Annotated in this window: 41 protein-coding genes and 1 pseudogene; 23 read left to right on the top strand and 19 right to left on the bottom strand. The window is 48.0% G+C overall.

The window, feature by feature from the left end:
• Positions 1–97: 97 nt before the first annotated feature.
• Genes BWI93_RS13365 through BWI93_RS28810 form a run of 3 tightly spaced genes read right to left on the bottom strand, consistent with a single transcriptional unit; the run spans position 98 to position 2,361 of the window.
• A complete protein-coding gene (locus BWI93_RS13365) occupies positions 98–1,141 on the bottom strand; it encodes a UDP-glucose--hexose-1-phosphate uridylyltransferase (RefSeq protein ID WP_094812104.1) in 1,044 nt (347 codons plus the stop codon).
• Between the two features lie 42 nt (positions 1,142–1,183).
• Positions 1,184–1,960 carry a hypothetical protein gene (locus BWI93_RS13360; RefSeq protein WP_255157854.1) on the bottom strand — a complete coding sequence of 259 codons (777 nt, stop codon included), beginning with the start codon at positions 1,958–1,960 and terminating at the stop codon, positions 1,184–1,186.
• 38 nt (positions 1,961–1,998) lie between these two features.
• Positions 1,999–2,361, bottom strand: a complete 363-nt coding sequence (locus BWI93_RS28810) for a galactokinase family protein (protein ID WP_255157852.1) — start codon at positions 2,359–2,361, stop codon at positions 1,999–2,001.
• Positions 2,362–2,534: 173 nt separating this feature from the next.
• Between BWI93_RS28810 and BWI93_RS13355 the strand changes: the two genes are divergently transcribed.
• Both BWI93_RS13355 and BWI93_RS13350 read left to right on the top strand, forming a co-directional pair.
• Entirely contained in the window at positions 2,535–3,533 is a 999-nt protein-coding gene (locus tag BWI93_RS13355) for a LacI family DNA-binding transcriptional regulator (RefSeq protein ID WP_094812102.1), read from the top strand.
• A 40-nt stretch (positions 3,534–3,573) separates the two neighbouring features.
• A complete protein-coding gene (locus BWI93_RS13350) occupies positions 3,574–4,071 on the top strand; it encodes a GAF domain-containing protein (RefSeq protein WP_094812100.1) in 498 nt (165 codons plus the stop codon).
• A 165-nt stretch (positions 4,072–4,236) separates the two neighbouring features.
• Here the strand turns inward: BWI93_RS13350 and BWI93_RS13345 are convergent, their stop codons facing one another.
• Together BWI93_RS13345 and upp are read right to left on the bottom strand one after the other, a co-directional pair.
• Positions 4,237–4,689, bottom strand: a complete 453-nt coding sequence (locus BWI93_RS13345) for a hypothetical protein (RefSeq protein WP_094812098.1) — start codon at positions 4,687–4,689, stop codon at positions 4,237–4,239.
• A 6-nt stretch (positions 4,690–4,695) separates the two neighbouring features.
• Complete coding sequence (upp, locus tag BWI93_RS13340) at positions 4,696–5,340, bottom strand: uracil phosphoribosyltransferase (protein WP_094812096.1); 645 nt, start codon at positions 5,338–5,340, stop codon at positions 4,696–4,698.
• Between the two features lie 102 nt (positions 5,341–5,442).
• Between upp and BWI93_RS13335 the strand changes: the two genes are divergently transcribed.
• The 6 genes from BWI93_RS13335 to BWI93_RS13310 all read left to right on the top strand — a co-directional run bounded on the left by BWI93_RS13335 (position 5,443) and on the right by BWI93_RS13310 (position 12,365).
• Complete coding sequence (locus BWI93_RS13335) at positions 5,443–7,173, top strand: hypothetical protein (RefSeq protein WP_094812094.1); 1,731 nt, start codon at positions 5,443–5,445, stop codon at positions 7,171–7,173.
• Between the two features lie 324 nt (positions 7,174–7,497).
• On the top strand, positions 7,498–8,937 hold the full coding sequence (locus BWI93_RS13330; RefSeq protein WP_094812092.1) for an MOP flippase family protein: 1,440 nt from the start codon (positions 7,498–7,500) through the stop codon (positions 8,935–8,937).
• 30 nt (positions 8,938–8,967) lie between these two features.
• The gene (locus BWI93_RS13325) at positions 8,968–10,098 is read left to right on the top strand and encodes an acyltransferase (RefSeq protein ID WP_094812090.1); all 1,131 of its coding nucleotides are present in this window, start codon (positions 8,968–8,970) and stop codon (positions 10,096–10,098) included.
• A 43-nt stretch (positions 10,099–10,141) separates the two neighbouring features.
• Positions 10,142–10,939, top strand: a complete 798-nt coding sequence (locus tag BWI93_RS13320; RefSeq protein WP_094812088.1) for a glycosyltransferase — start codon at positions 10,142–10,144, stop codon at positions 10,937–10,939.
• A complete protein-coding gene (locus BWI93_RS13315) occupies positions 10,936–11,721 on the top strand; it encodes a glycosyltransferase (protein ID WP_255157851.1) in 786 nt (261 codons plus the stop codon). The genes BWI93_RS13320 and BWI93_RS13315 overlap by 4 nt, the downstream gene beginning before the upstream one ends.
• A gap of 20 nt (positions 11,722–11,741) precedes the next feature.
• On the top strand, positions 11,742–12,365 hold the full coding sequence (locus BWI93_RS13310; RefSeq protein WP_094812086.1) for a DapH/DapD/GlmU-related protein: 624 nt from the start codon (positions 11,742–11,744) through the stop codon (positions 12,363–12,365).
• Here the strand turns inward: BWI93_RS13310 and BWI93_RS13305 are convergent.
• A complete protein-coding gene (locus tag BWI93_RS13305) occupies positions 12,362–13,585 on the bottom strand; it encodes a glycosyltransferase (protein WP_094812084.1) in 1,224 nt (407 codons plus the stop codon). The two genes, BWI93_RS13310 and BWI93_RS13305, sit on opposite strands and share 4 nt — an antisense overlap.
• Before the next feature lie 686 nt (positions 13,586–14,271).
• Between BWI93_RS13305 and BWI93_RS13300 the strand changes: the two genes are divergently transcribed.
• The 7 genes from BWI93_RS13300 (at position 14,272) to BWI93_RS13275 (ending at position 21,778) form a co-directional block, all read left to right on the top strand.
• Entirely contained in the window at positions 14,272–14,673 is a 402-nt protein-coding gene (locus BWI93_RS13300; protein ID WP_094812082.1) for a response regulator transcription factor, read from the top strand.
• Positions 14,674–14,723: 50 nt separating this feature from the next.
• Positions 14,724–15,902 carry a sugar transferase gene (locus BWI93_RS13295; RefSeq protein ID WP_094812080.1) on the top strand — a complete coding sequence of 393 codons (1,179 nt, stop codon included), beginning with the start codon at positions 14,724–14,726 and terminating at the stop codon, positions 15,900–15,902.
• Positions 15,903–15,999: 97 nt separating this feature from the next.
• Entirely contained in the window at positions 16,000–16,722 is a 723-nt protein-coding gene (locus tag BWI93_RS13290) for a TolC family protein (protein WP_094812078.1), read from the top strand.
• A 48-nt stretch (positions 16,723–16,770) separates the two neighbouring features.
• The gene (locus BWI93_RS13285) at positions 16,771–18,918 is read left to right on the top strand and encodes an exopolysaccharide transport family protein (protein WP_094812076.1); all 2,148 of its coding nucleotides are present in this window, start codon (positions 16,771–16,773) and stop codon (positions 18,916–18,918) included.
• Positions 18,919–18,930: 12 nt separating this feature from the next.
• The gene (locus BWI93_RS13280; protein WP_094812074.1) at positions 18,931–20,109 is read left to right on the top strand and encodes a glycosyltransferase; all 1,179 of its coding nucleotides are present in this window, start codon (positions 18,931–18,933) and stop codon (positions 20,107–20,109) included.
• A 4-nt stretch (positions 20,110–20,113) separates the two neighbouring features.
• Complete coding sequence (locus BWI93_RS27805; RefSeq protein WP_158242748.1) at positions 20,114–20,266, top strand: hypothetical protein; 153 nt, start codon at positions 20,114–20,116, stop codon at positions 20,264–20,266.
• A complete protein-coding gene (locus tag BWI93_RS13275; RefSeq protein ID WP_255157850.1) occupies positions 20,267–21,778 on the top strand; it encodes an O-antigen ligase in 1,512 nt (503 codons plus the stop codon).
• Between the two features lies 1 nt (position 21,779).
• Here the strand turns inward: BWI93_RS13275 and BWI93_RS13270 are convergent, their stop codons facing one another.
• Both BWI93_RS13270 and BWI93_RS13265 read right to left on the bottom strand, forming a co-directional pair.
• Positions 21,780–22,697: a glycosyltransferase family 2 protein gene (locus tag BWI93_RS13270; protein ID WP_094812072.1), complete on the bottom strand. Its 918-nt coding sequence runs from the start codon at positions 22,695–22,697 to the stop codon at positions 21,780–21,782.
• A 29-nt stretch (positions 22,698–22,726) separates the two neighbouring features.
• Positions 22,727–23,548: a glycosyltransferase family 2 protein gene (locus BWI93_RS13265; RefSeq protein ID WP_094812070.1), complete on the bottom strand. Its 822-nt coding sequence runs from the start codon at positions 23,546–23,548 to the stop codon at positions 22,727–22,729.
• 252 nt (positions 23,549–23,800) lie between these two features.
• On the opposite strand from BWI93_RS13265, the gene BWI93_RS13260 reads away from it, so the two are divergent.
• Positions 23,801–27,109 carry a carbohydrate-binding protein gene (locus tag BWI93_RS13260; protein WP_255157849.1) on the top strand — a complete coding sequence of 1,103 codons (3,309 nt, stop codon included), beginning with the start codon at positions 23,801–23,803 and terminating at the stop codon, positions 27,107–27,109.
• Positions 27,061–27,189: a T9SS type A sorting domain-containing protein gene (locus tag BWI93_RS28805; RefSeq protein WP_369679151.1), complete on the top strand. Its 129-nt coding sequence runs from the start codon at positions 27,061–27,063 to the stop codon at positions 27,187–27,189. The genes BWI93_RS13260 and BWI93_RS28805 overlap by 49 nt, the downstream gene beginning before the upstream one ends.
• A 454-nt stretch (positions 27,190–27,643) precedes the next feature.
• On the opposite strand, the gene BWI93_RS13255 is transcribed toward BWI93_RS28805, so the two are convergent.
• Both BWI93_RS13255 and BWI93_RS13250 read right to left on the bottom strand, forming a co-directional pair.
• Positions 27,644–28,609, bottom strand: a complete 966-nt coding sequence (locus BWI93_RS13255; protein ID WP_094812068.1) for a hypothetical protein — start codon at positions 28,607–28,609, stop codon at positions 27,644–27,646.
• A 33-nt stretch (positions 28,610–28,642) separates the two neighbouring features.
• The gene (locus BWI93_RS13250) at positions 28,643–29,827 is read right to left on the bottom strand and encodes a glycosyltransferase family 2 protein (RefSeq protein WP_094812066.1); all 1,185 of its coding nucleotides are present in this window, start codon (positions 29,825–29,827) and stop codon (positions 28,643–28,645) included.
• A gap of 199 nt (positions 29,828–30,026) precedes the next feature.
• On the opposite strand from BWI93_RS13250, the gene BWI93_RS13245 reads away from it, so the two are divergent.
• The 3 genes from BWI93_RS13245 (at position 30,027) to BWI93_RS13235 (ending at position 32,451) form a co-directional block, all read left to right on the top strand.
• Entirely contained in the window at positions 30,027–30,275 is a 249-nt protein-coding gene (locus BWI93_RS13245) for a hypothetical protein (protein ID WP_094812064.1), read from the top strand.
• Between the two features lie 160 nt (positions 30,276–30,435).
• Entirely contained in the window at positions 30,436–31,506 is a 1,071-nt protein-coding gene (locus BWI93_RS13240) for an NAD-dependent epimerase/dehydratase family protein (protein WP_094812062.1), read from the top strand.
• 180 nt (positions 31,507–31,686) lie between these two features.
• Positions 31,687–32,451 carry a glycosyltransferase family 2 protein gene (locus BWI93_RS13235; RefSeq protein WP_094812060.1) on the top strand — a complete coding sequence of 255 codons (765 nt, stop codon included), beginning with the start codon at positions 31,687–31,689 and terminating at the stop codon, positions 32,449–32,451.
• An 80-nt stretch (positions 32,452–32,531) separates the two neighbouring features.
• Here BWI93_RS13235 and BWI93_RS28800 read toward each other — a convergent pair whose 3' ends face one another.
• From BWI93_RS28800 to BWI93_RS27800, 9 genes are all read right to left on the bottom strand, one after another.
• On the bottom strand, positions 32,532–33,587 hold the full coding sequence (locus BWI93_RS28800) for a hypothetical protein (protein ID WP_255157848.1): 1,056 nt from the start codon (positions 33,585–33,587) through the stop codon (positions 32,532–32,534).
• Positions 33,587–34,189 (bottom strand): glycosyltransferase family 39 protein, encoded by a 603-nt coding sequence (locus tag BWI93_RS28795; protein WP_255157847.1) that lies wholly within the window; start codon positions 34,187–34,189, stop codon positions 33,587–33,589. The genes BWI93_RS28800 and BWI93_RS28795 overlap by 1 nt, the downstream gene beginning before the upstream one ends.
• A gap of 18 nt (positions 34,190–34,207) precedes the next feature.
• On the bottom strand, positions 34,208–35,065 hold the full coding sequence (locus BWI93_RS13225) for a 2OG-Fe(II) oxygenase (RefSeq protein ID WP_094812058.1): 858 nt from the start codon (positions 35,063–35,065) through the stop codon (positions 34,208–34,210).
• Positions 35,066–35,201: 136 nt separating this feature from the next.
• Entirely contained in the window at positions 35,202–36,341 is a 1,140-nt protein-coding gene (locus BWI93_RS13220) for a nitrilase-related carbon-nitrogen hydrolase (RefSeq protein WP_094812056.1), read from the bottom strand.
• Between the two features lie 81 nt (positions 36,342–36,422).
• Positions 36,423–37,178 carry a CPBP family intramembrane glutamic endopeptidase gene (locus BWI93_RS13215; RefSeq protein ID WP_255157846.1) on the bottom strand — a complete coding sequence of 252 codons (756 nt, stop codon included), beginning with the start codon at positions 37,176–37,178 and terminating at the stop codon, positions 36,423–36,425.
• On the bottom strand, positions 37,160–37,366 hold the full coding sequence (locus tag BWI93_RS28790) for a hypothetical protein (protein ID WP_255157845.1): 207 nt from the start codon (positions 37,364–37,366) through the stop codon (positions 37,160–37,162). The genes BWI93_RS13215 and BWI93_RS28790 overlap by 19 nt, the downstream gene beginning before the upstream one ends.
• A gap of 73 nt (positions 37,367–37,439) precedes the next feature.
• Positions 37,440–37,667 (bottom strand): 50S ribosomal protein L28, encoded by a 228-nt coding sequence (rpmB, locus tag BWI93_RS13210; RefSeq protein ID WP_094812054.1) that lies wholly within the window; start codon positions 37,665–37,667, stop codon positions 37,440–37,442.
• Positions 37,668–37,817: 150 nt separating this feature from the next.
• Positions 37,818–38,912 (bottom strand): mechanosensitive ion channel family protein, encoded by a 1,095-nt coding sequence (locus tag BWI93_RS13205; RefSeq protein ID WP_094812052.1) that lies wholly within the window; start codon positions 38,910–38,912, stop codon positions 37,818–37,820.
• Between the two features lie 719 nt (positions 38,913–39,631).
• On the bottom strand, positions 39,632–39,772 hold the full coding sequence (locus BWI93_RS27800) for a hypothetical protein (RefSeq protein WP_158242749.1): 141 nt from the start codon (positions 39,770–39,772) through the stop codon (positions 39,632–39,634).
• Positions 39,773–39,811: 39 nt separating this feature from the next.
• Here BWI93_RS27800 and BWI93_RS13200 point away from each other — a divergent pair, with 39 nt between their 5' ends.
• From BWI93_RS13200 to BWI93_RS13190, 3 genes and pseudogenes are all read left to right on the top strand, one after another.
• Entirely contained in the window at positions 39,812–40,489 is a 678-nt protein-coding gene (locus tag BWI93_RS13200) for a hypothetical protein (RefSeq protein ID WP_094812050.1), read from the top strand.
• 66 nt (positions 40,490–40,555) lie between these two features.
• Positions 40,556–41,266, top strand: coding sequence for a hypothetical protein (locus BWI93_RS13195; protein WP_094812048.1), 711 nt, complete (start codon positions 40,556–40,558; stop codon positions 41,264–41,266).
• 57 nt (positions 41,267–41,323) lie between these two features.
• Positions 41,324–41,518: pseudogene (locus BWI93_RS13190) on the top strand (hypothetical protein); the annotation flags it as partial.

The following is a 41,518-nucleotide window of genomic DNA, read 5'->3' as shown; positions in this document are numbered from 1 at the left end:
CGTGCCGACATGGAATGTATACGGACTAAATGATCAGCCTTCTCGTCTCAGCGGGACGAAAAACGGATCTACTATAGTACAAACCATCATCCAACCCCTACTTCTTATAATGCACCCGAGGTAGCTCCCGCAGCCGCTGAGCACTTTGCTCGGGTGTGATGTCGCGTTGGGGATTGGCCAGCATTTCGTAGCCTACCATGAATTTCTTCACCGTTGCTGAACGCAGCAGCGGGGGCAGGAATACAAAGTGCCAGTGCCATTCTTCGTGCACGTCGCCGTCAGTTGGGGCTTGGTGAATACCCGCCGAATACGGAAACGATACTTCAAAAAGATTATCGTAGATGATCGTCAGCTCGCGGTAGGCTTCCGCCAGCCCATCGCGTTCGGCACTGGTCATTTCCAGAATGGATGCCATCGGCCGTTTCGGAATGATCATCGCCTCGTACGGCCATACGGCCCAGAAGGGAATCAGAGCTACGAAATGCTCATGTTCGAACAGAATCCGTTCTTTCTTTTCCAATTCCTTCGTCAGGTAATCGCTCAACAGCGTTCGGCCGTGACGGTCGTAATATTTTTTCTGGGCGATCTGCTTTTTATACGGCTCATCGGGAATGCTGTACTGAGCCCAGATCTGACCATGCGGGTGCGGATTGGAGCAACCCATCACAAAGCCCTTGTTTTCAAAAATCTGTACGTGATTGATTTTCGGGTCCGTACCCAGTCCTTCGTACTCCTGACACCAGGCATCCACCACGCGGCGAATGTCTTTGGCTTCCATTTCGGGAATGGTCAGATCGTGCCGGGGCGAGAAACAGATTACTTTGCAAATACCCGATTCGCTTTCCGCCTGAAACAGTTCCCCATCGGAAACCTGTCCGGCGGGTGTATCGTGAATCAACGCGGAAAAGTCGTTCGTAAAGACATATACGTTTTCGTAGTCCGGATTCTTTTCTCCGTTGGAACGCGTATTGGTCGGACACAAATAGCAGGTCGGATCGTACGAGGGCCGTTTGTCCTCCGCCGACTTTTCCACCTGTCCCTGCCAGGGACGTTTGGTACGGTGGGGCGACACCAGCACCCAGCTTTCCGTCAGTGGATTGTAGCGGCGGTGCGGATGTTCGTCAAATTGAAATTCACTCATAAGTCGTGTTGCGTTTCAGGTGTTCGGTTTGGCGTTGTACGTTTAAACCCGTTCGTTCGATGATTCCAGGCGAGAAGTGCCTTTTTTGATAACGACTTTGTGGGTTACTAAATCCAGATTCAGCGATTCCTTGTACGCTTTCGTCATGGTTTCAATGAAGGCATCCGCCGCTCCTTTTTCAATCAGATTGATGGTACAGCCGCCGAAGCCGCCCCCCATCATGCGGGCTCCCAGTACCGCTGGATTCAGGCGAGCCTGATCCACCAGAAAGTCGAGTTCTTCACAACTCACTTCGTAGTCGTGTTGTAGACCGTCGTGCGTCTGATACATCTTCTTTCCGAACGCTTCCAGATCATCTTTCTGTAAATCCTTACAGGCTTCCACAACGCGGTTGATTTCCTCCACAATGTATTTACAACGTTTATACGTAACCGGATCAAACTCAGCCTGGTGTTCCTGCAGGAACTCGATACTCACATCCCGCAGGCTCTGTATACTGGGTTTATGAGCCTGTAGAATAGCCACACCTCGTTCGCATTCGGCTCGCCGGGTGTTGTATTCGGAGGTTCCCAGGGAATGTTTTACGCCCGTATCGCACAGCACCAGTACGTGCTGCTCCTGCGTAAAGGGAAAGTATTCGTATTCCAGCGAACGGCAGTCCAGACGGATTACGGCGTCCGTATCCCCCATCAGTGAAGCGAACATATCCATGATGCCGCAGTTGAGGCCCACAAACTGGTTCTCAGCCCGCTGGCAAAGTTGCACCAGGGCCATTTTGGGAATGCCCAGCTGATACAGTTCATTGATGGCAAATGCCAGCCCCGCTTCCAGAGCCGCTGAAGAAGAGACGCCCGCTCCTACCGGAATATTTCCCCCAAAACCAGATCAAAGCCGTGAAATTCGTAACCCAGTTTCTGAATCTGATCGATGACTCCCTTGAGGTAATAGGTCCACTTTTCTTCCGTCTTCTCCAGCTGATCCGTTGCAAACGTTTCTTCGCGGTTTAGGTTATACGCAATCGTGCGGCATACCTTATCCGTGCGGGGACTAATGGCGAAAAACATTTCGCGATCAATCGCCGCAGGTAGTACAAAGCCCATATTGTAGTCCGTGTGCTCCCCAATGAGGTTGATTCGGCCCGGCGAGCGAACCAACAAGGCTGGCTCGGCTCCGAACGAAGCACGGAAGGTTTCTATAATGGCAGTAACAAGAGGATCCATAATCATTGAGGTAATGCGTCGTATTAAGATTTTGTATTCAAAAGAACACGTATTTTGTGAGATTCATTGGCGATCGTCCGTATTACATTCGTACGCAAGACGTAGAAACCAATGGATCAGGGATTGCAAAGCATTGCACAAGTACACGACTGAAGTAGATTTAACAGGGGATCATGCAAAAAAGCCAAGCCACCATCAAGCAAATTGCCCAGGAGTTAGGCGTTTCGATCTCCACGGTTTCGCGGGCCTTGCAGAACAACCCACGCATCGGCCTGCGTACCCGCGAACGCGTCTGGGAACTGGCCCGTCAATTGCAGTACCGGCCCAATCCGGCAGCGTTGATCCTGAAGAAAAAACACACCCGTACCATTGGCGTGGTACTGCCTTTTCTGAAAGAGGAATTTTTTTCGACGGCTATTACGGCCATTGAAGATGTACTAACGGGGTACAACGTCGTCATCAGTCAGTCGCGGGACGAACTGGAACGTGAAAAAGGGGCTTTGGCTACCTTTCTGGCCAGTCGGGTGGATGGCGTCATTGCTTCCATTTCGGCGGAAACGCATCACTATCTGCATTTTAAGGAACTGGAAAGCTTTGGCATTCCCGTCGTGTTTTTTGACCGCGTACCCCGGCGATTGCCTGCTCATAAAGTTCGCAGTAACATCAGTACGGCCGCTCGCGAGCTGGTTGATTTCCTGGCTGATCGTGGCCTCGAACGCATCGCCCTGCTCAATGGTCCGGCTCAGCTGGAAGTTTCCGAGGAACGTCAGCAGGGCTATTTACAAGCCATGAAAGAGCGACAGCTGCCCATCGATCCTTCGTACGTCTGTTCTTCGGATTTATCGAAAGCCGATACGCAGGCGAAAGTCGACTATCTACTGAGCCGTGAACCAAAACCACAGGCCATTGTTGCCTTCAATGATTACATTTCCCTGTATGCCATCGAGCGGACCCAGGCTCTGGGTCTGATTCCGAATCAGGATTTGTATTTTGTAAGTTTTGCGAACCTGCCCATGATGGAATACGCTGCTCACCCGCCTCTGGCGTCGGTCGATCAGTTTGCGTATACCATGGGTGAAAAGGCCGCCGAACTGCTCCTGCAACTCATCCAGAGTCCGGACGAAATTCCGTATCAGGAACTTTGGGTAGAAACCAAGCTGGTCATTCATTAGGAAGCCAGCCATTGATTCAAAAGAAACACGTATCGTTAGTATGGCCGAAAACTTATTCATTCCCGAAACCACTTCCCGTCAGGAACTCTACGAAAGTCTGGTACCCCAGATTGAAGCCCTTGTGCAGGGCGAAGACGATTTTGTAGCCAATCTGGCCAACATTGCGGCCGCCCTGAAACAAACCTTTGATTTTTTCTGGGTTGGCTTTTATCTGCGGAAAAATAATCAACTCGTTCTGGGACCTTTTCAGGGGCCCATCGCCTGTACGCGGATTGACTTCAACAAGGGCGTTTGTGGACATGCCTATACCACGCAGCAAACGGTTCTGGTTCCCGATGTGGACGCCTTCCCGGGACATATTGCCTGTTCGTCGGCGGCCCGTTCGGAGATTGTTCTGCCCGCTTTCGATGTCAACCAGGAGGTTTTTCTGGTACTGGACGTGGATAGTGATCAGCTCGACGATTTCCACGAAGAAGATCGTCAGGGACTTGAGCAGGTAATGCGAATCATTGAAAAACTGGCTCGTACGAATTATTGAGTTTGCAGTGGACGGTTTTCCGTTTTCAGTTAATCCTGAGTTGTATCGGTTCCTAAAACAGGAAAGCCCTTCGAGTGGAATGATCCAGACTTGAAGGGCTTTCTTGTTTTTATTTACTAGCGTATGTACTAGGGTCTAAGGGTTTACTACAGCCATCTTTTGCTCTTACTTTTTGATAAACCAGTCCTGCACCGCAGACAGATTGTAAAACGCCCAGCTAAACACCACGGCCCAGAGTACGGCGAATACCAGCATCCAGCTCAGAATACGCAACGGCGATGCCTTAAAGGATACCGCCAGCAGGGTACCGCCAATGGGCGTAAACAGTAAGGGTGTCAGACAGGCAATACCGGCAATACCGAATTTTCGATAAATCCGAACGGCCCGCCGCGTGCTTTTGCTAAAACGCTTCCGCTTGGTTTTACGTAAGTCTTCCCAAACCAACCGAAGCCACTGGCCCAGAAAGGTAAACAGGAAGACGCTGAACATCATGCCACAGACGGTACAGAGGATGGTTTCCAGCAATGATAACTGGAGGGCTAAACCCGCCAATGGTCCGCCGACGAACTTCAGCATGGAAGCCAGTACAACGGAGAGATACTTACTAATCAATGTCATGACCTACTACAGCTTTTCACCAAAGGCCAAATCACCGGCATCGCCAAGACCGGGAATGATGTAATAATTATGATTCAATCGTTCGTCGATGTCCCCGACCCACAAACGACACTCGGGCATACGCTCCTGGAGATATTTGATTCCCTCGGGAGCTGCAATGGCTGCCGCAATGTGCGTACGGGCCGGAATGCCGTACCGTAACAGGGATCGGTACGAAATTTCCAGCGACTTTCCAGTAGCCAGCATGGGGTCTACAATGATGAGCGTTTTGCCGGTTAAATCAGGACAGGAGATATATTCCAGTTCGACGGTAAACTCTTCCCCTTCGGCGTGAAGCCCCCGGTATGCTCCAATAAAGGCATTCTGGGCTCCATCGAAGGCATTGAGAAAACCCTGATGGAAAGGCAGACTGGCCCGCAAAACCGCCGCTAGCACGGGCTGCTGAGCCATGAGAAAGGTCTTACTCGTTCCGAGCGGGGTCTCTACCTCCGTTTTGGTATAGGTAAGCGTTTTGGAAATCTCGTAGGCCAGAATCTCCCCGAGCCGTTCCAGATTCCGCCGAAATCGCAGGGGATCTTTCTGAATACGAACGTCTCGAAGTTCGGCTATGAAATGGTTGGCTATGGAAGATTGCTCGGTCAGGACAAACATGTAAAAATGAATTTCAGAATCCTTTTGTAATTTGCAGGGCCTTTTGGCTGTTTACAAAGTAAGTAATAAAACGTTAAACCCGAGGGTACGCGTCTTTCTCCTATGCCAAGATTTACCCTATTCTTTTCTCTTTTGTGGTTACAGGCTGCGGTTGCGTGGAGTCAAAGCGTATACGCCCCACTTAATTCGGATTATTACCACCTCATCGATCGGTATGAAATCAAAAGCGGTAAACACGCTCCGGGTTACCAAAGTACAGTAAAGCCGTACCTGCGTAAAAATATCATCCAGTTGATCGACAGCCTTTCCTGCGATGAATGTGCTGATTTATCGGATGTTGACCGCTTTAATATCAAGTATCTGCGGGAAGATAGCTGGGAATGGAGTAAGAAGCCCGAGCAAACGGCCAATAGCAAAGAACCCTTCTGGCAGTACTTCTACCACAAGAAGAATGATATGTACAGCGTCTCCAACGACGACGTTGAACTACACATTAATCCCGTTTTGTATGGTTTGCTGGGTGTTGGTAAAGATGCCTCGCCCTACTCTTACATCAACACGCGGGGGCTTGAAATTCGGGGTTCGATTGGTAAAAAGCTGGGTTTCTACACGTACGTGACCGACACGCAGATGCGTCTGCCGGGTTACTATCAGGATCGGATCAATTTCTTTAAAGCCGTTCCTAACGAAGCCGCCTATAAAATTTTCCGCAGTACGACTAACTCCGACGGCGTGACCGTTACGCCGGAAACGGCTACCGATTTTTTCACGGCCCGCGGCTACATTACCTTTGATCCTATCAAGCAGATTAACCTTCAGTTTGGTCACGATAAGGTTTTTATTGGCAATGGCTTCCGTTCCATGATCCTGTCGGATAACAGCGGTCCCTACCTCTTTTTGAAGCTTACCACCAAAATCGGACCATTTCAATACGTCAACTTATTCAGCGAAATCAGTAACCAGCAGGATAGTATCCCGGCGTATGGTGCTCTGCCTACCAAAAAATACATGGCTTATCATCGACTGGGTCTGAATATTGGTGATAATGTAAACATCGGTCTTTTCGAGTCGATCATTCACAGCCGCGATAAATCGCAGGGCTACTTCGATTTGAGCTATCTCAATCCCGTCATTTTTTATCGGGCCATTGAAGCCCAGAAGTTTAGTGCCGACAACACCATGGTGGGTATGGATGTCCGCTGGACTTTCCTAAGGCAATTTCAGGCCTACGGACAGCTCAATCTCGACGAATTCAATTTCCAGGAAGTACGCAAAGCCCGGGGCTGGTGGGGAAATAAATTCGGCTACCAGCTAGGAGCAAAATACATCAACGCCTTTAACGTCGATAACCTTGATTTACAGGTCGAATGGAACGGGGCCCGCCCGTATACCTTCCAGCACGTGTCCAACAAAACCAATTACGTTCATTACAATCAGGCCATGGCCCATCCCATGGGAGCCAACTTTCAGGAAGTAGTCGGCACCATCCGGTACCAGCCGCTGCCTCGCCTGAACGTAACGGCGGTTGTTCTGGGTGCCAACTACGGCCTCGATCTGCCCGGTCGCAATTATGGGAGTAACCCCCTGCTCAACTACAACGAAGCCGACCGCCCCGCCGGACGTGAATACGGTAACTTTATTGGTCAGGGCGTAGGAACCAATCTTTTTTACGGCGAACTCGTAGCTTCGTACCAGTTCCGGCACAATGTCTTTATCGACTTCCGTCAGGTATTCCGTGATCAGAAATCCGCTCTTTCCCAATTTGACCGTAGCACAGTTTTTTCATCGCTTTCCATCCGAATTAATTCGCCACAGCGTTTGCTGGCTTTTTAATTTCCGTTATTTTTACTGTATTTAAAGCCTATTAATCTGACCGCCATCAAGATTATGACTTGGAAGTGCACTGCTGGTTCAGCGAATTTTTCCGCCTTTGTAAGCTCCGGAATATTTTCCTATGCGATGGGCTGGCTTCAGCCCCTGCCTTTCCCTGGTCCATCTTCCTTGATGGTTCCTGTTTCCTGCTCTACCCCAAATCCCTATATCAACGCGTAATGAAAGCAGACCACGCTATGTGCGGCGGTGTCTTTTATTCGCTATCTATTCTAGTCCACCCTTAACAGCTTTTGGGAATCGTCCCAATTCATTTATTACAGCTACATGAGTACGAAAAAAAGTGCAGTAGATGGGGGCAAATGGATAACCTTATCCACGGTTATTTCAACGGTCTTTCAATTCTTACAGGTAACCATCCTGGCCAGAATTCTAGATCCCTCGGTATTTGGGGTAGTGAGTGTCAGTGCATTGCTTATCAACTTATTTTACATCTTCAGTAACCTCGGCTTTTCCAATTCCATTATCTATAAACAGGAGAACGACCGTAACGTACTATCCAGCATTTATTTCACCAGCTTATTACTGGGACTCACCATCTTCTGCATTGCGTACCTGAGTGCTCCGCTGGTCGTGGCCTACTATAAGGAGCCCAAACTCGACTACGTAATCAAGCTGGCGTCGATCTACTTCCTCATTATTTATTTTGGTCAGATTTATCTGTTTCTGCTACAAAAAGAGCTGAAGTTCAAGACGATCGCCCTCATGGAGATCATTGCCACCGTTGCGGGTACGGCCATCACGATTGCTTTAGCGTATAATCATTACGAAGAACTCTCCCTGATTTACGGACAACTGGCTACCCACGTTATTCGTACTTCCCTGCAAATCATCCTGGGCCGCCATCTGTTTACGCCCAGGCTTTACCTGAATTTCAACGCCATCAAAGAGCACCTGAAGTTTGGCGTATATAACGTGGGTGATGGCTTACTGGGCTTTGTACAGGGTAATTCCGATAACATTATTGTGGGTGGTTTACTGGGCGTTAAAGCCCTGGGTTATTACACGATTGCCTCACAACTGGCGATCTTCCCCATTACCAAACTCAGTCCTATTATTTTACAGGTGGCCTACCCGATTCTGGCTAAAATGAAGGAAAGTGATTCGGAGCTAAAGAAAGCCTATCTGAGCATTTTAGACCTGGTTAGCTACCTCAATATTCCTTTGCTGGCGGGACTCTATATTACGGCTGACAGTGTCGTACCGCTGATGTACGGTCCGGGATGGGAAGAGACCATTCCCCTCATCAAGATTTTCGTATTCGTCAGTATATTCTACTGCCTTTCCAATCCCTTGTTTACGCTGGCGTTCACGAAAGGAAAACCCAATCTGCTTTTCTATCTGAATTTGGTTACGCTGCTGGTGAAAGTCCCGTTGCTTTACGTACTGGGTACCCGTTGGCAGGTATACGGCATTGCTACGGCTTTCCTGCTCAGTACGTTTATCAACCTGATTCTGAACTTCTTTATCGTTCAGCATTTAGTCGGTGATTTTATCCGTGATTTCTTCGCCAACTTCATCAAACCCGTACTTTTCTGTACGCTGATGATTCTGGTTATTCTGGCGTATAAACAGTACGTAGGCAACAGTGGCCTATTCCACACGCTTGCTCAAATCCTCATCGGTGGCAGTATTTATTTGCTACTCACTTTCAAATACAAGATTACGCTCAAAGAAATTATAGCGTTTAGACGAAGCGTTTCCTAGCCCAAGTCGAATTCTAAGCTGACCTAAACGATGAAACACCGATTCGATGTACTGGATATTTTCAGGGGTATTTTTGCCTCTCTCGTGGTTTTGTTTCACATGGCCCTGTCGGCTGACACGCCCATACTGAACAATCAATTTATCGATAACGCTGATGTTTTCGTTGATTTTTTCTTTGTGTTGAGCGGGTTCGTCATCACCTACCGATACCAGGCCATTGCCACTACGCAGGATTTTTCGCTGTACTTCAGCAAGCGTATTCTTCGCATTTATCCGCTGCATTTATTCATGCTGGCCATCTTCCTTATTATGGAAGTAACGAAGAAATACATGACTTCCTACGTACAGATCAACCAGTTGGATAATGAGAACAACAACGTCGTTACCTTCTTTACTTCCCTCTTTCTGCTCAACTCGGTCAAGCTGTTCGGGGTTAAGGATTTGAGCTGGAATATTCCCAGCTGGTCGATTAGTGCCGAGATGATTTCCTACTTTTTCTTTGGCGTTTGTATGCTCTTCATTGCTCAGGTTAAGCTGATCCGCTGGAAGAAGGAAGTATACGCTCTGATTATTGTACTCGTCGTTGCGATTCTGTACGCAGTGACCGGCTCTTTCCGGATGAATTACGGATACGATTACGGGTTTCTGCGGGGACTTATCGGCTTTTTTACGGGGGCTGTCTGTTTCTGTATTTTCCTGGAAGTGTATCCGCTCTGGCATACCCTCAAAGACAGCTGGTTTAGTCTGGCTGAATTCGTTTCGGTCGTCCTGATCTTTCTAGCCATTTATTTCGGTGCGTATTTAAAGGAAATAGGCGTTGTTTATGATCTCATTTTCTTCATTCCGATTCTGATTTTCTCGTTTGAAAAGGGTTTCATTTCCAAATTTCTGAAACGCATCCCCTTTTTACACAAGGTAGGATTGTACAGTTATTCCATTTACCTGACTCATCCCTTTACCCTGAGTATTTTCAACATCTTCTTTATCCGGATTTTACACTTTCAGAAAGAAGATTACAGCTATTTATTCATTCTCAATTACGCCCTCATTTTCATTTTTGCCCGCTGGACGTACCATCACGTAGAAATGAAATTCAAGGATTACAAGTGGTTGGATTCCCTGCGAGGTTCCCGCAAAGGAGCCCTTCCGAATCAGCACTAACAAGGAAGTTTTCTGTTTTACCGCCGTTTTTACCTTCCGATTTATGGGTACTCATTTTGCCGAGGTTACGCTATTGATTACACACTACAACCGTAGCCAGTCGCTGCAACGATTATTGCAGGCGTTTGAGGATTTGAACTGTTCGTTTGGTCAGATTGTCGTTTCCGATGATGGCAGCAAACCCGAGCATCGGCAGGTACTGGAAGCCCTGCAACGCTCGTATGCCTTCGATCTGATTACGACGCCCGTAAATAAAGGATTAGCGAATAATATCAACAAGGGACAGGATGCGGTCCACCAACCGTACACGCTGTACGTGCAGGAAGATTTTGTTCCGAAACCGGCGTTTGCCGAACATTTTCAGGATGCCCTGCATCTGATGCAACAGAACGGCAGCCTGGACATTGCCCGGCTGTATGCCTACTTCCCGTACCCCTACCTCAAACCCTACGATAAGGGCTTTTCGGAAATGGTGTTCAAAGGAGAGTTCTGGAATATGGATCACCTGAAATTTTACTACTACAGTGATCATCCGCACCTGCGTCGGAGTACCTTTTTTCAGAAATTTGGCCGTTATACGGAAGGCACCAACAGTGATCAGGCCGAGTTTCAGATGTGCCTGTCGTTCATTAAACACGGGGGAAAAGGCCTGTTCTTTAATGCTTTCACCACGCTATTTGACCAGGCGAATTCGGCGAGTGAACCCAGTACGGCAACGTTCCGGGCCGACTGGAAGCAGAGCCCTACGCCCTGGGTGCGACTGCTGCGATGGGGCTATTTAAAATACCGGTTTTTCAAGAACACCGTTCAGCTACTCACCTACCAACGCCAGGACTCTTGACCCTCTACGCGAATGAATTATTCCTTCCCCGACGTTACATTGCTGGTTACGCATTACAACCGAAGCAGTTCGCTGGAGCACTTGCTGACCAGCTATCAGCAAATCGGTTGCCAGTTTGGCGATATTGTCGTTTCAGAGACGGCAGTAAGCCCGAACACCTGCAAAGGCTTCGGGAACTTCAGCAAACTTTTCATTTTCAGCTCATTACGACGCCCCAGAACCGGGGCCTTGGGAACAATATCAACAAAGGACAGGACGCCGTAAAAACGCCCTTGACGCTGTATGTGCAGGAAGACTTTGAACCCAGTCCGGATTTTCCCCTGCACTTTACGCACGCTCTGGAGCTAATGGATGCGAATAAAAACCTGGATTATATCCGTTTTTACGCGTACATCCCCTATCCGTACCTGCGGCCCTATGCGTACAATTTTTCAGAGATATACCTACCCCCCTTTGGTATGGATTACACGAAAATTTACGCCTACAGTGACCATCCTCACCTGCGTCGGAGTACGTTTCTACAGAAATTTGGTCGCTACGCCGAAGGCATCAAGGGCGATCGGATGGAATACCGGATGTGCATCTCGTTTTTACAAAAGGAAGGTAAAGGACTGTTTTACAACGATTATCAGTCGCTGTTTACGCAACGCAATTCAGCCGCCGAACCCAGTACCATGACCCGAAGTTCATTAACGGAAAGCAGCAACAAGCTGATTGGGCTGGTACGGGACCTCTACCGACAGATTAAATACAATTACGATATTCATTTCATGCGAACGTAGACTTTCTGCGTACCCCACCTATGGCATTCAAGCAATACATTGATTCCAATCCAGGCCTGAAGAAGTTGGTCCACTGGCTGCTCATTCCTAAAGATGAAGCCCGGCCCCGACGTTGGGTAAGCTGGTTTGTGAATCCTTTTGTACACCGAAAGCATCGTTCGGCAGTGATTCGTTCATCAGCCCGGATGGACGTACTTCCCTTTAAACAGTTTACCCTGGGGTCTAAAAGCGTGATTGAGTCGTATTGCGTGATCAATAATGGCGTGGGCGACGTATTCATTGGGGATCATTGTACAATCGGGATTTCTTCCGTGGTCATTGGCCCCGTACACATTGGCTCGGATGTCATTATGGCTCAGCACGTTACGGTATCCGGACTGAATCACATGTATGAAGACGTGCATACGCCCATCCACCGACAGCCCGTCACGACGGCTCCGATTGTAATTGAAGACGAATGCTGGATTGGGGCTAATGCCGTCATTACGGCCGGCGTAACCATTGGTCGCCATTCGGTCGTGGCTGGTGGCAGCGTCGTAACCAAAAATGTACCCCCGTATTCGGTAGTAGGCGGCAATCCGGCCCGACTTCTCAAGCAATACGACGCCGCTACCCAGCAGTGGGTCCGGGCACCGAAGGCCTAAACCGGATTTTTAACGGCCTGCACCTGATCGAATACGGCTTCGAATTCTTCCGCCCGCCGTTCCCAGGAATTAGCCTGAGCCAGTGTGACCTGCTGCCGCTGTTTTTCGGGTGTGTCCTCGGCCATGCGTTTCACGAGGCTTTCCTGGAAGGCTTCAGGGGTTGCGGCAATAGCGATGGCATTTTCGAAATCATCCAGAATCGAAAAGGGCGTGGACACCACCGGTAATCCCGCCGCCAGATACTCATTGATTTTTAGCGGATAGATCGTGTAGGTATGTTCGTTACACACGAAAGGAATCATGGCTGCTTTCCACTGAGCCAGAATCGGCGGTAGTTCAGCGGGCGGAAGGGAAGGGATGAACCGGACGTTTGAATAAACGGACAATTCTTCCTGTATCCGTGGATCAACCACTAGTCCCACAAACTGGAATTCCACTTCCGGCATCGTACGGGCACAATATCCTACTACCTGCGTGTCAATCCGATTGTCGGCCGTGCCCAGGTAACCTACAATGGCCCGATTGCCGGATTGTTGCTGGCGTAGTGCGTAAGCCTGGTTAAATAAATCGAAATTAGCTCCGTTTTTCACGCAGAACGTATGCGGCTGTGTCTGGGACTTCATTCGGTATAGGGCTTCCGAAGTGGTAATGACCGCATCTACCCGTTTCATAAATTCCTGTTCGTAACGCGTTCCGTGTTTACCCATCCAGGCCTCGGCGGATATTTCGTCGAAGCAGTAGTAAATGGTCGCAAATTCCTGAAGCTGGCCTACCAGAGGCAAGCCTAATACTGGATTAAAAGCATTGATTACCAGTGGCTTTTGCATATTCAATTGCTGCATCACCCGCCGCAGGCCTTTGATCAGCCGACCCGTATTGAGGGGCAGAAAGGTGTCATGCTGAGCCGCCGACATCCAGTTGATGGGGAATAATACCGGCGGCGTCCATACGTGGACGCTCCGATTCGGTCCCAGCGAAAGTTTCGTTAATGGATTTTCTACCCGAGTCAGGGCTTTTACCGGTACCTGACGTTTGCCCCGCAGGCCAGCCACGAGATCTTTCACGGTATAGGGATAGTCTACGTATAGGATACGGTAGCGTTCCGAGAGTACCGTCAGTAGCTGAACGGCTGAATTTTGAAACTTCCCTTGCCAGGGCGTCTGGCTGACACAAATGATACTATCGAACTGTTTGGCGGAAGTACGGTCGATTGCGTTCATGAAGCGTAATAGTGGAACAGATGTTGCGGTATAGCGGCGGTACGGAGCATCTATAATTCTTTACAAGATACTATTTTTCTTTCCATAAGCCGCACTTTTTTACTTCTTACTTGTTGACTAATTGAGAACGTTTGGCACTTAAATAAGACTTAATGGATATAAGTAAAAATACTTATTATTTTATAACTTCAGTCTTATGAAGGTCACTATAAATGACTTACAAAAAAATAAATTAAGCAATTTTTGCCCATTCTGATAGCTTAACTTATCTTTAAAAAATGATAACCTATGCCTTGGGCATGTTTGAGTATTTACTAATTCCGCCAAGAGAAGTATGCTATACTTAAACTTTTCATCATCGTTGATTTATTCTATTCTTCGATCCGTTCGTGTATAGTTAATTACGATCAAAACCTCTATAAAATTAATCATAGACGTTGGTTGCTACGTCTTTAGGAAGAAATTGACCATTCTAGAATGGTTTTTTAAGTAACGGGTTCTTTTCATTTTTCCGTCGTTTAAGAACGTACCGGATCGATCGAATGAAAAGCAACTGAAAGCTGGTAACTACTGGATTAATTTAATTTTTTTTCAGCGTTCACGGATAACACTAGTATCTAGTTATTGAATCGTTCGATGTTCCGACAACAAGTTTTGATTTTTGATAATATATATAATCGTCCCTTATGAATCCGCCAAATTTAACAATCGAAAAGTCAACTATTTTAATCCTTGACGATGAACCCATGACTCGAAAAGTACTTCAGTTATGTCTCAACAAGGAATTTGATACCATTATTAAAGACGACGGTATGTCGGGTATGTCTTACATTGAGACGGGTAGCCCGGTAGATCTGGTCATTGCCGACTTGAATATGCCTCACCTCAATGGCAAAGAATTTTTGAAAGTACTACGAGGCAGTAATCTATTTGGTCACATTCCGGTTATTATTTTGTCGGGAAGTGAAGAAAGTAATGATCGGATCCAGTGCCTGGAATTAGGTGCTGATGATTTCATGACGAAGCCCTTTAATCCGCTGGAAATTATTGCTAAGGTAAAAGCAGTACTCCGCCGGGTTTACAAATAATTTGTTTTTAGTGTGCGAAGTAAGTTTTCATGTCGTAATGAGGCACCGCCATGTCTGTTGTTACCCACCCACCTTTACGTATCCTGTACGTAGAAAATGATAGTAATGCCAGTGAAACCTTCAAGCAAGAGTTTGCTGAACCATTGAATATATGGCAGCTTACTTCTGCGGAAGAGGCATTACTAACGCTCAAAGATCACTATCCGGCTGATGCCGTGATTATAAGTTACGAAGCTCAGGCCATCTGGTTCCTGCAGCAGCTTCGCTCCATTCCCTGGTTGAATTCCCTACCGGTTATCGTAACCGTCCCTACCCTGAACGACACCTACAAACAGGAAGTGCTTCAGGCGGGTGGTAACGACCTGTACCCGAAAGACTTTAGTCGCGGTGACTTACTGGCCCGACTGCATTACTTCGTTCGAAAAAATCAGCTTCTCGCCCTCCAGCCCACGCGTATGCCCCGTTTTCGTGTACGCGTAACCTGGTGGAAACGCCTCATCGACGTCACTACAACGGGCCTGGCTTTGCTCATTCTTTCGCCCCTGCTTTTAGTGGTAGCCCTTCTGATTCGCTTCGATTCGAAAGGTCCCATCATTTATCGTTCCAAACGCGTGGGTGGTGGCTATAAGGTATTCGACCTGCTCAAGTTCCGAACCATGCGTACCGATGCTGACAAGCTCGTCAAGGATATGGCCGCCTTTAACATGTACAACAAAGCAGAAGAAGCTCCTGAAAAAGAGCAGCTTGCCTTGTGTGCAGAGTGCGTATATAGTGGAAAGAACTCCTGCCAGCGTATGTTGTACCTGGATAATGAGCAGGTTTGCGAGAAGGTGTATCTTCAGCGTAAGCATAATAAAGCTGCTTTCATGAAGTTTGGCAACGATCCCCGGATTACGCGAATTGGCCGGTTTTTGCGAAATACCAGTATCGATGAACTCCCCCAACTGATTAACATCTTCCGGGGTGACATGTCGCTGGTAGGCAATCGTCCCCTGCCCCTTTACGAAGCAGAAAAGCTGACCTCCGATCAATACATTCAACGTTTTGCCGGGCCCGCCGGACTGACTGGCCTCTGGCAGGTAACCAAACGCGGAAAAGGCAAGCAAGACATGTCGGAGGAAGAGCGGATGCAGCTCGACATTGAGTATGCTAAAAACTATTCGTTCTGGATGGATGTCAAAATCATTCTGAAAACCTTCCCAGCTCTAGTTCAGTCCGAAAACGTCTAAGGGTACTTCCCCAGCGTAGGAATCGTCCTTCCCAAAGCTCATAAACAGTTCGAATGAAAGCGTTTTTTTTCTCATTTGCCCGTATGCAGGTAGCCTCTTGCCGAAGCTCGTATTGCTGGCATGCATTCTCGGAGCCGGTACTCTTTCGGTACAGGCTCAGGAGGGAACTCAGTCGATGCTGCAGGATGTTTCTTACCCTTATCTGGAGAAATTAATCGAAGTAGCCAGAACGAACTACCCGCGTAGTAAGGCCTACAAAGAACGCATCGGAATTGCGGACATAGGGATCAGAAGAGCAAAAGTAGCCTACTTCGACGCCTTGTCTGTATCCTATCTGTATAGCCCGGCCAATACCACCACTTACATTACCAATCCAGTCTCTCCTGTGCCTACGGTAGTGAATCCGAATTGGCTAAATAACTATCAGATTGGACTACTACTTAATGTGGGATCTATCCTGCAAAAAACGCCACTTTTAAAACAGGCCCGGGGCGAGAAAAGGGTAGCGGAATATGAGCAGCAAGCCTTTGAACTTAATCTGGAAGCAGACGTTAAGCAACGCTATTTTGCCTACATCCAGCGGCTGGCTATTTTACGGGTGAAGCATGAATTGCAATTGGATATTGAAAGCATGCTCAAGGACATAAAATATAAATTTGAAAAAGGTGAACAAACCCTTGAAAATTACAACAACGTATTGGTAATGTATTCAGACAATAATCAGCAAAAGATTATTGCTGAAAGCGAGGTGCTCATCTCTAAAAGCAAACTGGAGGAATTAGTGGGGGAAAAGCTTGAAAACATCAAGCTGGATCAATAACCATCTTACCCTTGGCCTACTCTATTAGGTTAAGCTTCACGCAATCGAATGGCAGATTTCATTAGATTCCTTAATTTTCTATATAAAAAGAAGTGGCTACTGCTGGCAGTGCCCTTACTGACGGTTATTGCTGCCTATTTTCTGGTTCAGAAATTACCAGATGAGTATACTTCAACGGCACGCATTTCGACGGGTCTGGTTGATAAAACGGATCAGGGATTTACGAGTGGTGCTAACGAACAACAGGCGGAAGTAACGCAAAAGTTCGACAACATCATGCAGAGTATGCAGCTAAAGAATACCCTGAATATGGTTTCTTATCGCCTCATTCTGCACGACCTTACGCAACCCACCAAAGCCTTTCATAAACCAAGTCAATTGCTTCAGGAGCTTAGCTCCACGGAAAGACAGCGGGCCATTGCTATTTTCAATCAGAAGCTTGCTACCCAGCAGGATCTTTTCATTGAAAGTCCGGAAGAAAAGCGGTTACTGGATATTCTAAAATCCATGCATTATGATACGGATGCCATTGCCAATAATCTGACCGTATCGAGGGTAAAAGATAGTGATTATATCCGGGTTGAATTTGACGGGGATCATCCTGAATTCACGGCTTTTGTAGTGAATACGCTAAGTACCGATTTCATCAATCGATACTCCATTCGATTACAGACCAGTAATGATCGATCCATTGAATTTCTGGAAAACTTCATGAACGAAAAGATGCGGAATCTAACCGCATTAATGGATCAGCTCAAGCAGTATAAAATCAAGAACCGGGTTTTAAATCTCAATGAACAAGCCCGGAGTATGTACGGACAAATCATTGATTTTGAGACGCGTAGAGAAGTAGCTATTAAAGATGTAGTCGCCTATACAGCGGCGTTAAAGAACATCGACAATAAATTCAACCCCAGCGATCGGAAGTATCTGGAAAGTACCATGGCTTCCCTGAACCAGAATATTGTTGCCACCAAGCAGCAATTAAAAGCGGTTAATGACGCATACTTCCGCTCCAATTTTGATCCTAAATACAAAGCTCAGCTGGATTCGCTTCAGAATAAACTGACGACTCAAATTAACCAGTCAACGGATAATTACATTTACAATCCTTTGGTGGCTAAAACTGAGCTGGTGAGTCAGAAATTAAACATGGAGATTGCGTTAGAACTCGCTCAGAATAGTATTGCCACGGTTGAAAAAGAATTAGGTCGTCTGAATCGAAAGTTTGACGGATTAGTACCCAACGAAGCCAAAATTCAGGAGTTTGAAACCAGCATTGACATTGCCAGTAAGGAATACATTGAGGCATTACAGCGATACAACAATGCCAAAATGCAATCGCAGCAAACTACACAACTTAAACTGCTGGAAAAAGCTTTACCAGGCACCTTAACTCCCTCTAAAAAGGTCATTCTAATTGTCTTTGCGGGTATTATCAGTTTTGTTCTGTGCTTACTCATTCTTTTCCTGGTATTCTATCTGGACAGTTCTATTCAGGAAGGCAAACAACTGGCTAACGCAACCGAAATTCCGGTTATTGGATCACTTAACAAGATTGACACCAGCCCGGATTTGAACCAGCTATGGCACGATACTTCTCCGGGTAAATCTGTTATGGCGTATCGCAATGCCTTACGTTCCATACGGTTTGAACTGGATCATGAACTAAGCACGGGTAAAATCATTGCGTTAACCAGTTTAAGACCCGGGGAAGGTAAAACTACGCTGCTGTTAAGCCTGGCTCAGGCCTTTGCTTTGATCAATAAAAAAGTACTGGTTGTAGATGGAAACTTTAGCAGTACCGCTAGTACGGCACTCAGTACCAAACCCAGTTATCTGGAAGATTTTCTGCATACATCGGCTCCTTTCGAATCGTTGTACGTTGAAAATGGTATTTATTCTCTGAGTAACAAGGGGGGTGATTATTCCCTTTTTGAGTTGGCCAGTGAAACCCACATTGCTGCCAAACTGGAAGAATTGAAGAGCTATTTTGACGTGATACTGATTGAAACACCTGCCCTGGAAACCCGGAACAAGGCAAAGGAATGGATTCGTTTTGCTGATAAAGTAGTGGCTGTTTACGAAGCGAATACAACGATTCGCGATTCGCACAAGCCTGCCATTCAGTACCTGAAGAGTCTGGGTGATACACTGGCGGGCTGGGTATTAAATAAGGCAACGACGGTATCTTAACGAAGGAAACAAATGGATGTACGTACCCTGGCTTATAACCTGTGGCTGCTGCTGCAACTAAGCATCGGATACAATCTGGTGTTACCCGTAGTTTTACTGGTACTGTATCTGCTCCGAAAAGCGTTTGGTTCAACCCATCGGCCAGTCCCCGTAACGGCTGAACCCGATTACGCCATTATTGTCACGGCTTATGAACAAACGGTGCTTTTACCCAGTGTAGTAGCTTCACTGCTGAAGCTTAACTACACGAATTACATCATTTACATTGTCGCGGATAAGTGTGACATCAGTACCTTACACTTTGACGATCCCCGGGTTCGGCTGCTCCGACCTGAGCAGGTACTTGCCAGCAACACGCGTTCGCATTTCTACGCCATCCAGCGGTTTATCCGGCCGCACGAACGACTTACGATTATTGACAGTGATAATCTGGTTGATCCGGAATACCTCAATGAGCTAAACCGTCTTTTTGCGAAGGGATTTATTGCCGTACAGGGGATTCGGGAGGCGAAAAATCTCGATACTACCTTTTCCTGCCTGGATGCCGCCCGCGATATCTACTACCATTTTTACGACGGCAACGTACTGTTTGAAGTGGGTTCTTCCGCTACACTGGCGGGTTCGGGCATGGCCTTCACTACGGAATTGTACCGGGCCAGCCTGGAACACCTGGACGTGACGGGAGCGGGTTTCGACAAAGTATTACAAAATGCCATTGTAGGGGCCGGTCATCGCATTGCCTTTACGGAATCGGCCGTTGTATATGATGAAAAAACAGCTAAATCGGATCAGTTGGTAAAGCAACGGGCTCGGTGGATCAATACCTGGTTCAAGTACTTTTCGTACGGGTTTGGCCTGATTTTCAAAGGCATTACTACCCTAAACTGGAACCAGTTTGTATTTGGCTTCATCCTGCTACGACCGCCACTGTTCATTTTCCTGCTGCTGTCGGTTGCATTTATGCTCATCAACGTATGGGTGGCTCCAACACTGGCTCTGGTGTGGTTACTCGGGTTGCTTACGTTCGTAGCCGGTTTTTTTATTGCCCTGCTGCTATCCGACACGCATCCGAAAATCTATAAGTCGCTCTGGAATATTCCCCGGTTTATGCTTTACCAAATCATGGCTTTACTGAAAGTTCGGAAAGCCAACCAGATTTCCGTAGCAACCAAACACGGCTCTTCCGAATAGACGTATGAAGATTTACCCCGATCGACCCAAACGAACCCCGGGAAAAGCGGATTCCCCCGACGGGCTGACGGCTACGGAAGCCCTGATGCAGAAGATTGCTATCTTACTGGCCCTCGGTACCGTTTATTTCTTCTTCATCAAACTCATATTTTTATAAGTGAGCTCGTTCAAACTGCCCCTATCGAATGATTCTACGCGGCGATCCATCTTCACATGGATTCGGCAGAAATTGTGGATAGAAAAGTTTTATAATCTGCCGGGGGCGGCACTGCTGCTGCTCGCGTCGCTGGGTTTGGGCTGGATTGCCATTGAAGTCGATCTCAAGCTGAGTTTTATCATTCTTGGTGGCCTTATCGCTCTACCCGTTCTGTACGCCATTGTCGCCAAACCGGAGTTTGGTGTGCTGACGCTTCTGATCATGGCCAACCTGCTGTTCTTTATTCTGCGGTTCGGCGTCGAGTTTCCGTTGGGTACCCTACTCGACGGCTTACAGTATTTGCTGATTCTGGGCTTTATTCTTGGGCAACGTTCCCGGCCCGACTGGTCCGTTTTTAAAGGGCCCGTCAGTACCATGGTGCTGGTATGGGTCAGTTTCAATATCCTGCAGGTCCTTAATCCCGTGGCTGATTCGCGGCTGGCCTGGGTGTATACCGTGCGTTCGGCGGCGATTGTGGTACTGATGTATTTTGTCTTCAAGTACCAGATTCGTACGATTCAGTTTATTCGTATCATTCTCAAACTCTGGCTGTTCATATCGGTTTGGGCCGCTTTACTGGCCTACAAACAGGAGTACATTGGCTTTTCGGCTTCGGAGCAGGCCTACCTCGACTCCGACCCCAGCATTGGTAGTTTGCTGTTTATCGATGGGCACTGGCGGAAATACGGTCTTTTTGCCGATCCGGTGATTTTTTCCTACAACATGGTGATCGCCAGTCTGATTTGCGTCGCTCTATTGACCGGACCACTGACTCTCTGGAAGAAAATAAGCCTGGCAGGAATGATCTTCCTATTCATTAGTGCGATGCTCTTTTCGGGCACGCGGGGAGCGTATGTGCTACTACCGGCGGGACTGGCCCTATTTGCCATTCTGAAGTTTAACCGGGCCATTTTATTTTTCTCAGTTATTGCGGGCTTCATCATGGCCGTACTGATCATGATTCCCACGTCGAATCCGACGCTATACCGCTTTCAGACGGCCTTCCGCCCGACCAACGACGCTTCGTTCAACCTGCGAGCCCAGAACCAGAAAAAGATACAACCCTTTATTCAGTCGCACCCCATTGGGGGCGGCCTGGGAGCGGCGGGTAGCTGGGGCAAGCGGTTTTCGCCCGATTCGTTTCTGGCCAATATTCCTCCCGATGGCGGTTACGTACGCGTGGCCATGGAAACCGGGTGGGTAGGTTTGCTGCTGCTTTGTACGCTGGTTTTCCTGATTATTCGGGCGGGAATTATCAATTTCTACCGCATCAAAAATCCCGAATTGAAGACGTACTGTCTGGCCATGACCTTAAGCGTCTTTGTTTTGAATATTGGTAATTACCCGCAGGAAGCACTGGTTCAGTTTCCGCTCAACATCTACATTTACCTGATGGCCGCTCTTATCGATGTAACATATAGGCTCGACCAGCAGCAGCAGGCCGCTGCGGCTAAGCTACTTCCCGTAAGCTAATTTATACAGCTGAAGTAGAAGGCGAGGTAAGATTCCAGCGTAATCCCTTTAGAAAGGCCTTGGCGTGCGTAAATTTTCCTTTGATGAGGTAGGTAAGTACGTGTTTGGGCAAGACGCAAGTGGCGAAGAATAGATAAAAAATCAGCCGCTGAAAAGCCGATCCGTGCCGCCGCATATACAAAATGCGATTTCGGGTGAGGTAATAGGTTTTGAGGGGATTGGACGGTCCTACCGATACCGATTCCTTGTGCAGAATCAGAGCCGAGGCCTGGTAATAAATCAGAAATCCGCCGTCCTTGATGCGTTGTGACCAGTCCAGTTCTTCATAGTATAGGAAGAACCGTTCCGCGAAACGCCCTACCTTATCAATTACGTCCCGTTTGACCAGCATGGCACAGCCGTGAGCGAAGTTCGTATACCCTGACTGGTTGAAGCGTTCGCCATCGCGTTCGTTCAGGCCCACGGGCGTGGCTGTGCCCGTGTACAGATTCATGGGGTTGTAACCCGCGTACTGCACAATGTCGGGATGATCGTAAAATTTGATTTTGGGGCAAGTGACGCCAATCCGGGAATCCTGCTGAAAGGGTTTCAGTAGATCATCCAACAACGTTGGCGTTAGCTCCGTATCATTATTGACGATGAAGAAGTAATCGCCCCGGGCCGCTTCCATACCCAGGTTATTCCCCCCCGTAAAGCCCAGATTTTCCTCGCTTCGGACAATGGTTACGCCGGGATAATCCGCCGCATTAATGACGGAAGACAACACTTGCCGGGAAGCATTATCCACCAGAATAACTTCATAATTCGGATAGGTCAGGCCGCGACAGGATTCCAGAAAATCCCGGGTAACTTCAGCCTGATTGTAATTGATACTCACAAGGGAAATGAGCGGATAGGCTTCCGGTGACGTAGTACGCATAACAGGAATGGATGAAAGGGATGGACGACTTACTCAGGTTTGTGAAAAAGGCGGGACAACTCCACCGAAATACGCTTCTGGAAAGCTTTCGCTACGCCTCCATCGCGGTTCAGTACCCGGTCACTCGTCCAGACGTGAGCCCCGCGGGTTACGTGTTTCAGGCGTCCTTTGTCCAGCAGTGTCATGGCCATCCAGCCATCTTCGCATACGCCCGTAGCCGCTACATTTCCCTGGTGCCCTGCATCGACCCGAAAACCACCCACGGCCAGTCCATCCGCTCGACGAAAGCCGAAATTGAAGCCCAGTACATTGATGTACTCCAGCCCTTTCCATTCCCGAAGTTTAAAGCCTACGTGCGAAACCGATTCGTGCAGTAATAGAGCCATGCGGGAATTCTGAGCACTCGGGATGAACGAATACGTTCCATAGGTACAGGAAACGTCTGGCCTGGTTAGTGGTTGTACCAGAGCGTCCACCCAGGTAGGCGGATAAATACAGTCGCAGTCGGCATTCAGAAAATACGTTCCCCGCCCCGCTTCCAACGCGGCCTGCCGGGCATAGCCAATTCCCTGCTGGGTAACGAGGACCGATTTGACGCCGCAGGCATCGAGTAACGCCTGCGTTCGATCTTTGGAATTATTATTCGCTACAATAAGCTCGGTGCGAAAACGGGTTTCCTGACTAGCCAGGGAAGAGAGCGTATTGAGCAGATTTTTCTCCTCATTATACGCAGGAATAGCAATCGTTACCTCCGGATCTTCTACCCGAAATTTGGCTAAACGCTCCCGGAGTTCCTGTAAAAACTCCGGACTCAGGGAATCGGGAGAATAGCTAAAACGATGTTGTTGCATCCTGGCGGGGATTTATTGAGATTAGACAAAAATAATTATTCATCAAGGAACTAAGTATCAAAGTATTAGATTATTTTTGAAAACTGTACGTTATATACGTCTTTGACCCCACGACTTTATTCCGCTTCTTTCTTCCAATATGTTTATTCTCCATTCCACATACACCAATACAACCCTTGGCAAGCAGCTTCTTTAAAAAGCTTTTTTTCGACAAAGTTTTAAAAGAAACAATTGTCCGCCAACAAAGTTTCAATGAAAACATCTCTACTCTCGTTAGTGATTGGAGTCCTCTTGGCTCCTGGCTTACTTTGTGCCACTCCTCTGGCTTACCAGCCCTTACCCGGGAAGATTGAAGCGGAAAGTTATGTCGCGATGAGTGGCATTCAAACCGAAACCACCTCGGACGGTGGTGCCGGGCTGAACGTCTCCCACATTGATGACAACGACTGGATGGATTATGACGTCAGCGTACCTTCGGCAGGTATGTATGTCTTTCAGTTTCGCATTGCCAATGCCTACGGAAACGGCCAGATTGAAATTCGTAATGCGGCGGGTACCGTACTGAATGCTGCGTTGAGCGTACCACAGACGGGTGGCTGGCAAAGTTGGAAGACCATCAGCACCACCCTTACGCTGCCCGCTGGTAATCAACGGATACGGATTTTTGCTAGACAGGGAGCCTTCAATTTTAACTATTTTGAAGTCGCGGCCCCTGTGTCGCTACCCGGAAAGGTTGAAGCCGAAAATTACGTTGCCATGAACGGCGTGAATACGGAAACCACGTCGGACGTTGGGGGCGGTTTGAACGTTAGCTGGATTGACGACAATGACTGGCTCGATTACCTGATAAAAGTCCCTACGGCAGGTACCTATACGTTTAAGTTCCGGATTGCCAATGCCTACGGAAACGGTAAAATTGAAATCCGCAATGCGGCGGGGTCGGTACTTAACGCCACCCTGAGTGTACCCCAGACGGGTGGCTGGCAAAGCTGGTCAACCATCACAACAACGGCTACGCTACCGGCAGGCTCTCAGCTTCTCCGCATTCACGCGAATCCGGGAGCGTTTAATCTCAATTATTTTGAAGTGACTACGGGTGGTGTATCCACATTACCGCAGGCTGTCCTAAGCTTTACGGCCCCAGCTACTAAAACTGTCGGGGATGCTGCCTTTAATCTGGTTGCCACTAGTACGCAATCGGGTACGCCCATTGTGATCAGCTCCTCCAATCCCGGAATTGTTTCGGTATCCAATACTGGGGGTTCCTGGAAAGCCTCGGTCGTTGCCGCCGGTTCAGCCACGCTAACGGCTACGCAGGCGGGTTCGGCCCAGTATACGGCTGCGACGGCCGTAAGCCAGACGATCACGGTAGCCGCAACGCCTCCGTTTACGGGCGTAGTCGGTACTAAAATTGCTCTTGACCCCAAGCGTTGGTATCAGATGAACAATGTCAGCAATGGTCTGGAAGGTCTGTTCGACGGCATCACCAATGTAGACGTACAAACGGGTTACGGTAAACCTCTGGCGAATTACGATTCGTATTATCCACTGCTGGAGGGCGAAGAAATCACCCTACAGAGCATTAAGTTTTTCGACGGTCCGGGTAACCTGGAAGAATTTCCGCTGAAGATTTTCATCATCAATGACCAGTGGGAACGCATCCCGGTAGCCACGTTTACCGGAAAATCCTACGGAACCTGGGTAGGCCCCTATCCAGATCGTGAATCGGTTTTCAAGCTCGATACGCCTATTTCCGGAGCCCGTTACCTGATCATCAACGCCTGGTACCAGTATCCGACGGAAATTGAATTGTACGGTACACACAAACCCGCTGCCGTACAGCCCTCCCCGGCTCCCCAGAAGTTTGTGAAGTTTAAAGACATGCTGGGCGTCAATGCCTTTGAGTGGAACTTTGAAGATGCCCATAATCCGATTGAAATCAACGAGTCCCGCATGAATGTGGTGAAAAACTTCACGGGAATCCGGCATTACATGGATTGGGAACGTCTGGAAGCTAATGAAGGCAAATTCACGTACAACCCCACGCACAGCGGCGGCTGGAATTACGACATCATTTACGAACGCTGCAAAGCCGCGGGTATCGAAGTACTGGCCTGTCTGAAAAACCTGCCGAACTGGCTCCAGCAAACGTATCCGGAAAGCGAACGCGACGGCGAAAACGTACCGCTTCGCTATGGCAAGGATTTCACGGATCCCCTGTCGTACCTGGAACAGGCGAAGGTTGGTTTCCAGTACGCAGCCCGCTACGGTAGCAATCCGAACGTTAATCCCAGTCTGGTTACGGTAAACAGTGCTCAACGCTGGACTGGCGACGGTATCAACGTCGTTAAAATCGGCATGAACGTTATCAAGTACATTGAATGTGATAACGAACGGGATAAATCCTGGAAAGGCCGGAAAGCGTACCAGACGGGTCGGGAATACGCGGCGAACCTTTCTGCTTTTTACGACGGCCATAAGAATACCATGGGTCCGGGTGTGGGCGTAAAAAATGCCGATCCGAATATGAAAGTCGTAATGGGAGGCATCGCTTCCGCTACGGTTGATTACGTCAAAGGTATGATTGACTGGTGCAAGCAGTACCGGGGTTACAAGCCCGATGGTAGCGTAAACCTCTGCTGGGATGTGATCAATTACCACTTCTATACGGATGATGCCTCTTCTTCGCAAAGTGGCATGTCCTCGCGGGGAGCTGCTCCCGAAGTAACCAAAGCCGCTTTAGTGGCGGATAGCTTCAATCAGCTGGCCCACCAGCAGGCTCAGGATATGCCCGTTTGGATTACGGAGGCGGGTTATGATCTGAATCAAGGAAGCCCGCTTAAAGCCGTCGCCATTGGCAATCGAACGGTAGAACAAACGCAGGCCGACTGGATTCTGCGGACGGCTTTGCTGTACGCCCGTTCGGGTATTGATAAATTGTTCCTGTATCAGTTATACGATGATAATCCGCAGTCGCCCATCCAGTTTGGTTCGATGGGTCTGATCAACGGAGATATGACCCGCAAGCTGGCGACGGATTATCTGGTACAGGTGAATAAGCTGATCGGCGACTACAGTTACCAGCAAACCTTAAGTACGAATCCTTTCGTGGATCGTTACGAAAACAACGGCAAATCGATCTACGCTCTGGTCGTACCCGGCGAAACGGGCCGTACGGCTTCCTATACGCTCGATTTAAAAGGAGCTGCTTCGGCTCTGGTGTACAAGCCTCGTGCGGGATCAGACTCTATGCAGGTAACCACGGTTACGGCAACGAATGGCAAGGTAACACTGACGGTCACCGAAACCCCCAGCTTTGTCGTACCGCAGGGTACCGTGAGTGGAGGCCGGGTGGCTGCGGAGGCTCTCAAACCTACGGATGTTTCACTGGCTACGTTGAACGTATATCCTAATCCAGCAACAGATTTTGTCAGTATCGAATTGAACAATGACAATTTGCAACCCGTGGATGTACTCATTTACGATATGGCGTTAAGCGGGTACAAAACCGCATTGCCTATAAAAAGGAAAAGACTTCATTCATTCGGAAAATTGACCTGACGGGCTTACCCAAAGGTCTGTACCTGATTGAAGTAAAACAGGGTACACAGCGTTCCGTGAAGAAAGTCATTAAAATGTAGAAGAATATTCGACTATAGAATAAAAGCAAAAACGAGACTTGGCCATGCTGGCTGAGTCTCGTTTTGCTTTTATTCGATCGTATAAGAAGTTGCTACTTCATTGAAGCACTTCGCAGGGAGAGGTGCAAGTTTAGAAATTTGCACCCGTGTACGCCCTCTAAACAACCCCGTATGCAATGCGAGGTGCGACCCGCCCGGTAGGCTGTGCCTACCAATTTAAAAGGTCCGTAGCGAATGCTACGGACAACGCGTCCCTCTAGCATTGCGGGCTTCTGAAGTGTATGTAGAAAAGAGAAAAAGAGCTAGAAATGTTCCGATGACTAGTAAAACCTGCACCCCTGTACCCAACCCATCACCCCCAACCCCGCAGGGGTTCAACCTGAATAACCCCGTATTGCATACGGGGTTACACAACAGACGAAGAATCGAACTACCCCGGCAACAAAGCAGCTCCCTACTTCAGCCACTCCTTCTCAATAAACTGGAAAATTTCCGGCTTCTCCCGAGCGTGCAGAATCTGGGCTCCCGAGAGTTTAGGGAAAAGATTTTCGTATTCATTGAAGGCATGTTCCATGCCCCAGTTGGGATTGGAAAGGATGATATTGGAGCCGCCAAAGCAACTCGCCAGAGCCGCCGTTCCGCCGTGCATGGAGATGAAACGCTGAGCGTTGGCGTACACCATCAATTGCAGGTGGTTATAGCTCGTTACTTTCTCGGGATACTGTTGTCGGTACAAATCATTCATCTGGATTACCTCCGGATGGTTTTCCCGTAACCAGGCGTGTTCACCCAGATCAAGCGTTTCGCTGTTATCCTGCACAATTTGCGTGGGCAGGGGGCGGTTGTAGACGATCTGAAATTTGTCCCGGCACAAATGAATGATCCGCTCCAGTTCGGCAATCCCCAGAAAATTGATGGGCGGCTGATCCCATTCGCGATTGTACTTATTGGCAATCAGCAGAATGGGTTTATCATAAACGAAGAGATCATTTTTGTAATGCTCGCGGAAGGGTACCTGAGCCCATTTCTGAAAGCTGTACGAGTTACTATGCGTCATGTTCGGCACGTCGTAATGGTCATACGATTCGGTCCAGATGCGTTCTTTGTAACGTTCTTCGTGATTGGGACTGAAGAAGTAAAACTCTTTGGTGTTACTGGCAGAAATGGTTTTTTCGAGCGTTCCATTCAGGTGGTGCCAGTACGCAAAAGGCAATACGTAGCGTAATTCCTGATCGAACTCGCCCCGGTACTGGATGACTTTATACGGCTTTTTTTCAACGTAATCTTTCAACACAAACTTCGTCTGCACGAGTTTGCAGTAGTAATTATCCCGAATAAAGTAGAGTAAATATTTTTTCTTGATGGTGGGATACCGGAGGGCCGCCAGTGCGTACAGCGACTTCAACAGCAATTTCTTCATCGTCAGCAAAGCCTTTAAAATACATGGAATGCGTTACTCCGCCCGGCGTACCTTCTCCCAGATACCGGAAGCCAGTCCGTTACGGTACCGAAGATACCCCAGAATGGCACACCAGTTCATGAACGAAAAGTAATAGGGTACAAACAGGGCTTTTACGCGAAGCTTCTTGTTTTCCAGCCAGTATCCCAGCAGGGCAGCTGCGTAAAAGACACTCTGAGCGATCAGCAGTACCGGATATAACCAGCCTTCACTCAGCATAACCAGGATTACATTCAAAAGAAAGATCAGCGGCAGGGCAAACGGAGCTACGGCCCACCGCATCATCCGGTGTGAAATGTACTGAAACGACAACCAGCCGTACCTGAAAATATTCAGCAAATGCGGCAAACGGGCAATGGACTGAAAGCCTCCCGCGGCAATGCGTACTTTACGTTTCTGTTCGTCACCAATGGAAAAGGAAGGTCGCTCCAGGGCATACGCCTCGGGATCGTACACGACGCGGTAGCCCCGGGTAGCAATTCGCAGCGAAATCATGAAATCATCAAGCAGCGTATCTTTTTCGACGTGCTCATAGAGTTCCGTCCGGATGGCAAATAATTCACCTGCTGCTCCGACGACGCTGTAAAGCTCCGTATCAAGTTTTTTCAGAAACGATTCGTATTTCCAGTACAGGCCCTCGCCTGCTCCGGCGGCGGCTTCATTTTCGAACGTCTGGATTCGTTTTTCGCCCGAAACGGCCCCTACCTGTGGATCGGCGAAGTGCCGCACAATGTTGGCAACGGCATCCGGGTTCAGGTTGGTATTGGCATCAGTGTAGATCACCAGCGGCGTATGCACCCGGTGCATGGCCTGATTAATGGCTTCAATTTTGCCCCGGCGTTCGTTACCTCCCATCACGGAAATCCGTGGATGGCTCCCATACTGCTGCTGCAACCATTCAGTACTGCCGTCGGTCGAACCTTCCGTCACAAAAAGAATCTGTAAGTGCTCGGCTGGGTAGGTCAGTGCCAGTGAATTACGGACTTTTTCGGCCAGACAACCCATTTCGTTATACGCCGGAATGACCAGGGTAACATCGGGTTGGTACGAAGCAGAAAATTGGGGCGTACGCCTCTTACGGAATTTCAGCAGAAGCCAAAGGAAGATTCCATAGCCGAGGTACGTATAAAAGACCAGAAAAATCAGGAACCAAAATAGAATTTCGAAGAAAATCTTCATATAACGCTGGCGGACGATTACATCAGTCAAATATAGCTTTCCAGCGAAGTTATTGAGCAGTTTTCGGCCGGAATTATCCTTCTTTTTTCATTTTAATCACCGGAATACTTTTTTCTAACTACAGGAATTTACAGTAATGTGTTTGTCCGAAATTAATTGCTGTCTATTTTTGTACCCAGTCCCTGACAATATTCTCCTTATGAAGCGAGTACAAGCCATTCTATCCGTTCTGATGTTAGGTAGCCTGCTGGCTTCCTGTGCTTATCAACGAGCGAACACTATTGACCAGCCAGATGTCCGTAAGAACAACAAAACGGTCTACGGCGTTTCGCCTGATAGTGCTGCTGCTCAGCTCAAAAACACTTGGCCTGACAAAGAAGGTACGGCCGAGCGGGCTGAAAACATCCGTTTGAAATTACTGTCACTGAAGGGTTCTACCCATAACTAATTTTTCGAGTAGGTGGCAAAGTATACTTTAAAAGCGGTAGTCGTAAACGATTGTACCGCTTTTTTAGTTTATCCAACAATTCGCGTTTAGTCTTGAGTTCTCTCCGCCGATATTGCTGTCATCCTTCTCATTTTAATGCATTTTTAAAAGCCTTTGACGTATGAATATTGCTTTAGTAACCGGTTCAGCCGGATTGATCGGAAGCGAATCGGTCGCTTTTCTTGCAGACAAGTTTGATTTGGTTGTAGGTATTGACAACAACATGCGGCAGTATTTCTTCGGAGCTGAAAGCAGCACCGACTGGAATCGCAACCGTCTGCAGGAAAGATACAGCAACTATGTCCACCGTACCGCTGATATTCGTTCCGTAGAAGAACTGTCCGTTATCTTCAAAGAGTACGGCACTGACGTAAAAATGATCGTGCACACGGCCGCTCAGCCTAGCCACGACTGGGCCGCCCGCGAGCCATTCACCGATTTCTCGGTCAATGCTACCGGTACCCTGAACATGCTGGAAATGACGCGTCAGCACTGCCCCGAGGCAGTCTTCATTTTCACTTCTACGAATAAAGTATACGGCGACAATCCTAACTTCCTGCCCCTGGTAGAGCTGGAATCCCGTTGGGAGATTTCTGAAGATCACGCCTACTACGAAAACGGAATTGACGAAAACCTGAGCATCGACCACACCAAGCACTCCCTGTTTGGAGCTTCGAAAGTAGCCGCCGACGTGCTGGTACAGGAATACGGTCGGTATTTTGGCATGAAAACCGGTGTATTCCGGGGAGGCTGTCTGACGGGCCCTAACCACTCGGGTGCTCAGTTACACGGTTTTCTTTCGTACCTGATGAAATGTGCAATTACCGGAACGCAATACACCATTTTCGGTTACCAGGGCAAACAGGTGCGTGACAACATTCACGCTCACGATCTGGTGAACATGTTCTGGCATTTCTACCAGAATCCACGTCCGGGTGAAGTTTACAACGCCGGTGGAGGTCGTTTTGCGAACGTATCCATGCTGGAAGCCATCAAGATTTGTGAAGAGATTTCTGGTAACACGATGAGCTATACGTATTCAGACACCAACCGCATTGGTGACCACATCTGGTACGTTTCGGACTTGTCGAAGTTCAAAGCCCACTACCCCGGCTGGAACTGGACCTATGATATCCACTCGACACTGGCTGAAATTCACGACGGTATTGCGGAACGTTTACGTACCGCCTAAGCCAAGAGTCTAGCATTTTTTTAAACACCGGGCCCAGGTCCGGTGTTTTTGTATAGAATGGCTATTGCCCTGATTGTTAAAGCCCTTGCCAATACATACCATTCATACGTATCTTTGTAGAACCAGTCGTATGACTTTCAATTAACTATCGACCCATTCGCAACGCTTGATCCTTCGCTTATGAAACTTAGTGTCGTCATCCCCGCGTATAATGAACAGGATTCTATTTCAGAAACCTTGCTTTCGCTGTATCAAACGTTAGCCCGTGAGGGAATTGAACACGAGATTTTTGTAACGAACGATAACTCCAAGGATAATACCCTGCAGGTACTCGAACGGCTGTCGCTTCAGATTCCTACACTCCATTACGAAACCAACCTTGGCCCCAACGGCTTTGGATACGCCGTGCGTTACGGCCTGGAACGTTTCTCGGGCGACTGCGTGGCCGTCATGATGGCCGACTTGTCGGATGATCCCGAAGATCTGGTCAAGTATTACTACAAAATGCGGGAAACCGACGCCGATGCGGTATTCGGCTCCCGCTGGATGAAGGGCGGCAAGGTGATTGATTACCCCGGACTGAAGAAATTCATCAACCGGATTGCCAACCTGATTATCCGCATGATGATTGGCATTAAGTATAACGATACGACGAACGCATTCAAATTATACAAACGCGAAACCATTGAAGGCATCAAGCCCTTCCTTTCTCCGCACTTTAACCTGACGGTTGAGTTACCCCTGAAAGCGTACGTTCGCGGCTATTCGTTCGTGGTTATGCCTAACTCCTGGACAAACCGGAAATACGGCGAGTCTAAACTGAAAATCAAGGAAATGGGAAGCCGTTACTTCTTTATTCTGCTGTATTGCATGATTGAGAAGTTCTTTTCACGCGGCGATTTCATGAAGAAAAAATCGGCCAAGACTGCTTCGGTAAGCCGTTAAGCACTATTCGCATGCTATATAAAAAAGAGCCATCGGTTAATCGATGGCTCTTTTTTATTAATCTATGTGTAATTGATCGGCTATTTCCGTTTGTAAAACACAAACCCGTTTTCCGAACCGATTTTTCGTAAGGTCGGAATGGTATCTACTTCCGCTTCCAGTAGGTTTTTAGCAATCACATAGACGGGTTTATCTACTTCCGTACTGTGAATCGCCCACTCGTCGTCCCAGCTTTTGGGATGGCGTTCGGGTTGCTGGCGAGCGTAGAAGAAAGGTCCGTAGCTGCGGTATTTATAGGTTACAATGTAGCAATCTTCGCCCTGACGAGCTTCAAAGAACCGGATGGCTGCCGCCTGCGAAATACTCTCAATCCGGGCCACAAAAAACCACAAGGTTAGAGTTGTGAACACAGCCGTACCGATAAAGAGCGTTACCAGTCCACGTTCGTACTGTTGACGGCTCAGGAAACGAATACCGAAGAGAATGACAAAGAACAGGACTACACCGGGGGTAGCTTCCCAACCCGTCCAGTTGACTTTGGCATCCAGGTTAGCCGCCGCAAAGATGTCATCGGGGGCAATCTGGGCCTGTAACCAATCGACGTAGTGCGATAAGATAGGTAGGCCAACGGTTAGAATGACGAAAATGCCTCCTGATACCGCCAAGCTTACTTTCATCCAGGTACTAAAGACAATCCGTCCCGTCCAGAGGCGATAAATGGTTAAGCTGGCTAAGTATGTCAGCGGGAAATAGCACATGGACGAATAGTGAACGATTTTCGACTTCACGATCGTGAAGATGATCAGTACTACCCAAAATAGAATTACCATCCATTTCTGGTAATCCCGCTGGTAATCCGTTTCTCCCGATTCCGTCCGGAAACTCAGGGCCCGCAGAGCAAACGTACTGGCCGGGAAACAGCCAAAAAACAGAATAACGAAGTGATAACCCGGGAAACCCGCATGTCCGGCATCCGGGGTCGAGAACAAGCGATAATTGTACTTGATGAATTCCTGAATAAACCAGGGACCGTGTTGCCAGGTTTCCAGACCGTACCAGGCCAGCGTTACCAGCGAGGTCATTAGCGTGTACACGATGAAGTGTAACGGATTGATAAACAGCTTGAAGCCGTTCACTACAAATAAACCCCAAGGGTCACGCAGACCAGCATATAGGCTACAGGACCTTTGGTCAGTACGCCCATCCCCAGCAGGAAGCCGCCCAAAAGGAGATAAAACCATTTATTCTTGGGTAGCACGAAGGTGAAATGGTCTTTCTTCCAGCGGAAAAAGATAATCCCATTCAGTCCAATAAAGATCCAGAGGTTGAACCAGGGATCGATGATACCCGAACGGAAGTACAAATGCGGCAGAATGGAGCCTAGGTAGGTTCCTACCCAGATCAGTCCAAAACGCCGGTTAAACAGTCGCTCGCCCAACAGATACAGTAAACCCAAGGTAAGGATTCCGCACAATGCGTTAGGGAGACGGGCTGCGAACTCTCCTACCCCAAACGTATGCATGGCCAGCGACTGTAACCAAAAGAAAAACGGTGGTTTTTCCCAGAAGGGTTTAAAATCGACGTGTACCCGCAGGTAATCATTGAGAACCAGCATCTCACGGGAAATTTCCGCGAAGTTGATTTCATCCCAGTCGAACAAATGCACACCGCCCAGAAAGGGAATAAAGAATAATCCCGCCACCAGGGCGATGAGTACTAAAGTGGTTAAACGATTCATACGTGAAAGATGATCCCCTTACTTTTTCTTACCTCCGAAGATATTGAGCACTTTACTGACCATCTTGTCATCAATACCCAGGGTACGTTTTACCCGCGTATAGGTAGCTACGGCCTGTTTATCCAGCCAGATGGCCACCGACTTGATTCCATCACCGGGACGGGCCTGATAATTGGTAGGACGCAGTTTGGGCGTTTCTTTTTCTTCCGTGAAGTAGTACAGAGCTACGGACTTACGCGTCATATCCTCCGGGCACTGAATGGGGTCTGGCAGGCCGTGGAACGAATCGTCGTCGGTGTTGAATACCGCAATACGATTAAAGATCGGAGCGATTTTTGCTTCCACACCCGTCATTTTACGATCCCACAGTTCCAGATCACCGCGGTATTCGGGTTTCCAGTCTTTGTTGAGGTACAACAGCAGGTTTACCCGACGTCGCCAGTTTCGCTTGTGCGGGTGTACGGTAAAGTCCGCGTGCACGTTCAGGAAGCCCCCGCGTTTGGACTGGTGCAATCCGCCCCCTTCGAGCATGTCATCCGCCTTCAGGTTCGGAATTCCGGTGAGTTCGCTCATAAAGGCGACAAACGCATCGGAGTTGAGATAGGTAATCACTTCCTGAATAAAAGGCGGCAGCAGCTCCATTTTGTTGAGGCCGTGCTTTTTCTCATTTACGTGTACGTAGTGAATCCACCCTTCGTCCTGAATGGCTGGGAAAGATTGCATGGCCTTTTCGGCAGCCCACTCTTCCAGAAAATTGTCAATGGAAATGTGCGGATACGGATGATCAGTCTGATATTGGGCTTTCAGCTCCGGTAATTTGGCCTTCCAGGCTTCCAGATTGACAATGTTGGCAGTAGTATGAACCGTCGTATTCATAGATTCAGAACGCAAGGAATGGAATGAAATAAGTGAGTGAAACCCAGCCCAATGTGAATAAGGTTTGTTTCGCAGAACAAAAGTAGGCCGCGAAGGGGAGTTTTCGGAATGTACCGGTTCGTTTTTCTACGAGTTCCTACAACCAAACGCATGAAAGACTGGCTCCCTGCGTCGTCTGACCCTTTTTGTAGGTGGATCCCTGTAACATCAGGGGCTGGCCTTCGGCTCCCAGTTCCCAGAGTTCTCCTTTCAGAAAAACGCCCATTGCTTTGGTAATGGATGCTTCCTGGGGAGCCCGCGTGGGGAAGCTGTATTTATCCCAGGCTTCTGCTTCTGTCAGTTTATTCATATCCACCCGTGCTTCGGCGGGCGTGGGATGGTTCTGATACCCTTCCCAGGGAAGTCGTAGATAGTTATCCAGCATAATATTCGCCGGAACGGCCAGAATACAGGCCTCTTTCTCCCGCAGACTGGCATAAGCCTGCGGAAACCACGAATCCTGATGGATCAGTACGCCCAGTTTGCCGGCGGGTGTATAAATCACGGGTACATCTTTGATGGTTCCGGGGGTAATATACGTTTGCTCCTGCGTGGAGAGATACGTTTTCTTTACCAGTCCCGCCAGCGAACCATCGGGCAGAAAAACACCCGAAACGCTGTATAGGGCTCCACTTTCGAAGGTAAGCTTTTGCTCTTTGATGGCGGGCTCAGGCAGTACCGTGGTTCCGGCTACGATGGTAACGTCGTAGGTACTGGCCAGGTGCGAAAAGGTTTGCTGGTAAATATTGGCCATGTCGGCGGCTTTCATTGCCAGTAAACTATAGCTGGTGGGGTCCCGCAGCTCCTGCGGAGCCTGCATTCGGGTAGAGAGATACGTAAAGAAATTACTATAGGTAAGCGTACGAATTGCATCCTGTAGTTTGGTTGCGGCGTATACTTCGCGTTTTTCGCCCGCGATTACCAGCCACAATCCAATGTTTTCCGGTAACACCACAATGCTTTTCCGGTTAAGCCAGCCTTTCCGGCGAGCTTCGGCAAAATAGCCATTGAGCTTCTGAAAGAAGGCTTCTTCGCTGGAGTAATCAACGGGTAACATATACGGCTGAATGCCAATCAGGTTGCCCCGCCCCGAATCGCGACCCATTTCAGCAAAAGATCGATACTGAACGTCGGCGGGGGGCAGAGCAATATTCCGGTTTTTATTCGACCAGATCACGTACAAAGCCCAACCCAGCATCAGCGTGCCCAGAAGGATCAGTAAACGTTGTTTAAACATACAGGAGCAGTTGACGTATCGCTTATTATGTGTGTTGCTCAGACAAATAATGGCCCGGAAGTTTAACCGGGCTTCTGCCTATTATTGACGTTGATGACTATAGGTTTGTAAAAAAGCCCCCAGTTCCATTAGCCAGGCCACGCCCAGGTGAATCGCAATGCCACCCCAGATCGTCCGGCTTTTATAGGCCAGTATCCCCAGAATATACCCTCCCAGCACGGAGCCGAGCGTTTCGCCAAGCGGTTTGCCAAAGTGAATGCAGGCATATACCGCCACCATCGGCAGTACGGCCCCTCGCCCGAGTACCTGAGCCATACCGATTACCAGAAATCCCCGCAGGAGTAGTTCCGTTGACACAAAATCAAAGCCGTAACAGGCTTCAAAGCTTAGAGCCGTTACCCATTCGGGTACACCCAGAGCCTCTGCCGCTCCCCAGCCTTTATAAACGGGATAGGTTTCCAGAAAACTCGGTTGAAAAGATGCCCAGCCGATAAGAGGTACCATGATCAGTAACATGGTTCCATACATACGCAGGCTCCCCCGATCCGGCCGGAAGCCATAAAAATACGAAGGTTGGGCGTCAGTCCAACGATAAAACAGGGCGAGCGGTACCCATACGGTCAAAACCGAACTCAGATTCGAAAAACAGTGAAAGGCAAACCGATACACGGACTCGAACGCGGGCAGCGTCGCCAGGCCTTGGTAGCCCGTAAAATCCTGCCACCAGGCCAGCACCAGCATCCCGAAGCCGCTGTATAGCCAGAACCTGAAGCTGCGGATCAAAGCCTGCTGCTGGTGAGCCAACACCCAGAACAGGGTTACCGTATAATACACCACGCATCGAGCCCCAGAAAGAGTACAAAACGAATCCAGGTTCCCCGGTGCGGATCAATGTAGCTGTCTTCCAGATCTACGGCGTAATTGAAGGCGATACAGGCCGCCAGAAACAGGGCCGTAACACCGTAGAGGCCCGGCCTGAAATCCGCCCGGATAAAATCAACGAGATAGGTGCGTAACTTCCGCATGAACCTTGTGACGTAAAAAAGGCCTTGACAACGAAATGCCAAGGCCTTTACGGCTACTTCTAGTGATTACTACTTAGAATTTAGCTCCAACTTCTTTCAGAACGGCTTCAATGCCTTTCTTGTTGATCGTACGGATCGCTTGCGTCGAAAGTTTGATCTGAACCCACTCACCCGTAGAAGGGATGAAGAATTTTTTCGTTTGCAGGTTCGGATAGAATTTCCGCTTCGTTTTGTTGTTGGCATGCGAGACGTTAAAACCCGTCTGCGTCTTCTTGCCCGTGATTTGACAAACCCGTGCCATAATTAGTATTTTTTATTAGTTATCAGTAGACCGATCTAAAATCGGCTTTAATTTCTTGAGAATCAGCTCTGTAAAAGCAGTTCTGTAAAACGAGTCGCAAAGATAGCTTTTTCGCAGGAACCAGCCAAATACAGCCTGAAAGTTTTGCATTTATTTTAATCCAACCAGAGAAGATTCAGTGTCATTATTCAGGTTGGCCAAAAACAAATGCTGCGTTGGCAGGGCAAAAGCTACGTCCATTTTTTGCATTTCTTCATAGATCCGGATATTGACTCGTTGATGCACATTCATGTACACGGTGTAATCGGCGTCGAGTACGAAGTAAACAATCTCAAATTCAAGCCCGTAGGCTCCGTAATTCGAGAAATGAGCCCGGTCAAAACGTACCGGACTTTGTTCTTCCACGACCTGTTTCAGCATGGCTGAAATTTGGGTGAGCTTCTCGGGAGGCGTACTATAATTCACCTGAATTTTGAACAACACCCGCCGCTGCTGCATATTCTTATAGTTATGAATTCGCGAGCCGGTTAAATCACTGTTGGCAAACACCAGCATTTCTCCCGAAAGACTTTTGATTCGGGTTGTTTTCAGGCCAATGTAATCCACCACCCCCATTTTGGTATCAATGATGATGAAATCCCCGACCTCAAAAGGCCGGTCGAAGAAAATGACGAAGTAGTTGAATACGTCACCCAGGATGTTCTGAGCCGCCAGAGCTATGGCAATACCACCGATCCCCAGACCCGTAATGATGGTGGAAACGTTGTAGCCCAGGTTATCCATCAGAAAGAGAATACCCAGAATCCAGATGACGCTATTAATGATGAGCATCAATCCGCCCATCTGTTTGACCTTTTCTTCCCCCTGTTGTTGCTTGCGAAGATTGGCCTGCAAAACCAGCAGGATCGTGGATGACAAAATACGTATGATCAGGATCGTAATGATGATTGTAGTAATCATTGTTACAATCTTATCCACTTTCCGGGAAAGGCGAATGAAATCCAGAGCGAAGTAAATGACCGCAAAACTCAGAGCCGGAATCCCAAAGCGTTCCATACTATCCACCAGATAATCATCCAGGTGACTTTTGGTCCGGCTGGTCCAGCGGCGTAGCTGACCCAGTACAAATTTCTTGAAAACGCGTACTAACGCTAGTCCCAACAGGATGATTCCCAGCGTAATCAGGTAATCCTGTACCGTATTTCGCCAGTATACTCGCTGTAGAAAATCCAGATTAAAATTCATGTGCTCAATTGTTAAATGGGATAAAAGGCATCTACCTCCTTAACCAAACGAATGCAGGCTTGTTACGATTGATTCGATTTTGCGAAGAGACCATGCCAGCCCGCCCGGCAATCGACAGGAAAGTAGCGGCTAACACCGAAGTAGGATTTCTGCCCCAATCCCAGTCAGCCTAGAAAAGACTGGCTGGGGTCATTGTTCAGATCTTTGTCAACAGAAATACTTGGACACAACTATTTTTTGACATCATCAAAAATTTTTTTTGACCTTAAAATCACTAATTATTCTAGTGTATACCCTTAAAATAAACAATTGATAACTAAAATTCTGTAGTTGTTTTTCAATACTCACTACCTAACTAACAGGTAATCATTTACTCATATCTGTATAATTGATATTTTTTTAACCTACTCTTATTTTTACTTACCTCATGTGTAGTTAAAATGTTTAGACAAGCTCCTACCTAAAATTAAGTACCTATATGTTGTAGTATAATTACTACTAAAATATTTTTAAGTATGAATAATTTTTTTTCAAAATACATCTATTAGTTTGGCATCATAATCCAGCAGTAATACCTACTTTCAATCCCTACTTTATGCAAAAAAGATCTACCTACTTTTCTGATTGTGCCTTCTTTTTAGATGTATCGGCCTGTTCACCAGTCTTCGTTTTTTGAAACTGAAACGAGCCAGCAAAGCACCGGTAGCCGTTCGCTACTGCTAATCAGACCAGAGTCCGCCGGTTTCCGCCGCTCCCCCGCCGTTTTCCCAATCCTCCAACTGGTTGTGGCCTGCCACTACCCCCTGTTTTGCTGTGCCTTTACTGAACTGTACCCACTTTATTTGTTCACGTATATTCATTAGCGTTATCACCAGTTTAACCCAAATACACAAGTAGCAATGAAACCGAAACAACTACTAGGTACGGCCTGCTTTTTGGCAGCCCTTCTGACCTCTTCCAGCCTTTTCGCTCAGGTAAAAGTGGGTACTAACCCAACCGCCATTGAAACCGCTTCCAACCTGGAAGTAGAAGCGTCTACTACGGGCCGTAAGGTTAAAGTGGATAAGACCACCGGCCAATTGACCATTGCCGATGGTACGCAGGGAGCGGGTAAAGTGCTCACTTCCGATGCGAATGGAGGGGCAAGCTGGCAAGCTGCTCCCAGTCAGACCTCACCGGTGTGGATTTACGCCAAACAAAGTACCACGCAAACCATCAGTGGTTTAACACCTATTGATTTTAATATCGAAACAGCGGACCGCGGCAGTAATTTCGATCCGTCTACAGACAAGATCACTGTTCCCTCCAGTGGTATTTACCAGATCAGTTGCGGTACCAAGAAGATCAATACCAATGCTGGAGGGTTTAACATGGCTTTATATGTGTTCGTTAATGGGGCTAACCACACCATTATTTATGAAGATGCCTGGACTACGCCAAGCACTTTACCACGAGCCACTGGCTCCCTTACGCTTCAATTAAATGCAGGAGACGTAGTGGACGTTAGAATTACTTCAAACTTCAACCCTTATGATATTTCAGGTAGCTATTTAACCATGGTTAAACTATCTAACTAACAGCGATTTGCCTCGTCTGCATTGACTTTTTTACTGCATATCCAACAAAAATTCCCACCCATTTCAATGACACCCAAACAATTACTCAGCACGGGCTGCTTTCTGGCAGCTCTGATGACCTCCTCTACGCTATTTGCTCAGGTAAAAGTAGGTTCGAACCCAACTACGATTGGCTCTAATGCTAACCTGGAAGTGGAAGCGACGAATGGCAACAAAACCGTCGTTCAGAAAGACAATGGCAATGTCGGTATTGGTACGGTTACGCCGGGGGCAAAACTGCACGTAGCGGGCAATCAGATTCTGGGACAAGCGACTGCTTTGAACTCTATTTCAGCCACTTCCCAGGTGGTGCGGGATAATGCATCGGGCGAATTAAAAGTGTTACAAATCACTCCTACAAACTCCTTCCCGCTTTCCAATGTTACCTATAATCTTACGAATGTACAGCGTGATTTTGTAAGTAATTTCGATACAAAGATCAACAGTAACGATTACACCGTCATTGTAACAGGTTTATATTATAGTAAACAAAATTTGGTTTCCTCTAATAATACGAATACGTATAATCCACTTGTTTTCAGGGCCTATATTCTAAATGGTACTTGGCGGATTCAGGCGGATTACGCCGGTGGTACAACTGCAGATAACTTAAACGGCGACTGGACGATCAACTGCTTAGTGATTAGTAAAGCACTTATTCAGCAATTGCCCACACAAAACGTAGATCTAGGTGGTACGAATACCGGAGCCGCCGCCGCATCCCCTGCTGGTTTGTAGTCAGCGAAGCTTAGTACCTCGCTTTTATTATTCATTCAACCAAATCCACATGTATCAATGACACCCAAACAATTACTCGGCACGGCTTGCTTTTTAGCAGCCCTCCTAACCTCTTCCAGCCTGTTCGCTCAGGTGAAAGTCGGCACGAATCCCACGACTATTGAAACCAACTCCAATCTGGAAGTAGAAGCGTCTACGTCGGGCCGTAAGGTCAAAGTAGATAAGACCACCGGCCAGATGACCATCGCCGAT

This window comes from Siphonobacter sp. BAB-5385 (genome assembly GCF_002261125.1).
Classification (GTDB): Bacteria; Bacteroidota; Bacteroidia; order Cytophagales; family Spirosomataceae; genus Siphonobacter.
The sequence above is the reverse complement of the archived record's forward strand: the minus strand, read 5'-3'. Positions and strand labels throughout refer to the sequence as shown.

Excerpts from the sequence above, each read along its gene's own strand:
- BWI93_RS13365 (WP_094812104.1), bottom strand. The coding sequence starts at position 1,141 with ATGAGTGAATTTCAATTTGACGAACATCCGCACCGCCGCTACAATCCA.
- BWI93_RS28810 (WP_255157852.1), bottom strand. The coding sequence starts at position 2,361 with ATGGATCCTCTTGTTACTGCCATTATAGAAACCTTCCGTGCTTCGTTC.
- BWI93_RS13355 (WP_094812102.1), top strand. The coding sequence starts at position 2,535 with ATGCAAAAAAGCCAAGCCACCATCAAGCAAATTGCCCAGGAGTTAGGC.
- BWI93_RS13350 (WP_094812100.1), top strand. The coding sequence starts at position 3,574 with ATGGCCGAAAACTTATTCATTCCCGAAACCACTTCCCGTCAGGAACTC.
- BWI93_RS13345 (WP_094812098.1), bottom strand. The coding sequence starts at position 4,689 with ATGACATTGATTAGTAAGTATCTCTCCGTTGTACTGGCTTCCATGCTG.
- upp (WP_094812096.1), bottom strand. The coding sequence starts at position 5,340 with ATGTTTGTCCTGACCGAGCAATCTTCCATAGCCAACCATTTCATAGCC.
- BWI93_RS13335 (WP_094812094.1), top strand. The coding sequence starts at position 5,443 with ATGCCAAGATTTACCCTATTCTTTTCTCTTTTGTGGTTACAGGCTGCG.
- BWI93_RS13330 (WP_094812092.1), top strand. The coding sequence starts at position 7,498 with ATGAGTACGAAAAAAAGTGCAGTAGATGGGGGCAAATGGATAACCTTA.
- BWI93_RS13325 (WP_094812090.1), top strand. The coding sequence starts at position 8,968 with ATGAAACACCGATTCGATGTACTGGATATTTTCAGGGGTATTTTTGCC.
- BWI93_RS13320 (WP_094812088.1), top strand. The coding sequence starts at position 10,142 with ATGGGTACTCATTTTGCCGAGGTTACGCTATTGATTACACACTACAAC.
- BWI93_RS13310 (WP_094812086.1), top strand. The coding sequence starts at position 11,742 with ATGGCATTCAAGCAATACATTGATTCCAATCCAGGCCTGAAGAAGTTG.
- BWI93_RS13305 (WP_094812084.1), bottom strand. The coding sequence starts at position 13,585 with ATGAACGCAATCGACCGTACTTCCGCCAAACAGTTCGATAGTATCATT.
- BWI93_RS13300 (WP_094812082.1), top strand. The coding sequence starts at position 14,272 with ATGAATCCGCCAAATTTAACAATCGAAAAGTCAACTATTTTAATCCTT.
- BWI93_RS13295 (WP_094812080.1), top strand. The coding sequence starts at position 14,724 with ATGTCTGTTGTTACCCACCCACCTTTACGTATCCTGTACGTAGAAAAT.
- BWI93_RS13285 (WP_094812076.1), top strand. The coding sequence starts at position 16,771 with ATGGCAGATTTCATTAGATTCCTTAATTTTCTATATAAAAAGAAGTGG.
- BWI93_RS13280 (WP_094812074.1), top strand. The coding sequence starts at position 18,931 with ATGGATGTACGTACCCTGGCTTATAACCTGTGGCTGCTGCTGCAACTA.
- BWI93_RS27805 (WP_158242748.1), top strand. The coding sequence starts at position 20,114 with ATGAAGATTTACCCCGATCGACCCAAACGAACCCCGGGAAAAGCGGAT.
- BWI93_RS13270 (WP_094812072.1), bottom strand. The coding sequence starts at position 22,697 with ATGCGTACTACGTCACCGGAAGCCTATCCGCTCATTTCCCTTGTGAGT.
- BWI93_RS13265 (WP_094812070.1), bottom strand. The coding sequence starts at position 23,548 with ATGCAACAACATCGTTTTAGCTATTCTCCCGATTCCCTGAGTCCGGAG.
- BWI93_RS13260 (WP_255157849.1), top strand. The coding sequence starts at position 23,801 with ATGAAAACATCTCTACTCTCGTTAGTGATTGGAGTCCTCTTGGCTCCT.
- BWI93_RS13255 (WP_094812068.1), bottom strand. The coding sequence starts at position 28,609 with ATGAAGAAATTGCTGTTGAAGTCGCTGTACGCACTGGCGGCCCTCCGG.
- BWI93_RS13250 (WP_094812066.1), bottom strand. The coding sequence starts at position 29,827 with ATGAAGATTTTCTTCGAAATTCTATTTTGGTTCCTGATTTTTCTGGTC.
- BWI93_RS13245 (WP_094812064.1), top strand. The coding sequence starts at position 30,027 with ATGAAGCGAGTACAAGCCATTCTATCCGTTCTGATGTTAGGTAGCCTG.
- BWI93_RS13240 (WP_094812062.1), top strand. The coding sequence starts at position 30,436 with ATGAATATTGCTTTAGTAACCGGTTCAGCCGGATTGATCGGAAGCGAA.
- BWI93_RS13235 (WP_094812060.1), top strand. The coding sequence starts at position 31,687 with ATGAAACTTAGTGTCGTCATCCCCGCGTATAATGAACAGGATTCTATT.
- BWI93_RS28795 (WP_255157847.1), bottom strand. The coding sequence starts at position 34,189 with ATGAATCGTTTAACCACTTTAGTACTCATCGCCCTGGTGGCGGGATTA.
- BWI93_RS13225 (WP_094812058.1), bottom strand. The coding sequence starts at position 35,065 with ATGAATACGACGGTTCATACTACTGCCAACATTGTCAATCTGGAAGCC.
- BWI93_RS13220 (WP_094812056.1), bottom strand. The coding sequence starts at position 36,341 with ATGTTTAAACAACGTTTACTGATCCTTCTGGGCACGCTGATGCTGGGT.
- BWI93_RS28790 (WP_255157845.1), bottom strand. The coding sequence starts at position 37,366 with ATGCGGAAGTTACGCACCTATCTCGTTGATTTTATCCGGGCGGATTTC.
- rpmB (WP_094812054.1), bottom strand. The coding sequence starts at position 37,667 with ATGGCACGGGTTTGTCAAATCACGGGCAAGAAGACGCAGACGGGTTTT.
- BWI93_RS13205 (WP_094812052.1), bottom strand. The coding sequence starts at position 38,912 with ATGAATTTTAATCTGGATTTTCTACAGCGAGTATACTGGCGAAATACG.
- BWI93_RS27800 (WP_158242749.1), bottom strand. The coding sequence starts at position 39,772 with ATGAATATACGTGAACAAATAAAGTGGGTACAGTTCAGTAAAGGCACA.
- BWI93_RS13200 (WP_094812050.1), top strand. The coding sequence starts at position 39,812 with ATGAAACCGAAACAACTACTAGGTACGGCCTGCTTTTTGGCAGCCCTT.
- BWI93_RS13195 (WP_094812048.1), top strand. The coding sequence starts at position 40,556 with ATGACACCCAAACAATTACTCAGCACGGGCTGCTTTCTGGCAGCTCTG.